Annotated in this window: 47 protein-coding genes and 1 pseudogene (1 of these 48 cut by a window edge); 27 read left to right on the plus strand and 21 right to left on the minus strand. The window is 64.2% G+C overall.

Features of this window, described 5'->3' with window-relative positions; genetic code table 11:
* Window positions 1-96: 96 nt before the first annotated feature.
* The 3 genes from O6W96_RS13425 to O6W96_RS13435 form a co-directional block, all read right to left on the minus strand.
* Window positions 97-780 (minus strand): MarC family protein, encoded by a 684-nt coding sequence (locus O6W96_RS13425; protein ID WP_353470035.1) that lies wholly within the window; start codon window positions 778-780, stop codon window positions 97-99.
* A gap of 49 nt (window positions 781-829) precedes the next feature.
* Window positions 830-3,271 carry a hybrid sensor histidine kinase/response regulator gene (locus O6W96_RS13430; protein WP_353470036.1) on the minus strand — a complete coding sequence of 814 codons (2,442 nt, stop codon included), beginning with the start codon at window positions 3,269-3,271 and terminating at the stop codon, window positions 830-832.
* A gap of 321 nt (window positions 3,272-3,592) precedes the next feature.
* Window positions 3,593-4,597: a GlxA family transcriptional regulator gene (locus O6W96_RS13435; protein WP_353470037.1), complete on the minus strand. Its 1,005-nt coding sequence runs from the start codon at window positions 4,595-4,597 to the stop codon at window positions 3,593-3,595.
* Window positions 4,598-4,709: 112 nt separating this feature from the next.
* On the opposite strand from O6W96_RS13435, the gene O6W96_RS13440 reads away from it, so the two are divergent.
* The 14 genes and pseudogenes from O6W96_RS13440 (at window position 4,710) to O6W96_RS13505 (ending at window position 18,509) form a co-directional block, all read left to right on the plus strand.
* Window positions 4,710-5,507: an SDR family NAD(P)-dependent oxidoreductase gene (locus O6W96_RS13440; protein ID WP_353470038.1), complete on the plus strand. Its 798-nt coding sequence runs from the start codon at window positions 4,710-4,712 to the stop codon at window positions 5,505-5,507.
* 101 nt (window positions 5,508-5,608) lie between these two features.
* Window positions 5,609-6,469: an alpha/beta fold hydrolase gene (locus O6W96_RS13445; RefSeq protein ID WP_353470039.1), complete on the plus strand. Its 861-nt coding sequence runs from the start codon at window positions 5,609-5,611 to the stop codon at window positions 6,467-6,469.
* Between the two features lie 21 nt (window positions 6,470-6,490).
* Window positions 6,491-7,381, plus strand: a complete 891-nt coding sequence (locus tag O6W96_RS13450) for an aldo/keto reductase (protein ID WP_353470040.1) — start codon at window positions 6,491-6,493, stop codon at window positions 7,379-7,381.
* A 513-nt stretch (window positions 7,382-7,894) separates the two neighbouring features.
* Window positions 7,895-8,044, plus strand: a pseudogene (locus O6W96_RS13455) (helix-turn-helix domain-containing protein); the annotation flags it as partial.
* Window positions 8,045-8,197: 153 nt separating this feature from the next.
* Complete coding sequence (locus O6W96_RS13460) at window positions 8,198-8,425, plus strand: hypothetical protein (protein ID WP_353470307.1); 228 nt, start codon at window positions 8,198-8,200, stop codon at window positions 8,423-8,425.
* Window positions 8,426-8,463: 38 nt separating this feature from the next.
* Window positions 8,464-8,817, plus strand: coding sequence for a hypothetical protein (locus O6W96_RS13465; protein ID WP_353470041.1), 354 nt, complete (start codon window positions 8,464-8,466; stop codon window positions 8,815-8,817).
* A 39-nt stretch (window positions 8,818-8,856) separates the two neighbouring features.
* A complete protein-coding gene (locus tag O6W96_RS13470; protein WP_353470042.1) occupies window positions 8,857-9,285 on the plus strand; it encodes a hypothetical protein in 429 nt (142 codons plus the stop codon).
* A complete protein-coding gene (locus O6W96_RS13475) occupies window positions 9,210-9,869 on the plus strand; it encodes a JAB domain-containing protein (protein ID WP_353470043.1) in 660 nt (219 codons plus the stop codon). The genes O6W96_RS13470 and O6W96_RS13475 overlap by 76 nt, the downstream gene beginning before the upstream one ends.
* Entirely contained in the window at window positions 9,866-10,330 is a 465-nt protein-coding gene (locus O6W96_RS13480) for a MarR family winged helix-turn-helix transcriptional regulator (RefSeq protein WP_353470044.1), read from the plus strand. The genes O6W96_RS13475 and O6W96_RS13480 overlap by 4 nt, the downstream gene beginning before the upstream one ends.
* 117 nt (window positions 10,331-10,447) lie before the next feature.
* A complete protein-coding gene (locus O6W96_RS13485; RefSeq protein WP_353470045.1) occupies window positions 10,448-10,972 on the plus strand; it encodes a hypothetical protein in 525 nt (174 codons plus the stop codon).
* Window positions 10,973-11,208: 236 nt separating this feature from the next.
* Window positions 11,209-13,647 carry a DEAD/DEAH box helicase gene (locus tag O6W96_RS13490; RefSeq protein WP_353470046.1) on the plus strand — a complete coding sequence of 813 codons (2,439 nt, stop codon included), beginning with the start codon at window positions 11,209-11,211 and terminating at the stop codon, window positions 13,645-13,647.
* A 137-nt stretch (window positions 13,648-13,784) separates the two neighbouring features.
* The gene (locus O6W96_RS13495; RefSeq protein WP_353470047.1) at window positions 13,785-14,528 is read left to right on the plus strand and encodes a hypothetical protein; all 744 of its coding nucleotides are present in this window, start codon (window positions 13,785-13,787) and stop codon (window positions 14,526-14,528) included.
* The gene (locus O6W96_RS13500; protein WP_353470048.1) at window positions 14,525-17,818 is read left to right on the plus strand and encodes a hypothetical protein; all 3,294 of its coding nucleotides are present in this window, start codon (window positions 14,525-14,527) and stop codon (window positions 17,816-17,818) included. The genes O6W96_RS13495 and O6W96_RS13500 overlap by 4 nt, the downstream gene beginning before the upstream one ends.
* Window positions 17,811-18,509 carry a hypothetical protein gene (locus O6W96_RS13505; RefSeq protein WP_353470049.1) on the plus strand — a complete coding sequence of 233 codons (699 nt, stop codon included), beginning with the start codon at window positions 17,811-17,813 and terminating at the stop codon, window positions 18,507-18,509. Before O6W96_RS13500 ends, O6W96_RS13505 begins: the two co-directional genes overlap by 8 nt.
* Here the strand turns inward: O6W96_RS13505 and O6W96_RS13510 are convergent.
* The gene (locus O6W96_RS13510) at window positions 18,473-24,820 is read right to left on the minus strand and encodes an AAA domain-containing protein (protein WP_353470050.1); all 6,348 of its coding nucleotides are present in this window, start codon (window positions 24,818-24,820) and stop codon (window positions 18,473-18,475) included. The two genes, O6W96_RS13505 and O6W96_RS13510, sit on opposite strands and share 37 nt — an antisense overlap.
* Window positions 24,817-27,114, minus strand: coding sequence for a PD-(D/E)XK nuclease family protein (locus O6W96_RS13515; RefSeq protein ID WP_353470051.1), 2,298 nt, complete (start codon window positions 27,112-27,114; stop codon window positions 24,817-24,819). The genes O6W96_RS13510 and O6W96_RS13515 overlap by 4 nt, the downstream gene beginning before the upstream one ends.
* Before the next feature lie 331 nt (window positions 27,115-27,445).
* Between O6W96_RS13515 and O6W96_RS13520 the strand changes: the two genes are divergently transcribed.
* Both O6W96_RS13520 and O6W96_RS13525 read left to right on the plus strand, forming a co-directional pair.
* The gene (locus O6W96_RS13520; RefSeq protein ID WP_353470052.1) at window positions 27,446-28,273 is read left to right on the plus strand and encodes an HNH endonuclease; all 828 of its coding nucleotides are present in this window, start codon (window positions 27,446-27,448) and stop codon (window positions 28,271-28,273) included.
* Window positions 28,266-29,417: a DGQHR domain-containing protein gene (locus O6W96_RS13525; RefSeq protein ID WP_353470053.1), complete on the plus strand. Its 1,152-nt coding sequence runs from the start codon at window positions 28,266-28,268 to the stop codon at window positions 29,415-29,417. Before O6W96_RS13520 ends, O6W96_RS13525 begins: the two co-directional genes overlap by 8 nt.
* On the opposite strand, the gene queC is transcribed toward O6W96_RS13525, so the two are convergent.
* From queC to O6W96_RS13555, 6 genes are all read right to left on the minus strand, one after another.
* Window positions 29,414-30,145, minus strand: a complete 732-nt coding sequence (queC, locus tag O6W96_RS13530) for a 7-cyano-7-deazaguanine synthase QueC (protein WP_353470055.1) — start codon at window positions 30,143-30,145, stop codon at window positions 29,414-29,416. The two genes, O6W96_RS13525 and queC, sit on opposite strands and share 4 nt — an antisense overlap.
* 1 nt (window position 30,146) lies before the next feature.
* Window positions 30,147-30,509 carry a 6-pyruvoyl trahydropterin synthase family protein gene (locus O6W96_RS13535; protein ID WP_353470056.1) on the minus strand — a complete coding sequence of 121 codons (363 nt, stop codon included), beginning with the start codon at window positions 30,507-30,509 and terminating at the stop codon, window positions 30,147-30,149.
* Window positions 30,509-31,144 carry a 7-carboxy-7-deazaguanine synthase gene (gene queE / locus O6W96_RS13540; RefSeq protein WP_353470057.1) on the minus strand — a complete coding sequence of 212 codons (636 nt, stop codon included), beginning with the start codon at window positions 31,142-31,144 and terminating at the stop codon, window positions 30,509-30,511. The genes O6W96_RS13535 and queE overlap by 1 nt, the downstream gene beginning before the upstream one ends.
* 4 nt (window positions 31,145-31,148) lie before the next feature.
* The gene (dbpB, locus tag O6W96_RS13545) at window positions 31,149-32,243 is read right to left on the minus strand and encodes a DGQHR domain-containing protein DpdB (RefSeq protein WP_353470058.1); all 1,095 of its coding nucleotides are present in this window, start codon (window positions 32,241-32,243) and stop codon (window positions 31,149-31,151) included.
* The gene (gene dpdA / locus O6W96_RS13550) at window positions 32,240-33,520 is read right to left on the minus strand and encodes a tRNA-guanine transglycosylase DpdA (protein ID WP_353470297.1); all 1,281 of its coding nucleotides are present in this window, start codon (window positions 33,518-33,520) and stop codon (window positions 32,240-32,242) included. The genes dbpB and dpdA overlap by 4 nt, the downstream gene beginning before the upstream one ends.
* A gap of 79 nt (window positions 33,521-33,599) precedes the next feature.
* Window positions 33,600-34,517 (minus strand): hypothetical protein, encoded by a 918-nt coding sequence (locus tag O6W96_RS13555; RefSeq protein WP_353470059.1) that lies wholly within the window; start codon window positions 34,515-34,517, stop codon window positions 33,600-33,602.
* Window positions 34,518-35,079: 562 nt separating this feature from the next.
* On the opposite strand from O6W96_RS13555, the gene O6W96_RS13560 reads away from it, so the two are divergent.
* Window positions 35,080-35,754, plus strand: a complete 675-nt coding sequence (locus tag O6W96_RS13560) for a hypothetical protein (protein ID WP_353470060.1) — start codon at window positions 35,080-35,082, stop codon at window positions 35,752-35,754.
* 132 nt (window positions 35,755-35,886) lie between these two features.
* Here O6W96_RS13560 and O6W96_RS13565 read toward each other — a convergent pair whose 3' ends face one another.
* Complete coding sequence (locus tag O6W96_RS13565; RefSeq protein WP_353470061.1) at window positions 35,887-37,107, minus strand: hypothetical protein; 1,221 nt, start codon at window positions 37,105-37,107, stop codon at window positions 35,887-35,889.
* Between the two features lie 466 nt (window positions 37,108-37,573).
* Complete coding sequence (locus O6W96_RS13570) at window positions 37,574-37,792, minus strand: hypothetical protein (RefSeq protein ID WP_353470062.1); 219 nt, start codon at window positions 37,790-37,792, stop codon at window positions 37,574-37,576.
* 191 nt (window positions 37,793-37,983) lie between these two features.
* On the opposite strand from O6W96_RS13570, the gene O6W96_RS13575 reads away from it, so the two are divergent.
* The 6 genes from O6W96_RS13575 (at window position 37,984) to O6W96_RS13600 (ending at window position 41,537) form a co-directional block, all read left to right on the plus strand.
* A complete protein-coding gene (locus O6W96_RS13575) occupies window positions 37,984-38,277 on the plus strand; it encodes a hypothetical protein (protein ID WP_353470063.1) in 294 nt (97 codons plus the stop codon).
* Window positions 38,278-38,398: 121 nt separating this feature from the next.
* Entirely contained in the window at window positions 38,399-38,962 is a 564-nt protein-coding gene (locus O6W96_RS13580; protein WP_353470064.1) for a DNA-3-methyladenine glycosylase I, read from the plus strand.
* On the plus strand, window positions 38,938-40,362 hold the full coding sequence (locus O6W96_RS13585; protein ID WP_353470065.1) for an MFS transporter: 1,425 nt from the start codon (window positions 38,938-38,940) through the stop codon (window positions 40,360-40,362). Before O6W96_RS13580 ends, O6W96_RS13585 begins: the two co-directional genes overlap by 25 nt.
* A 141-nt stretch (window positions 40,363-40,503) precedes the next feature.
* Complete coding sequence (locus O6W96_RS13590) at window positions 40,504-40,629, plus strand: DUF3606 domain-containing protein (protein ID WP_353470066.1); 126 nt, start codon at window positions 40,504-40,506, stop codon at window positions 40,627-40,629.
* Complete coding sequence (locus O6W96_RS13595) at window positions 40,592-41,206, plus strand: 3'-5' exonuclease (protein ID WP_353470067.1); 615 nt, start codon at window positions 40,592-40,594, stop codon at window positions 41,204-41,206. The genes O6W96_RS13590 and O6W96_RS13595 overlap by 38 nt, the downstream gene beginning before the upstream one ends.
* Window positions 41,207-41,279: 73 nt before the next feature.
* Window positions 41,280-41,537: a hypothetical protein gene (locus O6W96_RS13600; RefSeq protein WP_353470068.1), complete on the plus strand. Its 258-nt coding sequence runs from the start codon at window positions 41,280-41,282 to the stop codon at window positions 41,535-41,537.
* Window positions 41,538-41,618: 81 nt separating this feature from the next.
* Here the strand turns inward: O6W96_RS13600 and O6W96_RS13605 are convergent, their stop codons facing one another.
* The 4 genes from O6W96_RS13605 to O6W96_RS13620 are packed head-to-tail and all read right to left on the minus strand — an operon-like array spanning window position 41,619 to window position 47,564.
* Window positions 41,619-41,891, minus strand: coding sequence for a hypothetical protein (locus tag O6W96_RS13605; protein WP_353470069.1), 273 nt, complete (start codon window positions 41,889-41,891; stop codon window positions 41,619-41,621).
* A 9-nt stretch (window positions 41,892-41,900) separates the two neighbouring features.
* Window positions 41,901-45,164, minus strand: coding sequence for an error-prone DNA polymerase (locus tag O6W96_RS13610; protein ID WP_353470070.1), 3,264 nt, complete (start codon window positions 45,162-45,164; stop codon window positions 41,901-41,903).
* The gene (locus tag O6W96_RS13615; RefSeq protein WP_353470071.1) at window positions 45,164-46,966 is read right to left on the minus strand and encodes a Y-family DNA polymerase; all 1,803 of its coding nucleotides are present in this window, start codon (window positions 46,964-46,966) and stop codon (window positions 45,164-45,166) included. Before O6W96_RS13615 ends, O6W96_RS13610 begins: the two co-directional genes overlap by 1 nt.
* Window positions 46,881-47,564, minus strand: coding sequence for an ImuA family protein (locus O6W96_RS13620; protein ID WP_353470072.1), 684 nt, complete (start codon window positions 47,562-47,564; stop codon window positions 46,881-46,883). The genes O6W96_RS13615 and O6W96_RS13620 overlap by 86 nt, the downstream gene beginning before the upstream one ends.
* Before the next feature lie 575 nt (window positions 47,565-48,139).
* On the opposite strand from O6W96_RS13620, the gene O6W96_RS13625 reads away from it, so the two are divergent.
* Entirely contained in the window at window positions 48,140-48,301 is a 162-nt protein-coding gene (locus O6W96_RS13625) for a hypothetical protein (RefSeq protein WP_353470073.1), read from the plus strand.
* Window positions 48,302-48,394: 93 nt separating this feature from the next.
* Here the strand turns inward: O6W96_RS13625 and O6W96_RS13630 are convergent, their stop codons facing one another.
* Window positions 48,395-51,454, minus strand: a complete 3,060-nt coding sequence (locus tag O6W96_RS13630) for a TonB-dependent receptor (RefSeq protein WP_353470074.1) — start codon at window positions 51,452-51,454, stop codon at window positions 48,395-48,397.
* A 261-nt stretch (window positions 51,455-51,715) separates the two neighbouring features.
* Between O6W96_RS13630 and O6W96_RS13635 the strand changes: the two genes are divergently transcribed.
* Together O6W96_RS13635 and O6W96_RS13640 are read left to right on the plus strand one after the other, a co-directional pair.
* Window positions 51,716-52,375: a hypothetical protein gene (locus tag O6W96_RS13635; RefSeq protein ID WP_353470075.1), complete on the plus strand. Its 660-nt coding sequence runs from the start codon at window positions 51,716-51,718 to the stop codon at window positions 52,373-52,375.
* A 192-nt stretch (window positions 52,376-52,567) separates the two neighbouring features.
* A complete protein-coding gene (locus tag O6W96_RS13640) occupies window positions 52,568-53,701 on the plus strand; it encodes an alkene reductase (RefSeq protein WP_353470076.1) in 1,134 nt (377 codons plus the stop codon).
* Window positions 53,702-53,725: 24 nt separating this feature from the next.
* Here O6W96_RS13640 and O6W96_RS13645 read toward each other — a convergent pair whose 3' ends face one another.
* Together O6W96_RS13645 and O6W96_RS13650 are read right to left on the minus strand one after the other, a co-directional pair.
* Window positions 53,726-54,649 (minus strand): LysR family transcriptional regulator, encoded by a 924-nt coding sequence (locus tag O6W96_RS13645; RefSeq protein WP_353470077.1) that lies wholly within the window; start codon window positions 54,647-54,649, stop codon window positions 53,726-53,728.
* 359 nt (window positions 54,650-55,008) lie between these two features.
* Window positions 55,009-55,767, minus strand: a complete 759-nt coding sequence (locus O6W96_RS13650; protein ID WP_353470078.1) for an SDR family oxidoreductase — start codon at window positions 55,765-55,767, stop codon at window positions 55,009-55,011.
* A 252-nt stretch (window positions 55,768-56,019) separates the two neighbouring features.
* On the opposite strand from O6W96_RS13650, the gene O6W96_RS13655 reads away from it, so the two are divergent.
* On the plus strand, window positions 56,020-57,132 hold the full coding sequence (locus O6W96_RS13655) for an alkene reductase (RefSeq protein ID WP_353470079.1): 1,113 nt from the start codon (window positions 56,020-56,022) through the stop codon (window positions 57,130-57,132).
* A gap of 8 nt (window positions 57,133-57,140) precedes the next feature.
* On the opposite strand, the gene O6W96_RS13660 is transcribed toward O6W96_RS13655, so the two are convergent.
* On the minus strand, window positions 57,141-57,671 hold the 3' portion of the coding sequence (locus O6W96_RS13660; protein ID WP_353470080.1) for a LysR family transcriptional regulator. The gene runs 369 nt beyond the window's last position; only the last 531 of its 900 coding nucleotides appear in the window; its start codon lies beyond the right edge, outside the window; it ends in the stop codon at window positions 57,141-57,143.

Raw genomic sequence — 57,671 nt, forward strand, 5'->3', positions numbered from 1 at the left:
CGGATCGAGTTGCAGGTCGATCCACTCGAACTCTCTCATCCGTTCGACCCGTCGTCGTACTTCCGGAGCCGTATGGTGGACTGCGGTGCCTAACGATCAGCGGCGGGCATTCGCGATTATGACGTCGGCAACGCCCGTCAGACCGGTGACGATGATCTGGACGCCGACGCATAGGAGCAGGAATGCGACGAGCCGTGACAATGTACGCGCGCCACTGGGTCCGAGGAGTTCCACCACCACGTCGGAATAGCGGTACGACAGCCACACGGTCACGGCGATACCCACCGCCGCAAGTATCAGTCCGCCGAAGAAGGGCAGAATGCCGTTTCCGCTCATTGGACGCTGCGAGGACAGGGCGATCGCCACGGCGATCGTCCCAGGGCCGGTCGTGAACGGCATCGTCAACGGGAAGAACGCGATGTCGTCCGCGGACTCCTGTGCGGGAGACGCGGCGTTCGCCTTGAGTTGCTCGTGGACTGCCGGCTGCATCAACAGGCTCCACGCTCGGATCGCGACGACCAGCCCACCCGCGATCCTGAGCGCCGACAGGCTCACACCGAATGCGTTGAGGATGAAGCCGCCGAGGCAGAGGGAGGTGACAAGGACTATCGCCGCGTAGGTCGCGATCCTGCTCGCCAGCCGGTGACGCTCGAGGGCCGTACGGTCCGAGGTTACTTCGTTGAATATCAGTGCGGCCCCGATCGGGTTCACGATCGAGAACAATGCCGGGAAGGCGAGAAGGAAGGCTCCCCCGACGGTGCCGAGGGTAGGCGGGCTCATTTCGAACACATGGGTCTCCCTTGATGCACCACCTGACCGCGAGACACGGTCAGAATTTCCACCGCAGCGGAAGATTGGCGAGCGTCGCCACCAGTTCATCCTTGCGGAACGGCTTCGCCAGCCGAGGTACGGCAGGTGCGCCGTCGCTCATTTCGGCATAGCCGGATACGATCAGTATTGGCAGTTCGGCACGGATATCATTCAGCCTCACCGCGAGATCGACGCCGGTCATGCCCGGCATCAGGTGATCGGTGACGACCAGGCGGACCTCTCCGTCATTCTCCACGATCGTCAGCGCTTCCTCCGCGGACGCGGCTTCAACGACGTCGAACCCCAGGTCGGTGAGCATCGCGGCGGTGCTCAAGCGGACGAACTCCTCATCGTCCACGACGAGCGCAGTGCCATGTCCTCGGACCATCTCGGTGCTCCCGACGAGGGGATCGGCATCCAGCATCGTCGCCGATCGTGGCAACCACAGTGCCACGCTGGTACCTGATCCCGGCTCGCTTTCGATCGTAAGGGCGCCGCCTAATTGTGATGCAAGTCCATGCGCCATCGAAAGCCCCAGACCTGTACCGCTGCCGACGCCCTTCGTGGAGAAGAACGGCTCGATGGCACGCGCCAACGTTGCGTGATCCATGCCGACGCCGCTGTCAGCCACCGCGAGGCGCAAGTAATCGCCGGCGTCCAGACCAGCCCCCTCGCCCGGACGGAGTTTGGCGCTGATGGTCAGGCTGCCGCCATTGGGCATCGCGTCGCGAGCGTTCACCGCCAGGTTTAACAGGGCCATCTCCAGCTGATTCGGATCGGCCTTCGCTGGAGGGAGATCCTCATCGACGTCGACCGCGACCTTGATCTTTGGACCGATCGTGCTGGAGACGAGCTCGGCCATGTTGCGCACCAGGGTGGCGAGATCGACCGCGACCGGTTGCAGCGGTTGCTTCCGCGCGAATGCGAGTAGCCGTTGTACGAGTAGCCGGGCACGCTCGGCAGATTGTGCAGCGCCGCTGACCAGGCGTTGATCGCGTTCGCTTCCGAACCCTTTGCGCTGGAGCATGTCGAGAGCGCCAACGATCGGGGTGAGCAGATTGTTGAAGTCGTGCGCCACACCTCCCGTCAGGCTCCCCATTGCTTCCAGCTTCTGGCTTTGCCGAAGTTGTTCGTGGGCGGCTTCCAGTTCCGCCGTACGCTCCGCCACCCGGGTCTCCAGGGTTTCCGTCATATCGCGGAGCTTCGCCTCGGCCGCTTTTCGCGGGGTGATGTCGATGGCGGTTTCCACACGACGGATACAGCGTCCGGTTTCGTCGAAGACCCCGCGCCCTTTGGCGGCAACCCACCGTATCTGTCCGTCCGCTCGGCCGATGGTCCGATACTCGACGTCGTAGAGGGCCCGCTGCTTTGGATCGGACGCTGCCTCGTAAGCCGCGATGGTCGCCGCGAGATCGTCTGGATGCAGCCCACCGTAGAAGTCCGTCATCGACCCGACCCATTCGGGGCCGATCCCGAACATCGCCTTAGTCTGGGAGGACCATGTGAGCACGTCATTGACGAGGTCCTCGTCCCAGAAGCCTATTTCGGCATACTCGGTCGCGAGCCGAAACCGGCACTCGCTATCGCGAAGCTGCTCCGTCGCGCGAATCTGCTGCGTCACATCGTAGCCTCCGACGAATATCCCGATCACTTTGCCGGCGTCATCGCGGACGGGTTCGTAGACGCAATCGACAAACCGCTCGCCATCCGCACGATCGAACCTGAGCGGCATCGCGACGGCGACCAGAGGCTCGCCAGTTGCATACACCTGATCCAGTGCCTCGAAGACGCCCTGACCAGAGAGGTCGGGGAGAGCCGTTCGCACGGTGCGACCGATGAATTCTCGCTCTCCGGATAAGGCGATGTACGCGGCGTTCACATATTCGAACCGATGCTCGGGGCCCCAAAGCAGGGCGGCGAAGCCCGGTATCTGCTGCAGCATCAAGCGCTGTCGTTCGCGTTCAAGACGCAGTTGTCTTTGGACCACGATCTGCTCGGTCGTCTCCGAACATATCACGAGGACCCCACCTATCCCGTTCGGCGCCTCGGCGTCGTAGATGGAGCTGTAGCTCGAGGTCCAGTAGACGTCCTCGAGTTTCCCATTCCGGAGCGAAGGCAAAAGCTCATTTTCGTTCCAGGTAGCACCTCCTCCACGCATCACCTGATCGAACTGGTCCCCGATGTTGTCCCATTTTTCACGCCAGACGGCACGTGCATCGAGGCCGAATGATCTTGGGTGGAATTCGGGGCCGACGGATGCCCGGTAGGCATCGTTATAGAAGCAGAATCCGGAACTGCCCCAGAGCAGGTATGCAGGATGCCGAGTGGTGAGGATGAGCCGCAGTGCCGACTTGAGCGGTTCGGGCCAGTTCGCCGGCTTTCCGAGTTCGTGCGATGACCAGTCGCGCAGTCGGAGCAGCGACGCCATTTCGCCGCTGCCGGCAAGGAAATGCCCGCTCATGTCAGGGTAGCCGTGAACAATCGCATTTCATCACTCTACGACGGCGCCGCAGCCGGCAATGCCCTGAAGTACCCTGAAGCACGTGCTCGACCCTCGGACGAATATCACACCAAATCGGCCATCTTGTCGGCGCATGCGGGATGGACGAGCGCGACGTATCCAGCGCGCTATCAGCCGGCGACATTGTTCTGTCTTCATAGGCTGAGGTGCTGTCTTCAGCCGCGGACGACGATGCGGACTCAGTTCAGCGAGTCGACGCGTAAGCGTAGAGCGCGCCTGGTCGACGTACCCGTTCCGCCGCAACGCGGCCGCCTGGTAGGCTCAAGTCACGATCGGCGTGACTGGGCCTTCGGGTACGTTGGTGGCGGAGTGCGGAGAGGCGGCCGTATCGTGGTGATCACGGGCTTCCCGACGGATCGATTGTGGCGGCTGGCCGTAGACACGCACGAACGCCCGACGCATCCGCTCTGGGTCGACGAACCCCGTCTCTTCCGCAACGAACTCGACCGGATGCCGACTCTGCTCCATCAGGAGTCGCGCAGCCTCGAGCCTGAGGTTCTCGACCGCCCTGGCGGGAGACTGCCCGGTTTCGGAACGGAAAGCCCGACTGAACTGCCGTGGGCTGAGGTGGGCCGCGTCCGCCAATTCCCCGACTGTGAGCGGCGCCTTCAGATTGCGCCGGGCATAGTCCAGCGCGTTCTGGATGCGGTCGGTCCTAGCGTCCATCTGCAGGAGTTCGGAATGTTGCGACTGGCCGCCGGCACGACGGTGATAGACGACGAGTTTCTGTGCAACGGAGTGTGCGAGGTCGCGGCCGAAATCCTTCTCGACCATGCCTAGCGCCAGGTCGATGCAGGCAGACATGCCTGCGGAAGTCCAGACCGCGCCGTCGATGATGAAGATCCGGTCCTCTTCCATCCTTACCTTCGGATAGCGCTCCTTCAGTTCGCGCGCGGACCCCCAATGCGTGGTCGCGCGCTTGCCATCGAGTAGCCCGGCCTGAGCAAGGATGAAGGCTCCGGTGCAGATCGAGCCGATGCGACGGCAAAGGGGCTGCGCCCGCTGTACGAAATCGACAAGGCCGGGCGATGCGGTGACGCTGGCAGTCCCGCCGCCGATCAGGAGGGTGTCGTAGGTTGGATCGCCGAACGGCAACGTCTCGGTGCGGATTCCTATGGAACTCGACACCATTCCTCCATGCTCCGACAGCAACTCGATCTCGTAGAGCTGCCTTCCAGCGCTGAAGTTTGCGACCTCGAAAACGGTCATCGCCGCGAAATACATGTTCTGGAATTGTGGGATGATGACGAAGCCGATGCGTTGCACTTGACGTCTCCGATGCGGCCTAATTAGTGGGATTAATGACGTTTCGGCTCCTCGCAGGCCGTCTTACTCCGATGCTGTGGCCATCAGCCAAACTTTAGCAGGGGTGAGAGACATGAACTTTACAGTTCACAAGGGTACGGCGCTGATCACTGGCGCCTCGTCCGGGATCGGCGCGACCTACGCGGACCGTCTGGCCCGCCGTGGTTACGATCTGATCCTCGTCGCGCGCAACGATGACCGACTGCGAACGCTGGCGACCGAGATCACCGATGCGACCGGCAGATCGGTCGAGACACTGGCGGCCGACCTGACCGAGGAAGCCGGCCTAGTCCGCGTGGAGCAGGTGCTTCGGAGCGACTCGAGTATCACCCTGCTGCTTAACAATGCCGGCGTCGGCGCGACTGCGCCGCTGCTGCACTCCGACATCGGCAAGATGAACGCGATGATCGCGCTCAACGTCAATGCCCCCATGCGCCTGACCTACGCTACGGCTCCGGGCTTCGCGGCTCGGGGGGCGGGTACGATCATCAACATCTCGTCGATCGCAGCGGTCGCGCCGGAATTGCTCAATGGGGTCTACGGTGGAAGCAAGGCGTTCATGCTGGCGTTCAGCCAGTCCTTGCAGCACGAACTGGCGGACAAGGGGATCCGCGTGCAGGCGGTTCTACCCGGCGCAACTGCCACCGCATTCTGGGATATCGCCGGGACGCCTGTCGACAAGTTGCCCGAGGGCATCGTGATGCCGGTGGAGACGATGGTCGATGCTGCGCTCGCCGCACTCGATCAGGGCGAGATCGTCACCATTCCCTCGCTGCCCGACGTGGCCGACTGGGATGCCTTCGAAGGTGCCCGCCTCGCGCTCGGACCGAACCTTTCACACTCGGCGGCGGCACCGCGATTGGTTGCTTGAGGGGGCGCTGTCCGACGATCCCGTTCAACTCGAAGCCTGCCGGGTTTTGCGCGCTGCGGTTCGAGCACGCGATCCGCGCGATGAGGTAAGGTGGCACCGATATGATCGACAAGCGGCACATCCGGCGGGTCAACGACGTCGACATCAATATCGTCGATGTCGGGGAAGGACGTCCCGCCCTGCTTTTCCTGCATTACTGGGGTGGCTCGGTCCGTAGCTGGCTTCCGGTGATGCGGGTTCTGGCCGACACGAACCGGTGCGTCGGGATCGATTTCCGAGGTTGGGGGCGTTCAGGCAGGGATGTCGAGGACTATGGCCTCGAGACGCTTGCCGAGGACGTGCTTGGCGTGATCGAGGACCTGGCCCTGGATGATTTCACGATCGTTGGCCATTCGATGGGCGGCAAGGTGGCGCAACTGGTTGCCGCGGCGCACCCGAAGGGTCTGCGACGGCTCATCCTGATGGCTCCTGCTCCGCCCTCTCCCATCGTCCTCAGTGCGGAAACTCGCCAGGCGATGGTCGCCTCGTATCAATCGCAAGAGGCCATGCTGGCCGTGATCTCGGCTATCCCGCTGTCCGATCCCGTCCGCGAGCAGATCGTCGAGGACGCGCTGGGCGGCACGGCGGGCGCTGGGCGGCACGGCGGGCGCGAAGCGGGCATGGCCCGAGGTGGGCACGCAGGAGGACATCACGCAGGCAGCGGCCCTGATCGCGGTCCCGGTGCACATCCTCGTCGGAAGCGCGGACGTCGTGGAGACCGAATCCGGTCTCCTCGCGGCGTTCCGTCCTGTGCTGCCGAACACCGGTTTCACCGTGCTTCCAGGTCTGAGCCACATGGCGCCGCTGGAGGCGCCAGCGACGGTTGCCGCCGCAATCCGCGCCGCGCAGGGAAGATAATCCGCGTGGTCATGGGCCGCACACGATCGATGCGTTCCGATGATCCGCCGCGCGACGTGCAGTGACACAATCAAACGGAGAGCTTCATGAGCGATACTGCCAGCCAATACGGCAAAAGCGATGCCGCCCAGTCGGGCACCTTCATCCTAGGCGGGACGAAAGCGGTCCATCGGTTGGGTTTCGGCTCGATGCGGACCGTAGGACCGGGCGTGCTCGGCCCACCCAGGGATCCCGCAGAAGTACAGCGGACGCTTCGGCGGCTGCCGGAGTTGGGCGTCAATTTCGTGGATACGGCGGACTCGTATGGGCCCGAGATCGCCGAACGGCAGATCCGCGAGGCGCTGCATCCTTACCCGGGAATGCTGATCGCGACCAAGGGTGGCTTTCTCAGACCGGGTCCGGATGAGTGGAAGATGCACGGGGACCCGAAATACCTGATCGAGCGGGCTCACCGCAGCCGTGAGATCCTGGACGTCGAGATAATCGATCTTTGGCAGTTGCACCGGATTGATCCGAACGTGCCCGAAGACGAGCAGTTCGGCGCCATCAGGCAGTTGCTCGACGAGGGCGTGATCGCGTTGGCCGGTCTCAGTGAGGTATCGGTCCCACAGATCCAGCGGGCCGCTCAGGTCTTCCCGGTGGCCTCGGTTCAGAACCGCTACAACCTGGTGGATCGGGAGAGCGAGGCCGTGCTGGAGCATTGCGAGGCTCAAGGCATCGCCTTCATCCCGTGGTTTCCGCTGGCAGCCGGACGGCTTCTGCGTCCAGGTTCCGGACTGCAACGGATAGCGGCTGCTCATGGGGCAACGCCTGGGCAGATCGCTCTGGCGTGGTTGCTGCAGCGCAGCCCGGTGATGCTTCCGATCCCTGGCACGTCGCAACGCGGACATCTCGAAGAGAATGTCGCTGCGGCATCGATCCGCCTGTCCCGGCAGGAGTTCGACGAGCTCGATCGCCTGGGGCGGGACGCTGTCTGAGCCAACAGACCAAGCACGAAGCCGATGAGCGCCGAACTGCCCGATTGGGACCGTCGCCAAGGCCTTCGTTCGCGTGCCGGGCCCGCTACGTCCAGCGTGCGGCGCCTGATCGGATCGCGATCTTGCACCACCGGATGGCAGGTTGCCCTCCGACCCCGCGCCAGGGTCGCTACGATCTGCTGGCTCCAGGCCCCTTGCGCTGGGAGACCACTCTTCGGCGTGGTGGACGGCGTCGCGGCATGATTGCCTGAAACCACAGCGACGTCTGGAGCCGGGGCAGATATCGCTCCGGACACCACCTGGAAAAAGTCGGCAACGTGGTATCACCGAAAGGCGTCGATGGTTCGCCGATCCAACTCCTGGCAAGCGCCATTCTACCGCGGTGCGGTCAGGGTTGACCGTTTCTGGGGGGAGCGTGGACGCCGGATCGGCCGACCGCGGGCGGTTCACGTTCGGAAGCCTACGTTCATCGACGTCGCTTCCGAACGGATGCGGGGAGGTTAGAAGGCCGATATGTTTCCAGATACACTCGACTCGCTGACGCCTACCGAGCGCGCGGTCCTTCGAAGCCTTCTGCAGAACCGGGACCAGAAGGCGATCGCACGGGAGATGGGCATCAGTCCCGAGACCGTGAAGACTCACCTCCGAAACGCGCGCGAAAAGACCGGTATACGGACTAGCTTCGGCTTGGCGAAGGCGTTGGCGGGGTATGATCCGCATCCCCCGGCGTGGGGGATACCCCGTCAGGAGGGAGAGGCTGCCGACCCATTCCCCGACATGGATGCGGCATCGAGCCGACCCGAAAGGTTGGATCGGATGGATGATGCGTTCCATGAGGAGCGTGCGGTCTTCGACTTCGGCCGCGCATCGATTCCGCATCCCACTCTTCTGGCGGAGGAGCCGAGGAATCGGCTGACACCGCTGGTGCGGATGCTGATCGTGGCCGGACTTGCAGTCCTGGTCGTTGCGATCATTCTCTTAGCCTTCCCGTTGTCGGAATCGTTCCAACGCTTCGCCGACCTGCTCGACCCGCCGAAACATTGACGGCCCGGGGTTTCGCCTCCGGGCGAGGAGTTGACCGAATGCCAAGAACCCGTCTTGAAGTCGCCCGTGAGGTCTATCAGGTTTTCCGTGATGCCGAGGCTGCGGCGGAACTGAGTGCAGCGGCAATCGCGCGTTGCGCTGCAACGCTGATCGAGGCGCGCGCCAAGGCGCACCTGCCGCCAACCGTCGGTTCGGAGATCTTCGCATTGATGGCGAAATCGTCCGGCAGCGCCTTCGATGCGCGTCACGCCATAGTCTCGGCGCATCCCCTGTTGGACGAACTTGCCGCTGATCTTAGGATTGTCGGTTACGGTGCCGACAAGGAGTCCGTGCCGAACAGCCCTTTCGTCGGGGCACGATCGCCGATGCGGGTTGTCGCCGAGGCGGCGTGATGCAATCTGCGGGGACCGCTTCGAGGGTCCCCGCGTCCGATGTCGATCTACTTCCTACTGTTCTGGTCGTCGCTGCTAGCGGCTTCGCTGGCGGCTTTCCGGTGGGGAGGTCCTCCGGAGAAGGCGGTCGCCTGCATGTACTTGCTGGCGGCCGCAGCCACCCTCGTCGTCGAACCGGCGCTGGGGGTCAGGTACCGGCAGGTGGAGTTGGGGGTCTTCCTGATCGACGCATGTCTCCTTGCCGGGTTGGTGTTCGTCTCCATCCGTGCGGATCGCTGGTGGCCTCTATGCGCGACGGCTCTTCAGATACTGGCGGTACTTTCACACGTCGGGAAGGCCGTGAACCCGGGGCTTTGGCGGTACGGCTACCAGTTGATGGCCGTCTGGACGGCTTGGCCGACAGTCGGCCTGCTGGCGTTCGGCGTGTTGCGAAACCGACGCCGGGAGAGGATGCGTGCCGGCACCTAGCATGGATCATTGGCAAGCACGGTGGCCCGGACGTCCACGGCCGGGCGAGGCATCTGCTGACGGAATTCGGTTCCTTGGGCGCCGTTTTGGCGGCTTCCGCGACGAGATTGTCGCGGGCGGACGGGGGCGTGACCACCGCCTATGCCGAGATCGGCAGATTTAACGCCGCAGCCTCCCACGTCCTGCTGTCTCGCATCATCGATCGACCGGTTCTCGGCTGCTGGCAACAGGTGCACGAATATCTGCGCTTCGCGATGAGCGGCAAGGCGCATGAAACGTTCCGTGTTCTTCACCTCGATGCGCGCAATGCGCTCATGGAGGACGAGCTGGTCAGTGAGGGAAGCGGGACCCGAACGCCTGTTTCCGTGCGTGCCGTTGTCGCCCGGGGAATCGAGATGGGATCGGCATCGTTGATCCTGGCGCACAACCACCCGAGTGGCGATCCCGCACCGAGCGCGTCGGACGTGGACCTGACAAACCGCATCGTGAAGGCCGCGCGGGCACTGGAGATCGACGTCATCGATCACCTCATCGTCGGTAGCGATCGTGTATTCAGTTTCCGTCTCGCAGGGCTACTGACGTGACCGCAATCTCGGCAAGTCAGCGCAAGCGACAGGTCGCGCCCCCTTCGCCGGCGGTGGATCAGATGACCGGCACAACGGACAAGCCGGCAGAGATTCTTGCGGGCGTCGCGTCAAATGAGGGCACGGACGCCGTGTTCGCCGCGGTGGCTCATCGCCTCTACGAGGAGCGGCGCAGGCGGGACCGGGTCATGGCGGATCATGGTTCCTTGTTCGGCGAACCCAGTTGGGACATTCTTCTCGATCTTTTCATATCCCTCGGCGCCAGTAGACAGGTCAGCGTGAGCAGCGCCTGCCTTGCCGCCAGGGTGGCCCAGTCGACGGCATTGAGATATGTCGGGGAACTCGAGTTGGCCGGCCTGGTGTTCAGAAGTCCCGACCCGCATGACGGGCGGCGCAGTCATATCGCGCTCACCGGTATCGGTCTGACGAGGATGCGGGACTACCTCGCAGGGGTTGGATAGGTCCGCGGATCTTGCCGGGTTCCCTCGCGCACGATGTCGTCGCGGTTCGGGTCCTGAACGAACATGTCGCGTTTTTCCGTAACGTGCTGGCAACTCTCGCGTACTACGAGTTCTGCGATGAATCTTCTGACCTCGTTCCCCACCACCAATCACAGCGATGCCGACTGGAACTCCGTCGCGACTGCCGTGAACGCTTGGCGAGGGCGGCTCCTGCATGACTTTGCGCAGGCGGAGGAGGCTGTGAGTGAGACGTTGCTTTCTCTTGCGCAAGATCCGCGGCGCGGTGGTGACGTCAACCTCCGGCATCTCGTCGGGCAGCGATTCCAGGATCTTCAGGATGTCCTCGGAACCGGCGGTCCCTTTGCCAAGGAGGGCGCGGCGGCCGGTGACGCGCTCACGACTTTTCGTGGCTACGAGAAGGTCAGGACGGTCCTTTGCCACGGCTCGGGGCGCATTTCCCTCGATCGGCGAGGACGGTGGGTCCTCTTGATGCGCATCCTGACTTTCCGCGGTCGACAGGCGGAACGAACCACTCACGCGTTTGAACAGGAGACTGCGGAAACTCTCGGACGCGAAATCGCTCAATCCTCAAGGCGACTTTGCGCGGTGCTCGGCCAAGTGGTCGGTGCGGTGGGATCGTGACTTCGTGGGCGTTCGTGTCATCGAGCCTCGTCGATACCTTGCGGGAGTGGAGGAGCGAGCGTGCCAAAACCGGCGGGCCAGTCCTGTTCGGTGAAAAGCCACAAGCATTCGGGACGTCCGGGAACGCGTTTTCCAGCGGAATCCAACCAGCTACCTCTTGTGAAGGCGAGGCATCTGGTGTCGGTTGCCGCCGTGTTCAGTAAGTCCGGTCAGGATCGTGCCGCGGTGAATGTGCCATGACGGGTTGGCGAGAATTGGCGGTCGAACGAACGACGTCGGCTCTTTCCTCCGCAAGGACCATCGCCGATCGTCTGGCGCTTATCAGGTCACTGGCGTGGTTTCAGGGGGGGCGTGCCGATATCGCGCGTACAGGCATCCGGCTTGACCGCGCTGAGGTCGAGGGCCTGTTCCGGTTCGGCCTTCAGGCGCCCGGGGAGGAGGGTCCGGTACGTCTGCTGCCAGACGGACGGTATCCATGGCTTCCGGATATCCATGTCGAGGCCGCGGACAGGCGTGGTTGGTCCGAGGCCGGCGGCGATGGGGTGCTTTTCCGGCTGACTGGGAGGACGACATACCGAAGCGCATCCCAGAAGGCGGCTGTCCGCGGACTTATGACGCAACCGCCCGGTTCGGGCTTGATGGTCAGCATGCCGACGGGGGCCGGCAAGAGCCTGTTGTTCCAACTCGCCGCCCTTCATGGTCGGCGCCATCGGCCCGGTGCGTGCGTGATCGTGATCACGCCGACCATAGCACTTGCGCTCGATCATGAGCGCACGCTCGCGACGATGTCGGGGCTCGAAGGCAGTAGGGCGCTCACAGGCGATCTCACTCCCGATGCAGCAGGTCAGGTGATCGCCGGCTTTCGTCGAGGTGAAGTTCCCATCCTGCTCATCAGCCCCGAGAAGGCGCTTCAGGAGGCGATCATCCCCAGCCTGATCGAGGCAGCAGCCGACGAGACTTCGTTCGCGGGTTTGGACGCGCGTCTTACGCACGTCTTCGTCGACGAGGCACACATAGTGGAGAGTTGGGGGCGGAGCTTCCGGCCCGATTTCCAGAGACTTCCAGCTCTGCTTGCACGCCTGCGGCAGGCGAACCCGGAAGTCCGGCTCGTCCTTCTTTCGGCGACGCTTACGCCTGCGGCCAAGGAGGTTCTGCGAAGGGGATGGCAGTTCGATGGCGACTGGCTGGAGATCGACGCCCGCGTTCCCCGTCTCGAACACGATGTCGTCGTCGCGAGCTTCGATTACGAGGCCGAGCGTCTGGAGGCCTTGGACTGGACCCTTGATCGGGCGCCCCGACCGGCGATCGTGTACACCACCGAGGTCGCAGCAGCGGAGCAACTCTTCGCCCATCTGTCAGACGAGCGCGGATACGGTCGGATCGCCTTGTTTACCGGGGCGACCGGCGCGACGGCCCGTCGAGACGTGGTTGACCGCTGGGCACGGGAGGAACTGGACATCGTGGTCGCCACCTCGGCATTCGGGATGGGTGTCGACAAGAGCAATGTACGGACCGTGATCCACGCATGCCTGCCAGAGAGCCCTTCGCGCTGGTACCAGGAGATCGGGCGCGCAGCACGCGACGGAGGCCAGGCGCTGTCCGCGACGCTCTTCACCGAGATGGCCGGGCGGGACGACAAGGACCGCGCACTGGATATCGCGACGTCGGGGTGGCTCAGCATCGATCTCGGAAAGCCGCGGTGGGAAGCACTGTTGCAATCCGCGTCGGACAAACGGTGGCTAGGAGGTGCGTTCAGGATGAGCGTCGATCTCGACGCCCTGCGCGAAGGCCTGGGTCCGGCGTCGAGTGACTATAATCGTGGTTGGAACATGGCTCTGCTCACGTTGATGCAGAGATCCGGATCGATCAGGATCGTGTCCGTTCGATCTGATGGCGATCAGGCGACCGGCACATGGGATGTCGAGGTCGTCGAGCCATCCCTGTTGGAGGGGAGCGACGGGGCGGCATGGACCTCCATATTCGCGGTCCGGGAAAGTGAGAGACGCGACGCCCTGGCAGAAGTGGTCCCGTTCATCGACCTCATGCGCAACCCACGGCGGTCGTGCGTCACGCGGACGGTTTTCGAGATGATCGAACCTGGCAGTTACGCCCCTCCGTGCGGACGTTGTCCTGCATGCAGATCGGACGGGGTGGCACCGCCTACCGGGCTCCGTAGCGAGGGCATGGAGAAGGTCTGGAGTGTCTCGGAGGGTTATTCGGGACCGCTGCCTGCCGGGGTCATGCTCGTCGAACCGGCTGACCCCACCTTCTCCGTCCGCTTTCCCGAGTTGCTGCAACGCCTCGTGGATGTGGGTGTTCAGCAGTTCGTCGTCGGCGCTGATCAGGCGGCGGAGACTGTGGCGATCCTCGCGGAGGTTGATCTCGGACCGGGATTGGTCATCGCCCATGAGGATTGGACGGGCGGGGTACAACTGGCCTCGGTCGCGACGGCGATGTTGCTTCCCGCGTCGCCACGTCTGGCGGAGACGATGTCATCACGCTTCTTGGCCTGGAGCGGACAGCGGGGGGGTATCCCTGCGGTAATGGTGGGTCGGCGCGACCGCTCGCTAGGCGGGCGTCGCCTCGACCAGTTCGCATCCCCTCACGCTCCGATCCTGGAGTCTCGCCTGGACGCGTGGTCCTTTTCCCCGATGAACCTGGAGTCGTCGCAATGAGCGTTCTGTCACGCCCGCAGGGCACTCCCGAGAGGGTCTGGTCTCTCATCTCCGGTCTGACCGCGCTCGGAGGGGAACTTGACCGCGACGTGTACGACCGCCTTCTCAATCCCGGTTTCCAGAGGGACGGACTGTTGGTGAAGGCAAGCCCCCTGCTGGCGGCGGACGGACCTGGCGCTGCGAGCGCGTTGGGACTGGTCGAAAGCGACCGTCGTACGGTTAGAAGTGTCGACGGATCGGCGGTCGGCGGCTTCGCGGACTTTGCGGATTTGGTTCACGACCGCCTGTGCGCCGTCCAGCCCGGCGACGTGAACGCCGTTGTTCTAGACGCATATGCTTGGGTGGCGGCCGAGAGCGACCGATCGGGGGGGCTCGGCTGGATATACGAGGCGGGTCGTGACGAGTTCGCTGATCGGGCCAACGCGGCGTTGGTTGGCGAGGACGACGATGGTCGCCTCATGAACACGACGAAGGTTCCGGCATGGCGACGTTGGCTGCGGTTCATGGGCCTGGGACAGGCGATGCCGGACATGCTCGACTATCCGTCTCCCGCGTCCCGGTTGGCGATCGAGTTGCGACGAAGCGGATCCGGCGGGTCGACGATGGACTCGAACTCGTTCCTGCAGGTCGTCGCAACGCGGTGTCCATATCTCGACCGCGGTCGCCTCTTCAACCAAGCCTGCCGTCGGATTGGACACACGCCGTCGACCGGTAGGCTTTCGCCGCTGTTGAGCGGAGCGCTGAGGGACCTGCATGACGAGGGTGCGCTCACGCTGCAGTTGGCCGGCGACTCCGCCGGCGCCGTCCTTCTCTCAGCCGAACCAACCCATTCGATGGGGTCGTTCACGTCGGTCATGATACCATCGGAGATCGTCTCGTGATCGACGGCCCACTCTACCGGATCTGCTGGACGGCGCAGCATGCGCGTTCGATCTTCGTGACTGAAGCGCTTGAGGGCGACGATGCGGTGTTTCTCGCCACCCACTCACCGATCAATGGCTTCGATCTCGCCGGTCGGGACGCGGCCGAATTCGCCTCTCCCGACGAACGCTCTGTTCTGGATACCCTTTCCGACCCGGAGCGGCGGCATGCGTTCTGCGTCGTCCAAGGGGAACCTGGCTCCGGGAAGTCCCATCTCATCAGATGGCTGTCGGTGAACTGGTCCCGCCCGTCGGACGTGAAACTTCTTCTGCGCCGCGCCGATGGCAGTCTCGAAGGCGCGCTGCGGCAGTTGCGCAACAGGCTTCCCGAAGAGTTCCACGAACTGTTCGAAGGGCTGGGGCAGCGGCAGAAGGCGTCACCGCAGGGACGCGCCAACATATTCCTGGCGACACTGGCCGCCACGCTGGAACCGGCACACTTCGACGATCGTGTCGGCGACGAGGAGTGGTGCGAGACCTTCGCACCTGCCGACGTCCTGAACCATGCCACCGTGCGGGCCAAATGGACGGGGCCAGGCAGGATCCTCGACCTTCTCGAGGGCGCAGGCGGCGGACGGAACTCGGCGACCGCTTCGTTCGACATATTCGACGTCCAGGAATTGGCGGAGATCGCGGGCCGCGCCAGTCCGGTGATCGGCGGCGCTGCGCGGGAACTGGTTCGACGCCTGCAGATCGAGGCGATCACGATCCGCCGCCATCGCGAGAACGATTGGCTCGCGGGCGAGTTGGCCGTCGAGGCTGCCTCAGAGTTGCAGACGACGATCGCGATGGTCGATGCACTCAACCGTCGGCGCAACGACGCCATCCAGAACGTGCTGGGCGTGTCGGCGCAGGGTCTGAAGACCCTCTTCAGAAAGGTGCGACAGGCACTCCAGTCGCGCGGGCAGCGCCTGATCCTCCTTCTCGAGGACATCACGAGCTGGGAGGGGCTCGACGACAGCTTGATCGACGTACTCGTCTTCAACGCGGACGTGCGCGGCGACGAGGCTGAAGCGGACGTCTGCCCGCTCATATCGGTCGTCGGCGTCACGCCGGCCTACTACGAGAAGCTCGCCGGCAACTACCGCCAGCGGATCACGCACGAACTCGTACTGGGACGATCGTCGGGCTCCCTTCAGGACGTGGCGAGCCTTAGGGAGACCGAGGACCGGCGGGCCTTCGCTGCACGATATCTGGCGGCGGTCCGCGCGGGCGTGCCGGCGCTCAACGCCTGGCTCGTCGGCCTGTCCGACGACCCCGACGCTCCGCCGCCCAACGTCTGCGATTCCTGCTTCGCCCGTCCGGGCTGCTTCAAGACCTTCGGCCACGTCGATGCTGTCGGTCTTTTCCCGTTCAACGCAGGCGCACTCGAACGCTTCTTCCTCGCCCTGAAGGAAAACGACGATGGGCAGACCTGGAGGACGCCGCGCGGCATTCTCCAGGCCGTGCTCAACCCGAATCTCGCGCAACCGGAGTTGATCGAGCAGGGTTCCTTTCCGAGCCCTATCGTCGAGACCTCTGCCCTGTCTCGCGATCGACGTTCCGAGATCGCAGTCTCTAACCGGTTGGGACAGATCATCGCGGTGCAGGTGGACGGCCTCCAGGAGCAGAGCCGCCTTCGCCGTGCGATCACCTACTGGGGGGAACCGGAGCGCTCGGAGACGTGGACCGTCGAGGGCGACGTGGTCTTCGCCGGCCTCTCAAAATCGATCTCGTCGGTTTTCAGGCTCCCGTGGCTAGGGGACGCGGTGGAGCGAACGGATGCTGCGAATGAGAGCTCGAAGACGGAGCGACCCGTCACGCCGGAGGGCGTAGACGGCGCGGAGGCGGACGGGACTGAGAAGGACCGGTCGGCGCAGGGGGACGGAAAGGTCGTCGATCCTGGCGGTTCGAAGAGCCAGTCGACGCCGACGAAGCCCCGGCCCGTTACCCCGCCCCGCCTGCGCCGGACCCGCACGCAGATCGAGCGGATGCGCGAGGAACTCCTGATATGGACCGCGGGCGGCAACCTCGAGAACGCGTCCGACTGGAACGCCATGCTCCACGAGTTCGTCGCGGGGTTCGACTTCCGTCACATTGGCATCCCGAAGCCCCTCTTCACCCGGGTGGTGACGTCCGAGATGGTCAAGCTGCAAGGCAGCACGTCGGGGGGACGGGATTATCTGACCATCCCTCCCGACGCCTGGGTGAGGAACGGCCTGGAGGCCCATCTCGACCTCAAGCTGAATGCGAAGATCACGGCCGGGGACGCAGCCTACGACAGGCGGAACATCGCACTCATGATGCGTCGGCTTCACGCGATGACGGAAGCCTACGTTCGCCGAAGGGTTCCGGCCGTCGAGGACGGAACCCGTTGGTCGCCGGCGTCGACCGCGGTCCAGGTGCTTCTTGCCCGGGCGTGGTTGCGCGGTTCCACGTCGGCGGACGCCCCCGTGATCGATCAGATCCAGGTTGTGCTGAGCGACGAGACGGAAGTCACCACGGACCCGGCTGCCCGCTGCACCCCTTGGCAGGAATGGCTGAACGCTACCGCAAAATGGCAGGACAAGCTGCGGGTGGACCTTCGTTCGATGGTCTCGCTGACGCTAAACGACGGCGCCGGCGGCGCCGGGCTGACCGACTCGAGCGAGTTGGCCGGCGCGGTCGAGAGGATGAGGGTAACCGGTCGAATGGACCCCGTCCCCGTCGCCGACGGCGGACTGCCTGAGAACTACCGCAAGCTCCGCGAGTTCGCCGAGCTATGGTCCAGTCGTCGTTTGGTCATCGAACGGACCGAGTTCGCGCAGGTCCGGAACCGCGCGATTGCGTTGGCGGCGCTTCTCCGAGGCCGTTCCATCGAGGCCCATCTCCAACGCCTGGACACTGCGATATCCCGCACGTCGACCCTTCTGACCAAAGAGGCGGTTGATCTCGTGTCCGCCTGGAATCAGTCCAGCGCCCGCATCGGGCCGAGACTGGAGGCGAAGACGGACGCTGTTGAGGACCTGATGTCCGCGTTCAAGGACCAGGACGAGATACCTGCGCGGTTCCCCGAACGGATGGCCTGGCTTGCGGACGCGCCGGTGCGGGAACTCGAGGATGCGCTCAATCTCGCCCAGCAAGGCGAGAAGCTCGTCACGGTGCTGCTTGACCACGCGGCGGATTGCGTCCGCGAGGCCCGGGGCATCGGTTCGCTTTCGGCGCTTAAGCAGATTGGGCAGACCCTGAAGAACGTCTCCGAGATCTCGGAAGTGGAGGCACCCGTTGAGTGATGCGCTGATCGAACTGGAGACGCTGCTCCAGGATCTGCCCGATGCTGTGGATAGGCGTCGCCTCGGCGAGGCGCTGAACAAGTCGCTGCAGGCGCTGCAGGGCGCCCCGCGCATGGCTGAACGCATCGGATCGCTTCTCGAGCTGTGCAGTACGCTCGGGTTTGAGTCCGATCCGCTGCAGCGGGAACTCGCCGTCGCCGTTCGTGAGGAATCCTGGGAGGTTGGCGAGGCGATAGCGGAGTCCGAGACCGAGGACAGTCTGCGGACGGCGGTGTGGAACTACGAGAAGAGCCTTGCGAACACCGTCGCAGCACTTGATCGTGCTCTGCGGCAGCACTGGCGGACGGTGGTTTCCGAACGCTTCCTGCCTCTAGTCGGACTGGGCGACCTCCTCGCGCGCATCGGCGCCTCGCCGGACTTCGGCCGACGGCTGGCTGCCTGCGGCCGGTCTGCCCAGTCCGTCGGAGACGGTGTCCCGAGCGTCGAACTGCTGGCGCGGGCGCGGTCCCTGTTGGCGGAACTCGCGAGCCTCCATCGCGAGCGCGGGGAGTCCATTGGGGAGGGGGCGGTTGGAATGTTCTTGAACGCCTTGGCGGAGGGTACGGCGACCCTTGCCATGATCGACGACGAGGTGCGCGAATGGCTGACGAGCAATCATGCGCTGGGTCGAATTCGCGTTTCACCAGCGTGATCGAGGAACCGCTCCAGTAGTCGCCGACTAACCGTCGACTGCATGAGCGAGTCCCCCATCATGTCGCTCGACTGGTGAACGCAGGCGCGGCATCCGTCCTGGCAGAGGGGAGTGCCCAGACGGTAGGCCTGATCCGCAAGTCGGGTATCCGGACTGAAGGCCTCCTCGGACGTGCCGTCCAGCCCCGAATACGCCTGATGCATCCTGGCGAGATGGGATGCCTGTCCTGACAGTGCGTCGGACACCGCGACGGTCGCGATCTCCCAGTCGGCGGCCGAGCGTCCGAAGCGAGCCTCCGCGCGGATTCGCACCGCCTCCAGGTCCGACGCGATGTCGTACAGCGCGAAGCTCTCGGTCTCGATCTCCTCGACACCGAAGAGGATCCGGTTGATCGCCGATGACAACGGCGCATCGGTATGCTGCGGGCTGACGTGACGCGCGATCTCGGTGAGTACCCGTGGGTCCCGGGGGTTCCTCGTCCGCCACGCCGCATGTTCTGCGCGTAGTTCCCAGAACCGCCGCAGGGCCGCGTCCTCGGCGGCGTTGGGACAATCGCGAAGGAAGCCTTCGCGCCACATGGTCGACAGGTCGGGCCATCTGTCGATCACGGCCCGGATCGTGCCGTCACCGCCGGCACCGGTCTCCGCCACCGTGATGACGTGATCGATTTCGCCGCCGAATTGTATCGGCAGCTTGGCGTGGGCGAAGAGTCGGTTCTCGTCGCCGGATCCCACGAAGGCGGTGAGGACCTTCATCCGCAACGCCAGGCCGTGCACGATCGTGCTCGCCAGGTACCGCCTCATCGCGGCCTCATCGCGAACTTCCGCGATCGCGGCTTTCATGAGATCCCGGAACTCCTCGCTTGCAAGAGCGTCCGCGGTTCGGGACACCCGCCGGAACGTCATGAGCGGATGCTGCCCGAGCAACTGGGCGCGGGTATCTTCGAAAAGCTGACCGAGTTTCGCCGGGTCCCAGTACTCGAGAAGACGCACGAGGCGTTTCCGTAGATCGGGATCTCCCGCGGCGGCGACGATTATGTCCGCTCCGCGCTTGGCTTCGTAGGCGTTGACTCCAAGTGCACGCGCCTGGCTCTCCACGAGATAGCGGGTGTACTGCGCGGACCGCCAGCGCCGTTCCCTTTCGTCGGACGACATCTCCGCCATGCAGGCGGAGACGACCTGATCGAGCGCCTCGGCGTCGATCTCCAACTGCAAGCCTTCGGTCGAGACCTGGTACCCGTGAAGCAGGGGCAACCCGTCCTCGGGATCCGCGAAGATCTGAGCGAACGCCTCCGGGTCCCTCTTGCGATCATCGTAGACCACCTCGGAATCCGCGCCCCAATAGACCCGCGCCACGTCCAGTCCTGATCCTTCGCGGTTTCCGCGCGCGATGAACGCCCTCGCCGATGACAGCGATCCGCCGATGCCGTCGACCGGAAGCGGCGCGGATCCTGCGGGATCCGTTGAGACGAGCAGGAACCCGTTCAGCGTGCCGCGACTGTCATGGCGGATCGTGGGGTCCCCGTCTTGTGCAGGACGTACCGGTGGCGAACGGTCGGTGGAGAAGCTCAGGTCGGGAAACCATGTGGCTCCCGCCATCCTGCCGAGCGGTTCGACGGTCACGGACACAGGCCTGCAGAGGTCGGTGTGGAGGCCGGACAGCATCTTTCTCACGTCCTGCGGGAGTTCGGCGAGCATCTGTTGGCTCGTTTCCCGCAGCGTGTACCGTTCGGCGGTCGCATAGTCCTCGGGCGCGAACCACGGCACGAGGCCGGGTTCCGGAGCTACCCAGTGCACGACCTGTGGGTTGTAGCGCCGCGTGGCGTTGCCGGGAGCAAGGGATGCGAACGCCAAGCTGACGTCCTCCTTCACGCCACCGAACACGTTGTGACCCTGGACGGTCAGCGACGGTAGATTGATCGTCTGGAAGAGCAGGTCGGGTGCCCAAGGCAACAGCCGGCGGAGTTCGCTCAGGTACCGGCGGCCGGACAGGTCGACACTGCCACGCGCAGCCCCCCAGAACGCAACCACGTCGTCCGTTCCGAACTCGGACCAGATGTTCGAGCCGAAGACGAACTCGACGAAACTTCCGGCGGCCAGCAGCGCATGAATCCTGATGTCGCCTCGCGGAAGCGCAGTTCCCGTTTCTCGCTCGTATCGTGCGAGTCCGTCGAGGACCGCCGACAGGACCTGGCCACGCCGGACGAACACGTTGTCCGGGTTCAACGGGGTTTCGAACCCGACGGGAGAGACCATCTCGTGAGGCCGTCTGAACCACCAACTGTCGCGAGGCGAGTAGATCGAGAGGGTGATCGCAGTGGTGGGGCGGTCGTCGGAGCCGCGGCCGCCCCGACCCTTACGCTGGACGAAACTCGCCAGGTTCTGCGGAGCATAGTGCTGGTAGACGAGCGTGATGTCCGGATCGTCGTAGCCGACTTCAAGCGAGGATGTCGCGAACACGACGTCTGCGGCCTTCACCGCGGCTTCGGCATCGCTGCCACTCCCCGAGTAGATCGGCGAGGGCGCGACCGCCATCGACTGCCCGAGTCTCAGAGGGCCGCGCGCGCCGCGCTGCCGGTCGTCCGTCGCCGCGAAGAACCAGCATTCGCCGTCTGCGAAGTGGCCGCAACCGACGGGTTCGCCGCAGCATTGGTTCTGCGGCATGCCGGTGGCGTCGTCCCCGTAGGTGACGGTGCGCAGTTGCGCGAGTTTCAGTTCCTGCTCGGCGTCCATGAAGGCGCCGTGCAGCCTTCGCATCTTGTCTATCGAATCGAAGAACACGAGGCTCCTGAAGCCGCCCTCGTCGCCGGTCCGTCGACGCATTCCGTGACCCAGGCACATTAGGGCCTGGATCGTCGTTGACGCTCCCGCGATGTCCGCACCTCTCGACTCGACCTCCGGCTGGATGAAGTAGAAGTACTCCCGACCTCGCGGACTCTTCCGGGCGTCCTCCGGTGCAGGCGCCACGACCGCGACGTCGTCACGTCCGATCAGGCGTCGCCAGGCCTTCGCCGGGTCGCCTATGGTCGCGCTCATCCCAATCGCGATCATGGGCCAACGCTTGGGATCGTTGACCTGCGACCGCGCTGCGAGACGCTGGAACGTGAGGCCGACCTGGGCCCCATGGACGTGCGTGTACAGATGGATCTCGTCGGCGACGAGCGCACGAGGAGGGGCGTAGCCCTCGTCGTCCCCGAATATCCGACCAGCCCTATGGTCGTGCATCCATTGATGGAGACTGTCAGTCGTAGGCAGGAAGAAAGTGGGCGGCTGCTCGCGGAGCTTCTCCTTCGAGCCGATCCAGCCGTCGTACTGCCATCCACAGCCCCGGCAATCGAGCCGATCAGCGCCGTCCTCCCCCTCGTCCGCCCGCAGGATCAGGTCCGCAGAACAGGCGGGACATGCGAAGAACGGAAAGACGAAGGCGTTCGGTCCCGCGGTTGGCCAACCCTCCTGATAGCCATGGCTCATGCCGGCGAAACGGTCGGGGACGTCGGCGACCTGCAGTCCCAAGGTGAGTGTCGGCATGGCCGGATCCCGCGAGCACGCGGCCAGGTAGTGAGCGAGCCGCTGTGCCTGGTTCGTTGCGAGGCGTACGCGCGGATAGGCGAAGATCGCGCGCGTGCCCGATATGCCGTCGATCCGATCGGCCATAGCGCACGCGATGATCGGCAGGGCGACCGCTTCGGTCTTGCCGGAACCGGTATCCGCCGAGATCGCGAACGTGGTGTCCCCTTCTCCGCGCCATGCAGCAGACAGCTTCGCAAAGCCCTCAGCCTGGAAACCGGCGATGCCGGGTTCGTCTCCCCAGAGGCGTTGCAGTGCGCCTTCGAGGCAGTCCAGCGCCCGAATCTGCGACTTCGAAGCGCCGGCAGCAGCCGCTGCGAACACACCGCGCAAGGGCACGCCGCGGTTAGGCTTCGCACGGTCGCGCAGTTCGACCTTTATGCTACGCACGAGGTACGGCCGTTGATGTGCGTCCTCGCTCCGGAAGCGTTGCTTCAGGTGCTTCAGTTCGCGGGCGACCTCGGCCATCCGCGATCGCACACGTCCGTCGTCGGCCAGCATCAGGTGACCGTGGGCCTGGACCCTGGCAAGACCGAGTGCGACTTCATCGGCTGGCTGGGCCGTCTTCGCTGTCAGTTCCGCGGCCGACGTCCATGCGTCGAAGATCCCGAAGTTTATTCGCGATGCTTCGATGTCCTCCAGTTTGTTCAGAAGAGCGAAGTCGGAGTCTTGTAGTACTGGAAGTGGTGGAAGTGCCACGTCCTCGGTGTAGTCGGGTTCGTCCTGAACCATCGTGACGGCGAACCCGTTTTTGACGGGGACGAAGGTCACCATGCCCTCCTGCTCGAGCGTGCGCAGGACATCCAGCAGTACGTCGCGTTCGTCTTCGCCCATCCAGGCAAAGCGTTCTCGAACGCGATCGTAGAACGCGTGCTTTCCGCTCTTGGCCTCCCTGACGACGAGGCCGATCCGCATGCGAACCGTGTCGATGTCGGCCTCGTATACGCGACGGCGCTCGTCGTACGGTCGTGCGACCCAGAAGGGACCGTTCTTCGAAGGCTTGTGCTGGAGTGCGATCCACCCGAAACCGTGCAGCAGGCGTGCCTCCGGGAACGGTTCGACCGAACGCGCCATAGCCGATTTGACCTTGGAAAGCGCGGCGTTGCCCCATTGGCTCTGGTTCGCGACCGACCGGATGGCGTCGAGGACGCCCTGGGCGGCGGGCGTCATGACCAGCGCGGAAGGCAGCAGGGCTGGATCCGGCGTGACGTCGACATCCACGTCTGCGTCGAAACCGCGGACGCGCAACTCGAACGGCACGCTGCGGCCCTGGGTGTCGTGGACCGTTCCTGACGTGAGGCTTGCGCAGGAGAACACGAACTCCCTGAGGAGCTCAGCCTTGTCCATCAATTCCTGATCGGCGGGCACGGTGTCGAGCAGCCGCCTGTTCACGAGCACGACGAGCTTGGTGCGCGCCCGGGTCGTAGCGACGTTAAGCCGTTCTGGTGAGAAGATGAACTCGCCCTCGGTGAGGGCGAACTCGGCATCCGCAACGCAGTACGAGAGGATGACCGCCTCGCGCTCCTTGCCTTGTATCCGGTCGACGGTCTCGACGAAGGCGCCGCTCCTGATCTCGTTCGGCAATGCTGCCCGGATGGCCGCGTTCTGAGCCCTGTGAGGGCTGACGATTGCCAGCCGCTCTGACCAGAAGTCGCTTGGCGGGCCTCCCGGCACGGTCTCTCCGGCGAGCCTCTCGGCGAGTTGTCCGGCGATCCGGGTGGCGATCTGCACCTCGAACGGGTTCACGGTTGCGGCAGTCGGCCCGTCGTGGAGTATCACCACCAGTGGTATCTCGGGATCGAGTGCCACCCTCGAGATCAGATCGAGCCCGGTGCGCCAGTCGTCCTTGAGTTGCAGGCGGTCCTCTATGGACTGCGACACGTATCGCCCCGTGTAAAAGGTCTTTTCCGGAAAGACGGTCAGGGGCCCGTTCAGACGGAAGGTCTCCTCCAACCTGAATTCCGGAGCGCCGACCGACTTCATGAACGCGTAGAGCGATCCTCCGAGTTCACGCCCTTCCAGTTTTATCGGTTTTCCGGCCCGGATCGGCGGCAACTGCTTGTCGTCTCCGGCGACGACGATGCGGCCGTCCGGGGCCAGGCCTGCAAGCGCCATCAGGCCTTGGCCAAGGACCAGCTGCGATGCCTCGTCGATGCAGACCAGGTCGAAGAGGGGCGCGGTCGGTCCGTCCGTACCGGCGACCGCGTTCTTCGTGAGAAGCCGGTAGAGCGACCAGACCGTCATGCCGATGACGCGCTCACCTTCGGCGAGCGCGTCCATCACGTCACGGCCGTCGTCTCGGCCGACCACGTCGATCCCCGCTGCCAGTCCGGTCGCCGGCGGCGGTCCGAAGTAGATTGGGCGTGGAGCAAGAGGATCGTGGAGCGCCTGACGGGCGGCCACCGCGTCCAGGACGTTGCCGACCGCGTTCCTCGTGAATGCGGCGACCAGCGTTCGCGCCTGAAGTTGGGTCGGTCGTCTGGCGGCGCCGAAACCGGCTATGATCCACGAAAGGAGGTGCGTCTTGCCAGTACCCGGCGGACCGAGGATGAGCCCGGCCCGCTTGTCCGCGAGGCCTCGCCACGCGTCCTCCTGAGCCGGACGCAGCGAACGGTCGCCGGTCGCCTCGATCGACGGCCGTGCGAAGTCGTCGAGGCCCCTTAGCCAGAGATCGGGATCCGTCGCCGATGAGATGAAGAGTTCCGGCGTACGCAGGAACATTATGACTTCGTCGCGCACGCTCATGCGGCATCTCCCGCTGCGAGGAAGCTGAGATAGGCGTCGGCCTTTGCGGAATTGAAGTCGACGAACGTCTGGTCGAGCCACCATCCGGTCTGCTCCGCGCTCCGCCGGGCGTCCTGGAACGTCCTTCCGTTGAACACGCCGTTCCGCATCCCCAATCTGATGACGTTCGGTTGGTCGAAGGCGCGCGGTTCCAACAGGTCGCATGAGAGGCCCGACCAGAGGCCCGGCTCGAGTAGAAGGTCGGGACTGCCGTCGCTTACGACCATGCCCATGCCGCTCGATCGAATTTCGACGTCCTTCGCCTCGGCCGATACGAGGAACTTCAGGAAGGTGTAGCGGCCTTTCGTGGAGACCTCGTCCAGCCTCATCGGTCCAATGGCGTATCCGCCATCGCGACGCGTTCGCCCTGGTTGGGCGAGCCTGATCAGCGTTTGCAGCATCCCAGAGCGGTTCTCGAGCAGTTCGAGCGCCTTCAACACGTCGAGATCACCAGCATCGATCGGATCGAACGTGGCTTGGAAGCGGAACGGGCGTTTGTTCAGGCGAAGCATGGGCTTGCCGCCGGACGCAAGCCGGGTCGCATGTTCGGCGCGCAGCCATTCCGCGATCGCCTTCGTGGCTTGCAGTCGCGCGAGAACGTCCGAGCGCACCTGTTCGGCATCCACATGCCCGGGGCGGCCTTCCCGCAGGTTGCGACTGATCTCCAGGGACAGCAGGGCCGAGAAGGGTCGGCTGAACTCCTCCGATGGTTCGTACGCCGTGGCGATCCTTCCAGCAGTGCGTAGGACCTGGGTCACTTGGCGTAGGTCGTGTGAGACGGTCACCGGAAGGGCGTGGAGTTGCTCGACGACGTTGCGGATCGCGGTGGCGGGCAGATGGTGCATACCCTTGAACTCCGGTTCCGGCACGAGGTCGTCCGGCGGGAAGAGGCGGACCATGTTGAGTAGCCCGCCTCTGATCCGAGGATCGTCCAAGTGTCGGCTTATCGCGTTCTGCAGCGCATTGGCCTCCGTCGATTCGTAGATGAAGATGTGGGAATGGATCGCCGCCGCGTCGCCCGCGTCGAGGCCCTCGTTCCGATCGTGAACTGCCTGCAGGTCCGTCAGCAGGGCCGTGAAGACCCTGACCATCGCATCGGCCTCTGCGGTTCTGCTGGGAGATGCCAGCACCTCGACGAGGTGATGTTCGGTACCGCCCTCGTTGTACAGGTAGCCGATGGTCGCCAACCCGTCGTCTACCGGGTCGTAGTCCGCCACGATGTAGATCGACGCGTCGGTGCGCGCCGGCATCAGGAATGTCTGACTTTCTGTCCCGGGGCCCGGTTCGCCGGTGGCCAAGGCCTTGGCCCGCGCGATGAGTTGATCTGCGCGACGTGACAGCGCCCAGCCGGCGCCATCCGCCTTACGAAGACCTTCCCCCTGCGTGGCGAGGTCCGCAACTGTGAATATGTTGTGGCGGTTCAGCGTCCGCTTGCTCTCATGGGAAAGTCCGGCGACCGCCGAGACGTCGCGCCGATCCGGTCCGCGCTCCGCGTCCACGTCACGCATGCAGTGGGTAAGGTACGAGCATTGCTCGCATTTGAAGTAGACGTGGAAGAAGGTCTGGTCCCGTTGCGCCGAGACCTCCTTTGCCGCGATCTGCGGAAGGATGTTCCGAGCGAATTCGTCCACGACGCGCTCATATGGTTTCAGGGAGAACGCCTCGTCTTCGTACTCTTCGCCCTCGGCGTCTCCGTCATCGGGTATGCGCCATATCTCGCCGTTGCGGGCCACGCGTCCGGGCACCTTCAATTCCTTCAGCACCGCGTCGAGAAGCAACGCGTAGAAGGCGACCTGGGTCTTGTGGAAGGCCCGCGCCACCCTCGTTGCCTTGATGTCGATCACGGTGAAGACGGGGATACCGTCGACGTAGTCCCGTCGGATGAGATCGGCGAACGTCCGTCGGAGCGAAATGTCGGGCTGCCCGATCAGGAAGTCGGGCCGCTGCGTCGGACGCAGGTTGACCTGCGCGGCGTATTGAGCCGAGCCACGGCCCTCGAAGAAGGCAGCGGCCATGTGCTCGGAGAGCGCCTCCTCGTGCGGAGCCTTTAGAAGGACGCCATGCGAACGCGCGAGGTTTGCGACGACGCGGTTCTCGTACTGGACGCCCAGTACCGCCCAGCGTTTTTCTCGATGATCGTTGCTGACGGGTATTGCGGCGAGCTCGGCCGGGTTCATCATCTCGTACCGCGTCTTGCGTTCGCACCTGTACTGAAACCACGATTTTATGGTCGAGCCGCTGAGCCCCATCGACATTCAACATACTCCAGAGCGTTACAGGCGGCACAGATGATGACCCCGGACGCGTAATCACGCGGTTCCGGTCCAACGCCAACAGTAGACTGCAATTTCACCGCGATATCGCACGGATTACGTTCCATCTCCCGAGAACGCACCCCGATCCGAGCAATCCGCGGGTTGCGGCAGGCGCTCTCGACGTGCAGAGCATTCAGATGTTGTCGCTAACCACCCTTAGGGCAACTGACATACCGCGTCCGGCCACGGCGAACCAAGAGATGTCGTGTTCCGTTGTCATGCTGGACTCGCAAGGCCGGTGAGAAACTTAGTAGGCTTGGAAAGTCCCTGGGTGGCATCGTCGTTCGGTGAAGCGCTGCTGTTCCAGTTGCTAAGATATCATCGTGAATTGCCGCTGTTGGTGGAAAGCGTTGACCGCTTGGGGGTGTCGCTTTGCGGCAGGAGTGATGATTTGGCCGATTTCTATGTTGGCTCGACCGTCATGAACATTCACATGCGTTTAGTGAAACTTGCGGTCGACATTCGAGAAGAGCGTGAGCGCCTCGATGATCAGATCGCTCTGTTTCGTGTGAGAGCGGCTGCACAACTCGGACTGTCTCATTTGACCTATGGAGCTGACCTGGACGATCTTGCGAGGCTTGCTATCCGATGCGCGGAAATGAGTGCGCGGGACGGCGTACCACCAAACATGACCCAAGCAGCTGCAATTGAAACGGCGGGTCGCTGTTACAGCTGCGGACTCTACTTTACTGACGAAGATGAACTTGGCCCGCTAGTCCGCACCGGCGACCATGTTTGGCCGGCATCTTTGGGTGGTGATACGGTCCTGTCGAATATGCTTCCAGCATGCGGACGTTGTAACAGCGCAAAACAGCATATGGCGGTTTGGCAGATGTGTTGGCTGCAACCGGAGGTCTACTCCTACTCGAAGTGGTCACGAGCGTCAGTCATCATGGCAAATGCGGTCAAGATGGCGCTGCATACACGCGCAGCCTTCGATCACGCACACGTGGCCGGCAGCACTCTCAAGACTGCCTTTTTGGCAATCGGTGCTCGCGAGAGTGTGGAGGTAATCGATGACGACTCCTCGATCGATTTCTTCAACATGAGAGTGCACTCCCCGAAAAGTTCACCGACGGATTGGAATATCAGTGGCTAGTTTTACCTACCCGGCATTTCAGATCGACCAGCGCTCCAATGGGCAGGCGCCGACATTTTGCCTGTTTAGCGCGCCTGTAGGAGAAATAAGTAAGTGGGCGGATGTGGATCGTCTCGGACCCGACGCCCCACGCGGGGTGCAGCGCGAACCGGTACCCAGCCGTATATCCAGTATTCGACGGTTTTTTGATCGTGACGTACTCAACACCATTCCCACGGCGATCGTTATCGCCGTACGAGGCGGGGTCCTTACCCCTCGGCCGGGGTGTGCGGCGCACGACCTAGTGATCGAGGTAGCGGATGGTGTTCAACGGCCTGGCCTGATCATTGACGGCCAGCATCGACTGCGCGGAATGGAGCGTTTCTCCGTGGACATGCCGGCGCCGGTCGTTGCCATTCTGGATCCAGACGACCTCGAGATGGCGTTTCAGTTCCTGGTCATTAACAACAAGGCGGCAAGAGTTCCGCGAGATCACATCCGAGCATTGGCTCTCAACTATGACGCAGAGTTCCTTACTCGTCGGTTGGAATCGGCGCGGTTGTCGCTGAACGAGAACTTGAGTTCGGTTGGTGTAATGGATGAGGACGAGGAAAGTCCGTTTCAGGGTATGATCGCATGGCCCAACAACCCGAAAGCCGAGCGAATCATTACGCCGTCTGCGATTGAAACGATGGCAGGGAACGCCAGGGCCGTCGGCTTTCGGGAACTTGAAGATGCCGATACTTTGAACGCGTTCCTCTTTGCAATGTGGAACAAGGTGAAGGTCGAGTGGGAAAACGTGTTCAATAAAGACACTCACCTTCTTGAGAAGGTCGGGCTGATCTGTCTCACTCAATACATCTGTGAAAATCTTCGTAGTTGGGCGCTAAATCCAAGGACCCCAATCAACGTAGGAGATCCGGAAGACGTGAGTGTCAACACAGGGCATGTACTGTCCACCCTTACGCCCGAATTCTTTTCAGCGAAATGGTCGAGTACGAGTTACGACACGAGAGCCGGTCGCGATCAGGTCATGAAAGCCCTTGAGACCATATCCTACAATATGAACAATAAGGAACCTTGGTACCAAGGCGTTCAAATGATCGACCGCTCTTGGCTTGAGGACCAACTTCACGCGGCGGGACCTGCTATCCTGGGAGATTAAGTTAACGCCGAACCAGTTCTGCTCGTTCGTTGATTAATGTATTTGGCGTATCCGACTGCTCTAAGCTCGCATGCGGGACAGGCATCACATCCGTATCCCCACGGGTGATGGTGCTCGTGGTCGCCCTGATAGCAGGTGTGGGTGTCGTCCCGGACGATCTCGACGAACCGCTCGCCTCCGAGCTTCTCTGCGAGCAGCCATGTCTCCGCCTTGTCGATCCACATGAGGGGCGTGTGCAGGACGAACCGCGTCTCCATGCCGAGGTTGAGCGCGACCTGCATCGCCTTGATGGTATCGTCCCGGCAGTCGGGGTAGCCGGAATAGTCGGTCTCGCAGACGCCGGTCACGAGATGCTTCGCTCCGCGGCGATACGCCACCGCGGCCGCGAACGTGAGGAATATCAGGTTGCGGCCGGGTACGAACGTGTTCGGCAGTCCGTTCTCCTGCATCGATATTCCGACGTCCTTTGTGAGGGCCGTCTCACTGATCTCACCGAGTACCTTCATGTCGATCATGTGGTCGTCGCCTAGCCGACCGGCCCAATCTGGGTACTCGCTGCGGATCCTCGCAAGCACGGTCGGCCTGACGTCGAGTTCGACGCGGTGCCTCTGACCATAGTCGAACCCGACGGTCTCTACGCGATCGTACCGATCGAGTGCCCAGGCGAGGCAGGTCGTGGAATCCTGGCCACCGGAGAACAGGACCAGCGCAGTCTTGTCGTCGAGCATTCTAACCTCCGAAATAGCTGCAGGCGTCGCCGCTCGAGTCCCGGTAGACGGAGACCCGCGCAAGACCGGGACAATCGTTCTCAAGTTTGCGCCAGACCCAGGCCGAGAGATTCTCCAGCGTGGCAGGACCAAGACCGCCGACTTCATCCAGGAATCGATGGTCGAGATCGTATCGTGCGCCCTCGAGCGCGCGTTCGAAGTGTCCCAGATCGATGACCATCCCGGTCACCGGGTCCGCTGGACCGCGCACGATGACTTCCGCCCGGTACGAATGGCCGTGGATGCGGCGACTCGAGTCGGCATCGATATCGCGCTGAAGCGTGTGCGCAGCGTCGAAGCGGAACTGTTTGCTGAGTTCGAACATCACTGGATCCCGAGGTGCTTGTGGGTTTGAAGGGTGAGCCTCCACGCTGGGTTCGCCATGCAGTATTCGACGGCCGCGGCGGTGTTCCGCTCGCCCCTCGGGCCGTCCAGAGGCTGAAGCATCAGGTGGTCGAAGGCCAGGTGCTCCACGTCCCTCGGTGACAGCGTGGGATGGGGATAGACGAGCTTCAGTTCGTCGCCGCGGGTCGTTGCGAACGGGGGCGCGGTCTTCGGGCTTACGCACAACCAGTCGATGCCCGCCGGCGGCGCGATGGTTCCGTTCGTCTCCACTGCGACCTCGAAGCGTTCTTCATGCAGTGCTTCGATCAGGGGCTCGTCGACCTGGAGCAGCGGTTCCCCGCCCGTCAGGACGACGAGACGTCGGCCACCACTACCACCTGCCCAGGCATTGGCGATCGCGCGCGCGAGGTCGGCCGGTGTTGTGAACCGGCCCCCGCCGCCGCCGTCCACGCCGACGAAGTCGGTATCGCAGAAGGTGCAGACGGCTGAACTGCGGTCCTTTTCGCGGCCGGACCACAGGTTGCAGCCTGCGAACCGGCAGAACACGGCCGCACGGCCGGCGTTTCGGCCCTCGCCCTGCAGGGTGTAGAAGATCTCCTTGACTGAGTACGTCATGGGGTCATGCTGCCTTTACGTCTCGGCGGACCTGCGCACGCTTCAGTTCCTTGACCAGGTACATCGAAAGCTGCCGCACGTCGGCGGGCACGTTCTGCAGCCCGTTCCAGCGTCTCACCTCGCTGTCGAACTTCCATTCCCCCTCGCTCCAGGCGGTGCGGCCCTTCAGGAGGCTAAGCCCGCGTGCGAACGACTCTCGGTCCTCGGCACCCTCCGAGGAATGGAGTTCCTCCATCACGTACCCCATCGCGACGATGCCGGCTCCGTGGAGGAGACGCGACGTCTTGGGGTTCTTGCCGTCCCAGTCGGACGCGAACACGTGCCGGACTGCGTGGAAGAACTCGCTGATGATGGTGGCCCCCCGATCCAGCAGCAGTTTGTCGTCGTTCGCATAGAGGCGCAGGGCGCCGTCGGTGATCGAGTTCATGATGACGCGCTGGAGCACCGTGTCGCGGATGATGCCCTTGGGGTTCGTCTGCTGTCGGATCAGCGCGCGGAGCGAGGACGACGACCCGTAGTTCAGCGCTTCCGTGAGCAACGCCGCCTGACTTCGGCTGGACATGCGGTAGGGCAGGTCACTCACCTGTGGTAGGAGTTCGTATACCAGCGCCTTGGGAAGCGGACGGGTGTTGTTGATCAGGATGAACTGCTTCTGCAGTTCCTCCATGCCTTCACACAGGAAACCCGACACGAGGACCTCGAAATCCGATCCAGGAATTTCGGAGAGGGCCGTGAAGCGCTGTTGGCCGTCGACGATCAACCCTGGTTCCTTGGCGTCCAGATCGATCGTCAGTCTGCCCAGCCCGGAACTCGTGCCATCCTCGAGGGTCAGGGGCGCGAGCGTTGCCCCGCTGGTGAAGGCGACCACGATCGGATTCGGGAGGATGGCGTTCGGCTTGACGAGGTAGTCACGGATTTCGCGGATGTGGTTGGCGATCTGAGGACGCTGGAAACCGAGAAGCGTGCCTGCCTCGTCCCGGCCGGCGCGCTGCACCTGAGCGAACTTCGCGATGTCCGATGCGCGCGCGGCGAACGTGAAGACCCTGGTCTCCACACTCTGTCGCGGTAGGACGACGTTGAATTCGAGAGTGTTGGTCATGCTGGCTGTGCCCGGAAATCTTTGAGATGCGAGTGGAAGACATGCAGGTTGTGCATGCCGCGACGTTTGTTGCGATTTGAATTTCTGAAGATCAGCGTCTCGACCCCGCCCTCCCGGCAGACCCGACAGTTGCAAGTCTCCCATGGCCTATCCTGGAGCGTGCGATGGTAGATGCCGCGTTGCCGGGCCAGCGCGATCCCTCGCTGCACGGCGGATGGTTCGTCCGCCCAGTTCAGCTGGTCCCAGTATGCCATTACGGCATCCAGCGCGGTCTCCAGGCAGGTGGATTGCGCTGCCAGACCGCGAACCGCGTCGAGCGCCAGCCCTTCAAGCAGTTTGATCTGCTCCTGGTTCACGCTTCCCTTCATCGCCTTGACCTTCAGGCGATTGTTCTCGGTCGCCTGCGGGATCCTGATGGCGGTGTAGTAGTCGAGCTCGCCCGTATCGCTTCTGACCCAGTAGTTCTTTCGTGCGTCCTTGAACGCCCGCACGAGTGGCGACGTCGTGTCGAAACTCGCCACGCCGTGCTTCTCGATGTTGGCCAGATGCTCGATCTTGCCGAAGCCGAGCACGTGCAGCTTCACGTGCGGCGGAATGGCGCCGCGTATGGCTGCCAAGGCTCGGCAGAGGTTGTCGATCTTGAGCGGCACGGTGCCGCCGACAGCGAGATAGTCGTATCCCATCTTTGCCAGCGATGCAGCGGAGTCCGCCATGCTGGAAGCGGACCAGCCCTGGATGACGCCCATGGGCGTGAAGCCGGGGCCCAGGCGTTTCGCATCCGCCTTGAACTCGGCAGCATACTCCAAGGTCACTTCGTATCTCGCGCGAACCTCCGGCGGCACGTCCGCCATCGCCCTGTCTGTGCCGGCGGCGTCGAAGTCGAAGATCAGATGGTCGGGTGAGCAGCCGTGGGTGAAGCCTCCGTCGGCATAGAACTCGACCGTATCGCTCGCCCGGTACGGAGGCTCCGCCATGTTTCGATACGTGAAGGCTCCGCAATCGCCCATCATCATGCTGTCTGGAAACCGCTCCAGGGGGTAGCGCAGGAATTTGCGCGCGCCTTCCCGCCGGAACCGCATGCCCTGCGCCTCCGTGTACTTCCCGCCTATCTGTCCGCCGCCCACGATCCCTCGGGAAACGAGTATGCCGTCGTAGGGCACGTCATCGAGAAACTCGTGGGGGAACTCGTCGTCCCTGTGAACGACGCGGCCGGCACCGTTCCGATCCGCCACGAAGTCATAGGCGGGATCGACGAAGTCCAGACTGTCGGCGAACACAAATTTCAAAGTGCGATGCTCCGGTGGGCGCAGGGTCCGGTGGGCGGACGCCGCGCAAAGTTGTTCTGGTCGGTCGGGATCATGTTGAAAGGCCCTGCAAGGCAGCGGCTTGGTGATACAGTCTGGTGAACCGACGCTGTTCGCAGGCGACGCCGTCGACGTCTCTCAGTCTGCGGAGGATCCGGCCGATGCCCTTTTCCGTCCGAAGGTGTTTGGAGATCGCGGCGACGATGTCGGCGTCTGTCATTCGCGGACGGTCTATCCTGTCGGGATGCCGGTGCCGCCTGAGGATCGACAGCACCCGTTCACGATCATCGCGTCGGTCGCCGCACTGAACCTTCTCGGCGAAATGGCTTAGCGCGCGCTGCGCGAAATCCGTTCGGGTGCCGCGTAGGATCCTGTCCAGGCGCTCGTCGTACGGCATCACGCTCTGCGCCAGGTCCGAAGGAAGTATTGCTGGAAGGGCCAGGCCGAAGAGGCGCAGACGTTCCTTGTGGGCGTCTGGCAGCGCGATGAGGTCGCCCAGGATCATCTCCGCGTATGCGCGCGTGAGAGCGATCAGTACGGGCCCCTCGCCGCTGAACGCCTCTGTCCAGTCGATGGAGAATGCGCTCGACCGCACCGCGGTCCACCAGCTTTGCGGATCGAACGCGTCGATCGATCTGGCGCGGATGGCATCTGCGCCGTGTGGGCCTACGGTCACGCCGTAGCTTGGCACGGAGCGGTCCGCGTCCACGAGGCCGAGGCCGGCGGAGATCACATAGAGGCGAGCTCCACTTGAGGTCGCGGCGCTGGCGCCCAGCGCGAAGCCCCGTCCCATGTACAACTGCTTCGCAGGCATTTGATGGGGCAGGCCGCTCAGGCGCTCGATCCACGCATCTTCCAGCGCGGACTGGCTGGAACGAGACAGGGAAAGCGCTCTAGCGCTCGCATGCGGCGTTACGCGTTTCCGGCTGGCGCAAGGTACGACGATGGCTGCTGGACCAGCGCTGCTCATCAGTTTTCCCTTCAAATAAAGTCGTTTAACTAGCCTTGGCCTGCACGTCCTGCCGTAGCGACGAGATGCTCTTGGGTCCGTCGAACAGCTACAGGCGGAAGCGAATCTCGTCAATACGCCAATTGCGTTCCCGGATGGATGCGTCGGTTCGACCGGCGGGTGCGATATGGTTCACCCAGGAACCGCACGGGTCGGTTTAAACCGATCGAACTGCGGCCCTACGGCGGGCGGGCCGTCGGAGGTCGCGATCACTCGGGTGACCAGGCGCTCTGCAGGTCCGTCCGACGACCCGAGTCCGGACCGACGACCACGCGGACCAATGCGCGGCAGAATGGCGACCCAACGTATCCGCACCGGTCATGCCATGATGCCGTCGTCGCCTTTCCAGGTGACCAGAACCGAAACTCCGAACGCTCATCCAGTCGTAAAGGGACGCGGTCATCGCGGCCCCGACCGTCACGGCGTCCGCCGGGATCAGTCGCGAATGGGAACGCGCCTTCCGCCCTCGACCGAGGCATGAACCGGCCATCCGCGATGCCGGGCATCCGACGCGTCCATGCTCATGACGCTCGATCGTCAGCGGTACATCCCGTCGGAAGATATGCCGCTCTTGTCGGGCAGCGACGTGCTGTGCTCTTGTTCGCTACGCTTCTCGCGAAAATCTTACGGAAAGTTCGGTAGAATGGCTGTCACGGCGCATCCTGTCTTGGCAGCGCGAGCAGGCACGGTCCTGTCTTGGCTACCCGATGTCGCACTACAACCCCTCGCGACGGCGCTTGCGCCCGCGATCGCGTTGGTCGGCGTCCTGGTGGCCGCTCGATTGCTGTATCGGTCCACGGTCGGTGTGGCTCGCAGAAATCTCCTCGTCGGAACGGTCACCACCGAGCGCGCGACCTGGCGGTCGGAAATGCGCACCAAGGTGTCGCGACTGGTCTTGATCGCTCGCTCGATGCCTGCAAGCCCTACCCGTCAAGACCTGGCCCGCTTCGATCGCGTCCGGGTGGAGGTGCGGCTTCGCCTTAATCCCAGTCTGAAGCCGGCCGATCTCCTGGATCAGCAGATTCTGGCGGCGTTGAAGTCTCTCCGCGATGCACTGGTCGAAGGCGAACAGGTGCGGATCGACGGTCATATCGAAACCATAGAATGCAAAGTCCAAGAACTTCTGAAGAAAGAATGGACCAAGTCGAAGGACGAGGCCAGGACTGGCGAGCTAAGTTTATCGGAACGCAGCGCGTGACGAGACCGACTTGTCAGCGATACTCGATTGATGGAGTGACCGGCTCAGTTTGAGGTATAATCCACCAACGATCCGAAACGCTTGAGCGGATGTTTAAATGCATCTCACGGCAGGAGGGTGCTGAGGAGAGAACTAGTCGAGGAACAGTTCCGATCGAAATAGCGAGCCGATCGTCATGGACGCCGAGCGCTCGTCCCCCTTCACCACGTTCCGTCCTACAGCCTCGGTCCAGTCGGCATCCGCCTGGCTCAATGGTTCTTCGATTGTGGGGCGCGCGCGAAGGTACGAGAGAACTCGAGCACTGACGCCCTGCCGTACGATCACGCGGCGGACGGGCCCGTCATCGATCTGAATCGGTCGGGGTAGCTCGAAGACCCGTTCCCGCCCTCGGTAGCCGCCGTCGCCCGCGAATACCGTCGCCTCCCCGGCAGCGAGGTCGAGTTCCTCGCGCGCACGGAAGTCGCGCTCCTCGACCCCTTCCCTGCGAATTTCCTCGGACCGCTTGGACTGCTGACGTACGGAGTACGGGAATCTCCCGAGCGGGGACGCTGTGGCCTCCGCAGTAGTCTCGAAACCAGCCAGCCTCAGCGCTTTCGACATGACTCCACGCGTCACCGCATCGTCCGCAGCCTCCATTTGCCTGGCCGCTATCTTGAACGGTTCTTCAGGCTCAGGGTCGATTACCGTCAAGAGGCTTGGAAACTTACCCTGCTGCACGCCTATCGAAAGGCCGCATACGAGGCGCTGTCCGACGTGTCCGCGCGGGAAGACGATGGAGCGCTTCTGCGCTACCCCGCCGGTTGCCAAAGGCCACGGATCTCCAAGTTGGTTTCGTGAGTAATCGTGCCCCGACTGGGTCCCCTTGCACTCGACGACGTGCCACACCCCGTTCGTGTCGCGTCCAACGAAGTCTGGAGTCTTGTTGGGCCCGCGCTTGGCCGTCCGATTGGCGGTGGCGTCGACGTCCGCAGCGAACCTCTGCATGAAGTATCGCCCGTCGCACACGCGATCGAGCGACAGCCGCTCGCTAAGCCACAGCATCGGCACGCCCATGCCGAAATCGTCGCTCAGGATCGTCTTCTGATGCGCATCCAGATCCGCGAAATTGCGGGTCAGGCGCATGTCTGAGTCGGAGGTGACGGCGGCGAAGTAGCGGACCCAGGCCCAGAACTCACTGAGGGATACGCCGGTCGAAGACGTCGGCGTCGTCAGGTACCCTAGGAATAGGAGCATGGCCGGTATGTTCAGATCGTAGTTTGCAAGACCTTTATGGAAGGTGGCCGGGAACGCAGGGAGCTTTCCCTTGGCGGGCCAGGTGTCCTTGCGGACGTGAACGTTCAGGGTGCGATTCAAATCCTTGTCTCCAGAACAGTTCGTGGCTCGATGACGTTGCTACATACCGCATGGTGCATTTGGCTTTAGGATTACACCAGCAAGGCCCGAGAACCGGTCCTGCGCAATGCGTCATAAAGCAGCTCCGTGTCAGGCGATCCGACGTTGAAAGGCGCCCCGCCTGACTGCGAACCTGGCAGCGTTCGCTGACCATGACGTGGAATTCACTTTAGATTTGGAACAGCGGCTTGCAGACCGATCGGATGTCGCACGAAACCGAACAAGATTCCGTGGCGCGCGCGTCGGCCTTGATGCGGGACGCCCTGCTGCTTCTCGATGCTTCGGGGCTGACCTTGGCGGCGACTCATCTCGAGCAGGCGCTACACCTTGCGACAAGCGAACTGGCAAGGCACGGATCGGGAGATCCATTGCCTCCGCACGCGATGGTGACGTCTCCAGCGTAGGCGTGAACGCTTTACCGGGGGTCCTATCGGACGCCGAACCCCGCCCGGCTTTCCTGACCGTCATCGCCGCGCTCGCGACCAGCGAGCACGTTCTCCAACTCGGCAAGTGTATGCGGGACGTCGATATGGTTCGCTCCGAGGAAGAGGCGGGCACCTTCGTCCTGCGCGACTGCGTGGGTCATCTTGTCGATGTCGACCAGCGCCTTTCCCGCGGGAATCATCTCGATCTGAACGAAGCGCATCGTCTTCTCCTTGGGTATTCGTTTCGTGCACAACGCACGACGGCCACGTTCTCCACCTGAGCCGGGCGCATGCAGTCCATTGTGCTGATAGGCTCGCTGCGCTTCGTGCTGCAGAGGCGATGCCTTTGCGCTATGTACTCTTGGCAGGCCACGGGATGGCGCTACGTCAGACTACTTACGGAGAGGGACAGATGTCCGATCGCAGCGTGCGTTTCGAACTCGGCGACTATCACTGGGTTTACGAGCGAGAGAGCGTCGGCTTCGTGGGAACGACCGACCTTGGCGAGGTCGAGTTTCTGATCACGAGCGCCGCGCTTGCCGAACTGCTGAGCCCGGACCTCGAGATCGTCGATGCGGACACCGCCCTGGAGGTTTTCATCGAGTTCGAGAGCGACATCCACCGAATCGCCCAGCGGGAGTTCGTCAGACGTCTGGGTGGGGAACCGCCCATCCTTCTGACCGAGGCAGACGTAGAGATGCATTGAACGGTCTTCGGCACGGGTCAGGGCGCATCCGGCGCTGGCGCCGTGGCATCGACACGTCCCATCAAAGGGGGCATCCCTCCGCAGACATGTATCCCTACTCCCTCCCTGTCGGGCGGATGGCGTGGCCCCGGTAGCTCCCTCTCGCTGTCGCTGGGCGCAGAACGACCCGCTGCTCGCATTCTATCACGACGCGGAATGGGGCGTGCCGGAGCATGACCCGCGCGCGTTGTGGGAAAAGTTGATGCTGGACGGCTTCCAGGCGGGGCTCGCGTGGATCACGATCCTTCGCAAGCGCGACGCGTTCCGGCTGGCGTTTTCAGGTTTCGATCCCGAACAGGTGGCCGACTTCGACGAGGCCAGGGTGTCCTCCCTGCTCACGGACAGCGGGATCGTGCGTTCCAGGGCAAAGATCGAGGCGACCATCGGCAACGCCCGTGCCTATCTCGCGATGAGCGCCTCGGGCGAGGATTTCTCGCAATTCGCGTGGGGCTTCGTCGGCGGTGCGCCGATCATCGGCGATGGTCACAAGGCACTCGTCCGGTCGGCGGCATCCGAAGCGCTATCCGTCGCGCTGAAGAAGCGCGGGTTCAAGTTCGTCGGTCCCGTGATCGTCTATGCATGGATGCAGGCCTGTGGCCTCGTTGACGACCACGAGGCGCAATGCTTTCGACGACAGGTGGCATGACGCCCGCGGCGCACGAGGCGAGCGGAGGCGGGCAGTCCCCGACGGAACCGGTCGGTTCCGTTCGTCATCCGGGCTGGACCGTCGCTGCCACGATGCTCGCCTCGAGTCTTGCGTTCATCGACGGGTCCGTGACGAACGTCGCACTTCCGGCGATCGGCAGGGACCTCGGTGGCGGTGGAGCCGAACTGCCATGGGTCATCAACGCCTATCTGCTGCCGCTCTCCGCGCTGATCCTTCTCGGCGGGGCGGTGGGGGACCATTTCGGACGCAGGCGGATGCTCGTGGTCGGCATCATGCTCTTCGCCGCCGCATCGGTCGGCTGCGCACTGGCGCCGAACCTCACCGTCCTGCTCGCCTCCCGCGGCATCCAGGGCATCGGCGCCGCGATCCTCATGCCGAACAGTCTTGGCATCCTTGGCGGCTCCTTTTCGGGCGAGGCGCGCGGACGCGCCGTCGGCACCTGGGCCGCGGCTGGCGCGATCGCGAGCGCCGTCGGGCCACCGCTCGGCGGATGGCTGGTGGACAGCGTCGGGTGGCGCGCGATCTTCTACATCAACCTACCGGTTGCGGCCGTCGCGGTGATTGTGACCTTGCGTTACGTGATGGAGAGCCAGGAGGGGACGCAGCCGCTCGACTGGGTGGGTGCTGCGCTGGCAACGCTTGCGCTGGGCTCGCTGACCTGGGCGCTAACGCTTTGGTCCAGCCATCACGCCGCCTCGACGATGACGTGGGTCGGGTTGATTGCAGGAACCGTCCTGATGCTCGCGTTCCTGTACCAGGAGCATCGCCTGCGGGATCGTGCGATGATGCCGCTTGCACTGTTCGCCTCGCGGCCCTTCCTCGGTCTCACACTCTTCACGCTGCTCCTGTACGGGGCGCTTGGCGGCCTGCTGATGCTGCTTCCGTATCTCCTCATTGTCGGCGGCGGGTACAGTCCGACCCAGGCCGGCTTCGCACTGCTGCCGTTCTCGGTCGTGATCGGCGCCGCATCACGCTTTGCCGGGCGACTGAGTGAAAGGGCCGGGCCACGCTGGCCGCTTACGATCGGGTCGCTCGTCACCGGGGCTGGGTTTGCGCTCCTCATCCGCACCGATCCAAGTGCCAGCTACTGGACGAGCGTGATGCCGGGGATGGCCATCATCGCTCTTGGAATGGCGGGTGCGGTAGCGCCGCTTACCACGGCCGTGCTCTCCTCCGTCGATGAACGGCACACCGGCACCGCGTCGGGCTTCAACAGCGCGATCGCACGCACCGGCGGGTTGGTCGCGACCGCGTTGGCCGGTGCCGTCATCGCCGCACCGACCGCGCAGTTGACCAGCGTCTTCCATGTCGCGGCAGCGGCGGCGGCGATCTCCGCGATGACGGCAGGCATGATCGCCTTCATCACACTGAAGGCCTGAGGCAGTTGGCGCGATCGGCATCGTTCACCCTTGAACGCATCCAATCGGAATTGCGGTCGTTGTCAGACTACCAATCAGGAGTTTGACGACATGGCAGACGACAAGACGCTCCGCTCTCCGTAGGACGCATCGAAGATCTCGTTGAGCGAGGACTACGAGGTGGCCTACTGGACGAAGAAGTTCGGCGTCACGGCCGACGAATTGCGGGCGGCCGTGAAGGCGGTGGGCAATGGCGCCGCTGCCGTGGGACGTCACCTCGGGGCCTGAACCGGCAGTATCGGGGTTCGGCATGCTGGTCTTCATGGACTTCGAAGCCTCGTCGCTCGCAAAGCGTGGATTTCCGATCGAAGTCGCCTGGGTGTTCGAGGACGGTAGGTCCGAATCGTACTTGATCAGGCCGGCGCCCGGCTGGTGCGACTGGGACGTCGCCGCCGAACGGATCCACGGCATCCCCCGCTTCACGCTCGAGCGCGACGGCACGGCGCACGACGTGGTCGCCAATCGCCTGGTAGAGGCACTGGAAGGCCACGACCTGCTGGCGTCGGCTCCGAGTTGGGACGGCAAGTGGCTTAGTGCGCTCCTTCGCGCCGCCGGTCTTCCGCGGCACCTGCTCCGCCTGCGGAACACGAAGGCGGCCCGGCGTGAGGCCGTGAGGGACCTGCTCACGGGAGCCGTACCACCAGACGATCTCGACGCGGAGATCGAGGACGTCATTCTTCAGGCGGGCGTGCCGGATCGTCTCGGTGTTCCTGCACATCGCGCCCTTCCCGATGCGGAAGAGGAGAGGCACCGCTGGGTGGCCGTACGGGACGAAGCCTCCAGACGTCGCGCCGCAATCGTGTGAGCATGGACAGATCTCCGTCGCCGACGACTCCGGACGGCCGCTATCTCGTCGTGCGCGGCTGGTTTGGCGTACGTTGAACCCCCATCTGACCGCCGAGGCGCGTGAGACCCTTGTCACGCAATTGATGGACGCACGCCGGGCGGTCGCCGCGGCGAGGCGCAGCAACGATGCGAACGCGGAGGATGTCGCCCATGAGGCCGTCGGCATGGCCAAGGTCGCGCTCGGGGAGCGCGGACCGGTATGGTGGGAAGACGGCAGCCCGGACTACAACAGGCGGATGGCGCCCAACACGCCGTACGCGGAATGGTACGCGGCACTCGATAAGGGATGAAGCCAGGCCGCTCGCGATGCGAGCACCGCGGCGCGTATGGATGTCCGGCTCCGTGCGACAGTTGCTGGCAGGGCATTCCCGTCACTCACCGTCCGGATAGCGGCCGGACCGGCGTAGTTGCCGTGTGATGCCGTTGAACGCTGCGGTGCAGCCTTGCGCACGTCCGATGTCGTGCTCGGTCGCCGCCGCGCTCCAGAACAGGTCGAGAGGCCAGCGCTCAGGGCAGTGCGCGATGAGGCAGCGGAGCGCCAGTCGCACCTCGATCGTGTCGACGCGTGCGCCACCCGAGCGTGACATGGCTCCGCGCAGTATCCGCAACGAGAGGTCGATGACGATCCGATGATGGCGCGACACGTCGGTCGCCTAGCGAAAGTCGCGGGTCTGCACGCGCAGACTGTCCCGCGGTTCGACGACGCTGAGTTGTGGCGGCCAGCACATGTCTCGCGCCGCCGGTTTCCACCCTGCGTCACCACGGTCGGGCGATCCGGGATGGTTGGCGCCGTCGCCCCTCCCTGTCTGATGGGGGAACGTCATCTGCCCAACCTGTCCAAGCAGGGAGGTATGATCGATGATCCGGTCGCAGATGATGTGGATGACGTCGCCTTCCTTCTGCACCCTGCCCTTCATCCCGATCATGGCCGCGGACATGACGGTGCGGCGCTGGGCCTCGAACCGGTCTGGCCAGAGGATGCCGTTCGCGATCCCGGTCTCGTCCTCGATCGTGATGAACAGGATGCCCTTGGCCGAACCGGGCTTCTGACGGACGAGGACGATGCCAGCCACTTCGACGTGCCGCCCGTCGCGGATGTTCGCCAAGTCGCCGCATGCGACGATGCCACGGCGACGCAGGTCGGCGCGCAGGAAGGTCACCGGATGCGCGCGCAGCGACAACTGCAGCGATCGATAGTCCTCGACGACCTCGCGACCGTCGGTCATCGGCGCGAGCGCCACGTCCGGCTCCACGCCTTCCGAACTGAACAGGTCCTCCCGCGCGTCGGCTGCGGCGAAAAGCGGAAGCGGCGCCTCGCCGAGCCCCTTCACCTTCCACAGGCCCTGCCGCCGGTCCTCGCCGAGCGAGTGGAACGCGTCGGCTTCGGCGAGCCGCTCGATCGCCGCGCGCGGTACGCCGGCGCGACGCCACACCTCCTCCACCGAACCGAACGGCACGTCGCCGCGCGCGGACACGATGGCTGCGCCGTGCACGTTCGCTAGTCCACGCGCCTGCCGCAGGCCCAGGCGGACGGCCAGCCATCGCCCGCGCGAATGCTCGAGCGTGCAGTCCCAGCGGCTGGCGTTGATGCAGACCGGGCGGACCTCGACGCCGTGCGCGCGCGCGTCACGGACGATCTGCGCGGGAGCGTAGAACCCCATGGGCTGCGCGTTCATGAGCGACGCGCAGAACACGTCGGGATGGTGATGCTTCATCCAGCAGCTCACCCAGCAGATCTTGGCGAAGCTGGCGGCGTGGCTCTCCGGGAAGCCGTAGCTGCCGAACCCCTCGATCTGCTTGAACGTGCGCTCGGCGAAGTCGCGCGGATAGCCGCGCTCGACCATGCCTTCGACCAGCTTGTCGTAGAAGTGGCTGACGCCCCCCGTCACCTTGAAGGTCGCCATCGCGCGGCGGAGCTGATCGGCCTCGACCGGCGTGAACCCGGCACCGACGATCGCCACCTTCATCGCCTGTTCCTGGAACAGCGGGACGCCCAGCGTCTTTTCGAGGACGGCACGGAGCTCCGGTCGAGGGTATTCGGGCCTTTCCAGCCCTTCGCGCCGGCGAAGGTACGGATGGACCATGTCGCCCTGGATCGGCCCGGGGCGGACGATCGCGATCTGGATGGTGAGATCGTAGAAGCATTTGGGCTTCAATCGCGGCAGCATCGACATCTGCGCACGGCTCTCGATCTGGAAGACGCCGAGCGTATCGGCCTTCTGGATCATGCCGAAGACCGCCTGATCGTCGTCCTGGAGATCGGCCATCCCGACGCGGATCCCCTTTGCCTCGTCGAGCATGTTGAACGCGCGGTTCATGCATCCGAGCATGCCGAGGCCGAGGACGTCGACCTTCATGAACTTCAGGAGGTCGATGTCGTCCTTGTCCCATTCGATGGTCTGACGATCCGCCATGCTCGCGGGTACGATCGGGACCAGATCGTCAAGCCGGTCGTGCGTCAGCACGAAGCCGCCGGGATGCTGTCCGAGATGGCGCGGCGTGCCGATCAGCTTGCTCGCGAGATCAAGGGCGAGTCGAAGGCGCCGGTCGTCGAGGTTGAGGCTCAGTTCCTTGGCCTGCTTCTCCCCGACGCCCTCGGCCGACCATCCCCAGACCAGCCCCGACAACGCCTTCGTCAAATCCTCCGTGAGCCCGAGCGCCTTGCCGACCTCCCGGATCGCGGCGCGTGCGCGGAAACGGATCACCACGGCCGTGAGCGCCGCACGCTGCCGTCCGTACGTCTCGTAGATCCACTGTATGATCTCCTCGCGCCGCTCGTGTTCGAAGTCGACGTCGATGTCGGGCGGCTCCTTGCGCTCACCACTGACGAACCGCTCGAAAAGCAGCTCGTGCTTGATGGGGTCGATCGAGGTGATGCCGAGCATGAAGCAGACGCAGCTGTTCGCTGCCGATCCCCGCCCCTGGCACAGGATGCCGCGACGCCTCGCCTCGGCGACGATCGCGTTCACGGTGAGGAAGTACGGAGCGTAGCTCAGCTCGCCGATCAGCCGCAGTTCATGCGCGATCTGGTCGGAGTAGGCCGACGGCACGCCATCCGGGAACACGCGCGCCGCCGCGTCGAACGTGAGGCGCTCGAGCGCCTGCTGCGCCGTCAGCCCCTCGATCACGGTCTCGTCCGGGTACCTGTAGGTCAGTTCGCCCAGATCGAACGTGCAGCGTCTCGCGATATCGACGGTCGCCGCGATCGCATCCGGGAACTCGGCGAACCGCCGCTCCATCTCCTCCGGGCGTTTGAGATGGCGGTCGGAGTGCCGCTCGCGCCGGTAGCCGAGCGTATCCACGGTGCATTTCTCGCGGATGGCGGTGACGACGTCCTGCAGCAGTCGGTGCCCGGGTGCATGATACAGCACGTCTCCGGTCGCGACGCTGCGGACGCCGGCCGCCTTTGCCGCTTCGTTCAGGTCATATAGCCGCATTGCATCGCCGGGCCGACGGCGGAACGACAATGCCATGTAGGCGTCTCGTCCGAACACCCGTCGGAGCTCCCGGAGGTCGGCGGCTAGACGCTCGCCGGCCGAGTCCGGCAGCAGGATGGCTACCAGGCCGTCGGCATGCGCGACGATATCCGCCCAGGAGAGGTGGCAACCGCCCTTGCCGGCGCGGCTCTTGCCGATCGTTAGCATACGCGTGAGCCGGGACCAGGCTGGCTTGTCCGTCGGGTAGAGCAGCAGCGATCGCCCGTCGTCGAGCACGACCCGGGTCCCGGCGATCAACCGGACGCCGGTCGCCTTCTGGCCGTCCCATGCGCGTACGATGCCGGCGACCGTGCCGAGATCTGCCACACCCATCGCCGGGTATCCGTGGAGTGCCGCGACCGCGAACAGTTCCTCCGGGCTGGATGCGCCGCGCAGGAAGCTGAAGTGCGTCGTCACCTGAAGCTCGACATACGACGCCATCAGCCGAACAGCCCGTGCATGTACCAGGAGAGGTCGCCGGTATCGCCATCCACCCCGTCGCCTCGTCGGAATATCCAGAAGCGTGCTCCCGTCTCGTCCTCCACGCGGAAATAGTCCCGCACCGCCCAGACCTCGCCGCTGCGGACCCACCATTCGCCGTGGATGCGCTCCGGGCCGTCCCCGGCAACGACGATGTGCCGATCCCCCCTCCATGCGAAGCGGCGCGGTGGATGGTCCGGCAGCAACGCGAGCACGTCGTGCAGCGGTTCGGGACGGGCGAGAAGGCGGATCGGGCGCGTCCATGCCGGCCATCCGGCCGGCGACATGAGGGGACCGACCTGTTCGACCGCCCTCTCGGGAACATCGCTTTCCAGCGCGCCGATCCTGAAGAGCGCCGCCGACCCGACGCGCCCCGCGAGTTGGTCGACCAACGTCGCGACGTCCATGCGTGCGTCGTCGTCCAAGGTGAGCGCCATCGCCGTGGAGTCGAGGCGTTCGGTGCGCACCGCTTCGAGCCGCATCACTTCGATGCCGAGCCCGGGATCGATGCGATCGATCCGGAGCGAAATCAGGCGCAGAAGGTGCGCCCCGTCGCGGGTCGCACTGGAGGTGCCGACCGCGACCAATTGGTCGCCGCCATCGACCTTCTGGCAGACCAGACGTAGCGCTCGAACGCCATGACCGATCTCCCGGCAGCGCTGCATCAGGTCGTCCAACAGGTCCTTGATGACCCGAGCGATGGGTTCGGCGGTCAGGATCGGCTCGAGCAGACGTCGCTCCGCTACCTGCATCTCGTGGAGGAGCACCGGCACGATCGGTTCGGCGACCCGGCCAAGCGCCTGATCGAGCCTTTCAACCGTCGCCGCGCCAAGCCGCCGCGCAAGCGGTCCACGTGGCATGGGCAGCAGATCGGTGACACGATCGAGTCCGAATCGTGCGGCTGCCGTCAGCGCACCCGGATCCAGCCTCAACGCCGCGAGCGGGAGCGGCGCGATGGCCTGCGCCTCCCCGCCCGCGGCGATGATATCCACTGGCTGGCTACCGTATCGCGCTCGCGCATGAGCGGTCCCGGGCGTGCCGGCGACGGCGATGCGGGCGGTATAGCCCAGCCGGGCCATCAACCGCACGACACGTTCGCAGAAACGGCGTTCGCCGCCGAACAGGTGCGTCGTCCCCGAGAGGTCGAGCCATATGCCGTCGTCGCCCGACACGGCTGCCGTCGGCGTCCAGCGACGGACTGCGTAGATTGCCAGATCCCGCAACGCGCGCGCATCGCCGGCAGCATCGGCGGGACGGACATCCAGATCCGGTACGAGCGCACGGGCCTGGGTCGCTGCCATTCCCGGCGTAAGGCCGAGTGCCACCGCCGCCGGCGACGCGGCAGTGACCTCCATCTGCCGGCCGACGGGTGCGATCAGGACGATGGGGCGATGATCCTTCGATGTCGGCACCGCGCCGAGGCGGTTGCTCGCCCGTGGGGACCCTTCATCGGGACGCATCGCCTTGAATAGATGTTCCGCGGCCTCCGAGCGGCGGCCGAGCTCGCGCGCCGCCGGCTGACGGTGTGCAGGCGAAGTCGCAACCTCCTGGACGGCCACTTGTGCCGGACGAGCCCCGTCGCGTGCCCAGCGCGCGCCGGGACGCCAGCCACCGCCGCGCGGGACCGAGCAGTCACCGGGGTCGTCGTCGATGGGCAACTGGACCGGCGCGCACGGCTCAGGCCGCGGCACGAATGTCGGCTCCGTCTGCCGAAGCCGCTCGATCGCGAGGGCCGGCAGGTAGAGCGAGGCGACCCGTCGCATCGCTGGCCTCCAGCATGAGTGAGAATGGCGCACCGTTGCGCTGGCGGACGAGTTCGACGTTCCAGCGCGCCCGCCCGACGCCCGCTGCGGGCAGACGGGCTGAAGGTGCACAGCCGATCCGCCAGCGTGTGGTCGCTGCCGACGGCTCCGATAGGGGGCAGGCGTCGCGTCGCCGCCGACGCCGCAGCAGGAAGGCCGGCGTCCTGCCTTCGGCCGCAGCCAGTTGCAGTCGCCTCGTGGCAGTCATCGACGCGCGTCGTACCTCCCCGACGACCGCGGCAAGGCCCCCGTGGCGAAGGCCGTCCTCCATGAGAGCCAGGACCTCGTCGTCATCCCGACCCTGGGCGAAGATTGCGGTGGCAGGCGCCAGTCCGGCCTGTTCCAGTCCCGGAGCGTAGAGGTCGAATCGCGTCACCGTCCACAGGACGGTCCCACTTCCGCCGGCGGCCAGCCGGGCGACGATACCCGCGATGAACAGCGTCGTCGCTGCGTCGTCCGCTAGTGAAGAAGAGGCGGCAGTCGCATCGTGGAGGGATGAGGTACTCAACCCCCCGTCGGCGAGATGGTCGTCCATCCAGTCTATGCCGAACGCTGCCATGGGACGCAGGTGGGGCGACCCTTGACCCGAGACGGCGGCTCGAAGCTCGGCGATTCGGTCAGGGGTTGCAGGCTGGACATTCATGGCTCGACGACTCGCTTGTTCCCTCTATGTTCCAACTTTATCGAATGTTCGTCAACGTGCTGGATGGCCAGTCTCGCGATCAGTTCCGGATCGGAGCGGCTCAGACGTTATCGAATCGTCGGATATGTTCGTTGCCGACGCACGCCGAACGCGCCACGAACGTGACAGGACGGACGGATCGCGGTTGAGTCGGACGTGGCTGTACGACGCCACCAGGTACGGCGGCGTCCACCACGCATTTCGCCCCTGGGCGTCGTTCGGTAGTTGCCGTTCAGGTGGGCTTTGGGGGGCCACCAAGGGCGCCGTTCGATCTTTGTCCGTCACCTCGCCTGTTGCGACGGCGAGGAAGTCGGCAAGGCGCGAGCCGCCATCCGGTCGGAATGACGGTGCGATTAGTGCCACCAGCTTTAGCGTGTAGCGGCGTCGGCGGTGCCGCTGATCACATGGAACGGCGTTCGCCAAGGGCGGTTTCTCACTGGAGGAGAGCGACGATGACCGATCCGATGAAGCCGACGACTGAAACCGAGAAGCCGAACCTGTCGACCGAGCACCAGAATGACGGAGATGCCCGTCGACCGAGCGACACGCTCAACAAGGACACGCCCAGCACAGAGGGAGAGGAGGCACCCAAGCGGAAATCCTCGCTGACGTAGGGACGGGGAGCGACCCCGGATCCGCGTTCGATATGACCGCGATGCTCATCGCCGCGGCGGGGGCTTGCAGACCAGGTTCTTCACGGCAGCAGCTTAGAAGTTCGTCGTGGCGGAGAACTGGAACCTGCGACCACTTGGATCCCCATAGGTGCTGTATCCAACGACGTAGCCCGCGTTGAAACTCCCGGTCTGCAGAGTCGGGATGACGAGCGGAGGCATCTGGCCCAGGAGGTTCTTGATTCCGAACTGCAGTTTGATCTCGGCACCGCTGCCGGTCTGGGCGCGATAGCTCAAAGAGGCGTCGAGGTAGAACTGAGATCCTATCGTCGATGCGCCCTGCTCCTTGATCCTCTCCGCATTCACTAATCCATTCAGGTATGACGTCTGACCGAACGTCACATGGGACGATCCGTAGAGGAGACCGGTAAGGGCGCCGCTCAACCTGCCCTTCTGCAGGTCGGCGCTGGCGACGGCCTTCCAACGCATTGGCCCGTCAACATGTCCGGAAAGCTGATCATAGGGCACATCGGGATCACCACGACGACGCAGGGCCGGAATCCACGTCGCACCGGCGTGCATGCGGAGAAGACCGGGGCGCAGCCTTGCCGAGTATTCAAGGTCGGCGTCGAGCGCATTCTCTTTGGTACGCCCAACGTTCAGCGGGGAGGTATCTATGTAATTGATGACGCCACCAGTGTAACCGAGCGCCATATCCTGCGCGGTCAATGCGGCGCGTCCGATCCGGTCTGGATACTGGGCTTCGTGCGCGATGAAGTATGGATAGTTGTTCGCCGCGAAGTCGGTGATCTCGTGGCTCTTCGTAATACGGGTGAAGTCGATCGAAGCCCGCAAACCGGGCACGATCTTCGGCTCCAATACGATTCCCGCGGAGAGTGTCCGAGCGCGCTCCGGACGCAGATCCCTTGAGCCGGAGTCAAGGAACGTCACGGGCGACTGAAAGTCGATAGGGGCGTTTGGCCGCTTCGGGTCGGGAAACGGTTGGAAGTCAAAGCTGGACTTTCGAGGAACGACCAGGCCAGGCGAAGGTGGCAGGATCCCGGTCGCAAGGCTGCCTCGCAGAAGGACGCCACGGGTGGGACGTACTCTGGCCCCCACCGTGTACGTCACGGCTGAGTAGTGAGCGATGGCGGCAGGCGCGTTTTGCTCGTCGAGAGTTACGTACTCTGGCTCCGCTATGCGGTACAGGTCGCCGCGAACGGCCAGTTGCAGTTCAAGGCCGCGCAGAGCGGCGAAGGGTGCGTCCTCGGAGACTAGCGGCAAACGTGCTTCGGCGGCACCGGAGGTCACGGAGATCCGGTGATCTGCGGAACTGTAGAGGAAGCCTTCGCTGGTGTCAGGGGGATCTGCCTGGGCTCTTGGCGTGTGTTCATGGCGGCGTTCCGCCGTGAGTGTGAGCGACAGCGGACCTCCGGACAAAGTCATTAAAGGACCTGCGACGCGAAGCGCTGCATCGGTGAACTTGTTGGCGATGTCGCGACGTATCCGACTGTTGGCGGTAAGCGTAGCGAGCCCGGCAACGGGTTCGTCTGTCGAAAACAGGTCCACGACTTGAAAGGCAGACGGGTTGGGGAAGGTCTGCCTTACTGTACTTCGTCCAACCGAACCGTCGAGTTCGGCTGCCCAGGAGCGAGGCAGACGAATGATGACACCAATGGTGGCGCGGCTGGTCGTCGAGCGATAGCGGCCGGCGCCGATCACACCCGGTGTCGGGAACGTTACCAATATTGTCTGAGCGAAAGGGTTGCCGGCCATGCCGGGATCGAGAATGAACCCCGCCGTGGCCGGACCCGGACCGACCGCCGTACCAACGTCCTCCGTACGCAGGTAATCGCTAAACAGCTCGAAATGGGACCCGACCTTCTGACGCACGCTGGCGATCACGGATGAGGTCGTGAAGGGAGTGAGCAGGTTCTGTTCCGCGCCTTCCCCATCGGGGCTCAGTCGAAGGTCGTAATGACCCGCGCCGGCAAGGAGCGCGCGCGTATCGGTGCCGCCGGTGCCCAAGGACCCGATGGGTGAGGTGGTGAAGCTCGATCCAAGCGCGGTCCCGCCGAGGAGGCTGTTCAATGATAGTGGTCCACCGCCGAGCGACGTGATGTTCAAGGCTGGACTGTAGGGCGGAAGGGATCCGCCCCTTTCCGCCTGGAGTGCCCGTGCGCGGGACACGAACCCTCGGTCGCCGAAATTGAGACCCTGGTCCTTGGTCAAACTCCCCAGGACCGAGATGTGCGTCGCCCCTCCGCCGAGATCCTTGGAGAAGCCACCCGCCAACCTACGCTCGGCGCCGTCTCCACGGCTGTTGATGCCGGTCGCGACTTTGAACCAGGGGGACGGGAAATCCCGCTTCAATACGATGTTGACCACGCCACCGGTAGCGCCAGGACCGTATATCCCTCCCGCCGTACCGCCGAGCGTCTCTATCCTTTCGATGGCCTCAGGCGGGAGACCATTGATGTCGGGCTGCAGGAAATCCTGTGAAGCCGGGGCGCTGGGAAGCCGCCGGCCATCCACGAGGATGAGCGTCTGGAAAGTCCCGAGCCCGCGAAGGTCGACTTGGGACTGCACACGGCCTTGCTGTGCGACCGGTGCCTGACGCGCGGTGGCGGCCAGGTCGTTGCTGGGTAGGAGATCGCGTAGCAGTTGTTCAGATGAGGTAGGCTGATCGTTCTCGATGTCATGCGACGTAACGACGCGATAGGGTTGAATATCGTTGGCAAGCCGAGCGATGTCGACGTTGTTCGATCGCCGCCCTAACACGACGATCTCCGGAACCGGCGCGTTCACGACGACATCGGGCCGGGCGGCTTGAGCGATGAGGACGAACGTCTTCTCACCTACTTGCCGTACCTTGATATCGCTTCCTCGGAGCAGTGCGGCAAACGCCTTCCGGGGCGTGGTGGTCGCGTTCAGGCGTCTGGATCTGCGGCCAGCCAGCCGCGCCCGGTCGAACAGGAGATTGACCCCGCCGATTTGGGCGGCGCGATTGAGAGCCTTCGAAAGGTCCTGCTCCTCGATGTCGAACCTGGAGGGTACGGGTGAAGGCCGGTCATCCGCGGGTGCAGCCACTGCCGCCGTCATCATGGCCTGGGTGAACGCCGACGCGATCAGTATCTGACAAGCGATTCTGCCCATGAGGGTATCCTTGTCGGCCGATCCGGGGTGCAAAGATCGAAGTTGGCTAGGTGATATCCTGAATGCCACCCAGACGGAACCCGCATTGACCAGCCGGGCGAAGCAGCGGCCGTCATGGTCGCGCCTTGTCGACGATGGGCTGCGGGAGGCCTACGTGATTTCATCCGGCTGGATTGGGGGGATTTACGACCTCACCCCGACGTCGCGCTCCGACTAACGTGCACCCTAGGCAGCATCGCCCAATCACGGAGGGTCCATACCATGCAACTGATTGGCTTCTTCGTAGACGCGGGCTGGGACGTGTCGGGTCTTCAGGCCCTTTCCATATTCGAGACTGCGAATGCGGTACTGGCAGAACGGCGCTACGCCTGCCGGCTGCTGTCGCACGAAGGGGGGACGCTCAAGGCCACCAACGGAGTCGAACTGCTCACCCGCCCTCTCGCGCAGTGCTACATGGATACGCTTTTCCTCACTCATGCCTGCGCCTCGGCATGTCTCTGGTCGAACGTTGCCGATGACCTGTTCGAGGCATGCTGGGCCGCGCGCCGGGTTGCGGCGTCGTCGGAAGGCACCTTCGCCCTTGCCGAACTCGGCCTCCTGGACGACCGCCGCGTGGTGACCCATCACTCGGATACGGCTGAATTCCGCCGCCGGTTCCCATCGGTCGACAGCAGCACGAGGACCGACGTGCTCGTGGACAAATCCATATGGACGTCGGCGATCGAGACTCACGGCGTCGATATGGCGATGAGGCTGATCCAGCGTGATGCCGGTATCGAGGTCGCTCGCGAGGTCGCGGGCCGCACCTTGATCGCCCATTGCGGTCCGGGCGGCCATGTGGAGAACGCGCGACCGCATGACCGGAGTCTCGAGATCGAGTTCGAGACGGAGCGGGTGATGATGGCCACCCTGCGCCGCTGACGGCCACCGTCCATCGCCGCTGCGGAGGTGTGCAGGGATATGGGCGCCGAGGCCGGTTTCGCAGACGGTCATGCGTTATTATGTGCGAGCCGCATAAGTGTTAGCGGAAGCGACGGGCTACACGGGCCCCTGCCGAACGTGGATATTTCGTTGCGACGGAAATCTACGAGGCCTGAAATGACCAACGAATCTTTGCTGGCGGATGCGCCGATCTTCTCATCTGGCGCGATGGGGGATCTGGTTCTGGACAACCGGATCGTCATGGCGCCTCTGACACGCATGAGGGCGGCGAATCCGGGCCTCGTGCCGACAGCGTTGCATGCCGAATACTATGCTCAGCGCGCATCGGCCGGGCTCATAGTCTCCGAAGGCATGTCCATCAGTCGGGAGGCGGTCGGCTGGGCCGACACGCCCGGGATCTGGTCTGCCGAACAGATGAGCGGTTGGGCGAAGGTCCTCGATGCCGTTCACGAGCGGGGCGGGCGCATGGTTGCCCAGCTGTGGCATACGGGAGCGATATCGCATCCGGACTTCGGGGCGCGCCCGATGTCCGCGTCGGACGTGAACGTCGGTCACGAGAGCGTCACGCCGTTCGGCCGCAAGCCAACGGTGATCCCACGACCGATGTCGGCGGACGATATCCGCCGGACGGTCGCAGACTACGGCGAGGCGGCGCGCAACGCGATGAGCGTCGGCTTCGACGGCGTTCAGATACAGGCAAACTACCTCTACCTGCTGGCCCAGTTCCTCAACCGCACGACGAACTTGAGGACGGACGAGTACGGAGGCAGCCTCGAAAACCGGGCGAGGTTCCTCTTCGAGGTCGTGGAGGCGGTGTTGACGCAGGTCGCGCCCGACCGGGTCGGCGTGCGTATCGGTCCTATGAACGAGGTCGGCGCGTTCGGGGCGCATGACGAGACGTTGCCGATGGCCGAGTACGCGGTTCGCGAACTCGACGGCTACGGCCTGTCCCATCTGCTCCTCATGGGCGCGACCACCGACTTCACGGGGACACCGTTGGAGGGACTGAGCGCCGACGGCATGTTCCGGCACTTCCGCCCGATCTTCAAGGGCGCCCTCATCGCCAACGTCGGAATGGACCTGGAACGCGGCAACAGGCTGATAGCGGAGGGGGCGGCCGACATGATCGCATTCGGAAGGCCGTTCATCTCCAATCCCGACCTCGTGTGGCGGCTCGCGAACGGTGCCCCCCTTGCGCCGGTTGACTGGGCGACGGTCTACGGGTCGGGACCGGAAGGCTACACCGATTATCCGCCATACCGTCGCGAGGCGGTCCAGAACCTCACACCCTTCGCTTCGGCCTGACGGAGCGCTGCGCCGGCCGTCGCCTCAAGACGGGGCGACGTCGACCTGCGATGGCTCCGCCAAACGATCACGCTGCATTTCCGCGATGAGGTAGTCGACGATCGCACGGCCGGCGGCGCGCGTGTCTCGGCCCAGCGGGAAGTACGCGTGCACAGGTATCTGGGCCATCGTCCAATCCTGGAAAAGCCGAACCAGAAGCCCCTGCTCGATCTCCCGCTCGCAGGAGAACAGGGTCGTCGAGGTTATGCCTAGCCCGGCGACCGCGGCGGCCACTGCCCCCTCGTTCTCGTTCGTCGTGAAGTTCGCCTGGAGGTCTGGCCGGACCTCCTTACCGTTCCGTTCGAAAGCCCAGGCGTTCGGGACGGCGGTGGCCGGGCCGCCGACGATGCGGTGCTCGGTCAGTTGCCCAGGACTTTCCAGCGCTTCTGCGTCCCGCAAGTAGCCGGGAGATGCGACGGCGACGCGTGGCACGGTCTTGATCAGCTTCGCGGTGGCGGTCGAGTCGATCAACCGTCCGACGCGGATCGCCACGTCGACGGCATCCCTGACAAGGTCCTGACGCCGATCGTCCATCTGGATCTCGATCTGCAGATTGGGGTGCCTCGCCGCGAACGGCTGCAGGCGCGGTATCACCTCACGCAGACCGATGCTCGCAGCCATGCTCATCCTCACGAGTCCGCGAAGTTCGCCTCCTTCCCGAACGCTGTGCTCGGCTTCCTCCAATGCCGAAAGTATCGGTTCGAGCCGGGCGAGGAATTCCGAGCCCGCCTCCGTGGGCACGACCGCGCGTGTCGTTCGTGACAGCAGGCGCGCTCCGAGGCTTGCTTCGAGGTCCGCGACGATCCTTGACGCCTGGGACTGCGAGAGCTTGCATTCCCGCGCCGCCGCCGAGAAGCTGCCGAGGCGGGCGACGCGGGTGTATAGGCGCAGGGCGAAGATGTCTTTCACAGCCACGGGCATATGGGTTGCGGACGGCATCCGCCAGCCCTGCGGGACCGACACCATCGGCGTCCCAGTTGGCGAACGTGAGCAGCTAGAGGCGGCTGGACGCAGCCGAGAAGGCCTCTTGAACTCCGCCGGCAGTAACTGCCGGTGCGGCGGACAGGTCAACGCCGCTAGGCCGTGTTGATGTGCCTTGCGAGTGACCGACCAAAGGCGCCTCCGCCATGCGATGCGCCCAGGCCGCGATGGGCAATCGTCGCGTGCTCGCCGGCGTAAAGGCTTGACGCGGCCGGTGGATGGACGCGGTCCTATTCCAAGAAGTCGCCGAAGGGGTCTCAAACGAGCCCCTCCGGCCTCCTCGTGGCTCAGCCGAACGCCGGCCCCGACGCGATCATGTCGTTGAACTGGTTCACCCAGGCATGCTCGTTCGGCCCGGGATTGGCGCGCATCTGGTCAGCCGGCGAGACGAGCACCTCGTCGACGCCGTCCTCCAGCTGCGCCATGGCCTCGGTGATGAACTGGTCCAGGGGGATCGCGCGTTCCTCCTCGGTGCTGTTCAGCAGTTCGGTACGGACCCAGGGGGGAGCGATCTCCACCACGTGAACGCCGTGCGATCGCAGTAGATAGCGTTGCGAGAGCGTGTAGGAATGCATCGCGGCCTTGGTCGACGAATAGACCGCGGCGGCTGCCATGGGCACGAAGCCGAGCACCGACGAGACGTTGGCGATCACTGCCTCGGGCTGCTTCTTCAGGTGTTCGATCAGCGCGGACGTCATCCGGATCGGGCCGAGCAGGTTCGTGGTGACCGTCGTTTCCGCAAGGTCGTCAGCGACCGGGCCGTCTGCCTGATCGAGGATCATGACGCCGGCGTTGTTGATCAGCACGTTCAGCGCGGGATGTTCGGAGACCAGCTTGGCCGCGGCGGCCGCGATGCTGTCTGGATCGGTGATGTCCAGCTCGATTGCCGCCATGCCGGGGTTGGCATCCAGGGTCGCCTGCAGGCGATCCTTGCGGCGCCCCGAGATGATGACCTTGTTGCCGAGCTTGTGGAAGGCCTCGGCCAGCCCGCGCCCGATGCCGGACCCGCCGCCGGTGATGAAGATGGTGTTGTCGGTCATACGCATGGTGGTTCTCCTGAGCGTTTGACTGGCTTCCGCGCGTCGTTGCGGTGACCAGCACCACCGCTAAGTGAGCCATGCGACGGGCCTCCGGTAGCGCCCCATCCCCTCTATCTCCTATGCATGCAGCGCATAGGTACTTCGGACCTGCGGTCCGCACAGTTGCATCCTCGGCCCTCGTTATCCGGCACCCGGAGGACCTCTACATCCGGTGTCGACCGGACGATCGCTGACGATCGTCGCAAGTAGGAAGCCGTGATGCTCGATGTGCCGAAGCTCTTCTCGCCGTTCAAACTGGGCGCAATGGATCTCAACCATAGGGTCGTCCACGCGCCCACCACGCGTTTGCGGGCCGACGATGACCTCAGTCCCAGTGGAATGATGGTCGATTACTATAGCCAGCGGGCGTCCGCAGGCGGTCTCATGATCACCGAGTCCACCCACCCGAGCTATGATAGCCGCGGGTACGAAGGGGCGCCCGGCATCTACACCGATGCCCATGTCGCGGGGTGGTCGAAGATCGTCGCCGCGGTCCATGATCGCGGCGGTCGGATCGTGATGCAGCTGGGCCATGATGGCCGGCAGTCCCATTCCGACCTGTCGAATGGCGCCGCGCCGATCGCGCCATCGGTCGTACCGTTCGAGGGTCAGGCGCTGACGAAGGACGGTTGGGTTCCCGTGTCGCCCCACCGCGCGATCGACATCGAGGAGATACCCGCGCTGATCGAGAGCTTCCGCGCGGCGGCGGCACGTGCAAGGTCGGCAGGGTTCGACGGCGTCGAACTGCACAACGCGAACGGCTACCTCGCCGACACCTTCCTGCAGGACGGGACCAACAGGCGGACTGACGCCTATGGCGGCGGCATCGAGAGCCGGGTCCGCTTCTCCCTGGAGCTGGTCGAGGCGTTGATCTCGGTATGGGGCGAAGGCCGTGTCGGCGTCCGGGTCTCCCCGAGTGGGAAGTGGGGAGCGATCTCCGACACCGATCCGGAGAGGACTTTCGGGTACTTCGCGGAGAGGTTGAACGGCTATCCGCTGGCCTACCTGCACGTGATCGAGCCTAGGGTGATGGGCGTGGAGACGATCGAGGAGGGCAAGGCGCCGGTGGCGTCCTCCTTCCTGCGGCAAGTCTACAAGGGGCCGATCATCGCTGCAGGCGGCTTCGACCGCGACGGGGCGGAATCCATCCTCGAGCACGGTGATGCCGATCTCATCGCGTTCGGTCGCTTCTTCACTTCGAACCCGGATCTTCCGGAGCGCTTCCGCCGCAACCTGCCGCTGACGCCCTATGTCCGCGACGCGTTCTGGGGCGGGACCGAGCGTCACTACTCGGACTTTCCGGCATTCGACGGACAGGCCGCGGCGGCCTGACGAGGCGGCTATGCGCCTGTCAGATCGGAGAAGAGGTGCTTCGTCATGAAGTCGACGAAAGCACGCTGCTTCGGCGGTTCGTTCGGCCCGGCAGGCCATAGCATCCGGAAGGTGCTCACGTCCTTGAGGTACTGGTCGAGCACGGGCCGAAGCGTGCCGGCGGCAAGTTGTCGGCGCACCGCGAAGATGGGCACGCAGGTCAGGCCTGCTCCACCCTCTGCGAGCGAGATCAGCGGCTCGATGGTGTTGGTCACCATCGTTGCCGGCAGATCGATGTCGAGCGGAATGTCGTCGCGCTGCAGGCGCCAGCTTTCGAGCTTGCCGCTGGCTGACCAGCGATGACGAAGACAGGCGTGGCGAAGGAGGTCCTCGGGTGCCTCGGGGTGACCACGTTCCGCCAGATAGGCCGGGGACCCGACTATGACGAACGAGAATGTCCCGAGGACGCGCGTCTTCAGCCGGGAATCCATCGCGGCACCGGTGCGCAGGACGGCGTCGAAGCCCTCCTCGATCACGTCGACCAGCCGATCGGAGAAGTC

The sequence above is a fragment of the Sphingomonas faeni genome (assembly GCF_040407495.1).
Lineage (GTDB): Bacteria > Pseudomonadota > Alphaproteobacteria > Sphingomonadales > Sphingomonadaceae > Sphingomonas > Sphingomonas faeni_D.

What these genes read in the sequence shown, in the direction of transcription:
- O6W96_RS13425 (WP_353470035.1), bottom strand. Translation starts at nt 780, where the DNA reads ATGAGCCCGCCTACCCTCGGCACCGTCGGGGGAGCCTTCCTTCTCGCC.
- O6W96_RS13430 (WP_353470036.1), bottom strand. Translation starts at nt 3,271, where the DNA reads ATGAGCGGGCATTTCCTTGCCGGCAGCGGCGAAATGGCGTCGCTGCTC.
- O6W96_RS13440 (WP_353470038.1), top strand. Translation starts at nt 4,710, where the DNA reads ATGAACTTTACAGTTCACAAGGGTACGGCGCTGATCACTGGCGCCTCG.
- O6W96_RS13445 (WP_353470039.1), top strand. Translation starts at nt 5,609, where the DNA reads ATGATCGACAAGCGGCACATCCGGCGGGTCAACGACGTCGACATCAAT.
- O6W96_RS13450 (WP_353470040.1), top strand. Translation starts at nt 6,491, where the DNA reads ATGAGCGATACTGCCAGCCAATACGGCAAAAGCGATGCCGCCCAGTCG.
- O6W96_RS13460 (WP_353470307.1), top strand. Translation starts at nt 8,198, where the DNA reads ATGGATGATGCGTTCCATGAGGAGCGTGCGGTCTTCGACTTCGGCCGC.
- O6W96_RS13465 (WP_353470041.1), top strand. Translation starts at nt 8,464, where the DNA reads ATGCCAAGAACCCGTCTTGAAGTCGCCCGTGAGGTCTATCAGGTTTTC.
- O6W96_RS13470 (WP_353470042.1), top strand. Translation starts at nt 8,857, where the DNA reads ATGTCGATCTACTTCCTACTGTTCTGGTCGTCGCTGCTAGCGGCTTCG.
- O6W96_RS13485 (WP_353470045.1), top strand. Translation starts at nt 10,448, where the DNA reads ATGAATCTTCTGACCTCGTTCCCCACCACCAATCACAGCGATGCCGAC.
- O6W96_RS13490 (WP_353470046.1), top strand. Translation starts at nt 11,209, where the DNA reads ATGACGGGTTGGCGAGAATTGGCGGTCGAACGAACGACGTCGGCTCTT.
- O6W96_RS13510 (WP_353470050.1), bottom strand. Translation starts at nt 24,820, where the DNA reads ATGAGCGTGCGCGACGAAGTCATAATGTTCCTGCGTACGCCGGAACTC.
- O6W96_RS13515 (WP_353470051.1), bottom strand. Translation starts at nt 27,114, where the DNA reads ATGTCGATGGGGCTCAGCGGCTCGACCATAAAATCGTGGTTTCAGTAC.
- queC (WP_353470055.1), bottom strand. Translation starts at nt 30,145, where the DNA reads ATGCTCGACGACAAGACTGCGCTGGTCCTGTTCTCCGGTGGCCAGGAT.
- O6W96_RS13535 (WP_353470056.1), bottom strand. Translation starts at nt 30,509, where the DNA reads ATGTTCGAACTCAGCAAACAGTTCCGCTTCGACGCTGCGCACACGCTT.
- queE (WP_353470057.1), bottom strand. Translation starts at nt 31,144, where the DNA reads ATGACGTACTCAGTCAAGGAGATCTTCTACACCCTGCAGGGCGAGGGC.
- dbpB (WP_353470058.1), bottom strand. Translation starts at nt 32,243, where the DNA reads ATGACCAACACTCTCGAATTCAACGTCGTCCTACCGCGACAGAGTGTG.
- O6W96_RS13555 (WP_353470059.1), bottom strand. Translation starts at nt 34,517, where the DNA reads ATGAGCAGCGCTGGTCCAGCAGCCATCGTCGTACCTTGCGCCAGCCGG.
- O6W96_RS13560 (WP_353470060.1), top strand. Translation starts at nt 35,080, where the DNA reads ATGACGCTCGATCGTCAGCGGTACATCCCGTCGGAAGATATGCCGCTC.
- O6W96_RS13570 (WP_353470062.1), bottom strand. Translation starts at nt 37,792, where the DNA reads ATGCGCTTCGTTCAGATCGAGATGATTCCCGCGGGAAAGGCGCTGGTC.
- O6W96_RS13575 (WP_353470063.1), top strand. Translation starts at nt 37,984, where the DNA reads ATGTCCGATCGCAGCGTGCGTTTCGAACTCGGCGACTATCACTGGGTT.
- O6W96_RS13585 (WP_353470065.1), top strand. Translation starts at nt 38,938, where the DNA reads ATGCTTTCGACGACAGGTGGCATGACGCCCGCGGCGCACGAGGCGAGC.
- O6W96_RS13595 (WP_353470067.1), top strand. Translation starts at nt 40,592, where the DNA reads ATGGCGCCGCTGCCGTGGGACGTCACCTCGGGGCCTGAACCGGCAGTA.
- O6W96_RS13610 (WP_353470070.1), bottom strand. Translation starts at nt 45,164, where the DNA reads ATGGCGTCGTATGTCGAGCTTCAGGTGACGACGCACTTCAGCTTCCTG.
- O6W96_RS13615 (WP_353470071.1), bottom strand. Translation starts at nt 46,966, where the DNA reads ATGCGACGGGTCGCCTCGCTCTACCTGCCGGCCCTCGCGATCGAGCGG.
- O6W96_RS13620 (WP_353470072.1), bottom strand. Translation starts at nt 47,564, where the DNA reads ATGGCAGCGTTCGGCATAGACTGGATGGACGACCATCTCGCCGACGGG.
- O6W96_RS13625 (WP_353470073.1), top strand. Translation starts at nt 48,140, where the DNA reads ATGACCGATCCGATGAAGCCGACGACTGAAACCGAGAAGCCGAACCTG.
- O6W96_RS13630 (WP_353470074.1), bottom strand. Translation starts at nt 51,454, where the DNA reads ATGGGCAGAATCGCTTGTCAGATACTGATCGCGTCGGCGTTCACCCAG.
- O6W96_RS13635 (WP_353470075.1), top strand. Translation starts at nt 51,716, where the DNA reads ATGCAACTGATTGGCTTCTTCGTAGACGCGGGCTGGGACGTGTCGGGT.
- O6W96_RS13650 (WP_353470078.1), bottom strand. Translation starts at nt 55,767, where the DNA reads ATGCGTATGACCGACAACACCATCTTCATCACCGGCGGCGGGTCCGGC.
- O6W96_RS13655 (WP_353470079.1), top strand. Translation starts at nt 56,020, where the DNA reads ATGCTCGATGTGCCGAAGCTCTTCTCGCCGTTCAAACTGGGCGCAATG.